Here is a 57,671-nt window from a genome sequence, read left to right on the forward strand (position 1 = left end):
TATTCTTCTACTTTATGTGGATTTGTGGTAGTTTTTAATTTCTTTTACTATACAATAAATCGACACAGGTACTAACAGCGACTATTTGAAACCCAGCGTTGAATTGACTACTATGTACCACAAAGTGATGTCAACACAGCGCATCATGGCATTCATAAACCCATACAATCCTCTAAATCCTAATCTAAATAAAAACTACCATAATACGAGCTATAAAATGACTAATACTGATACTAATAATGTAGCATCTAAACCCAGTTTTGATACTAGCTTTGATATAAGCGAGCTAAGCCAACAAATCGAGCAATCGGTTACTTCGCAAGCCGTAGCAGCCGCAAATCATCCGACACGCCAAATTCCACCGCTTGAAAAATGGCAACCCAAACTCAGCGGTACGATGGATTTAGTGGTCAAAGCCAATGGCGAGTGGTGGCATGAAGGCAGTCAAATCACCCGTCCACTACTCATTGATCTGTTTGCCAAAGTGTTATGGTCAGAGGTTGATGACAACCACCACGTTGAGTATTTTTTAAAAACCCCTGTTGAAAAATGGCAAATCCAAGTAGAGGACGCGCCACTGCTAGTCAATCAAGTGGACGTCATTAACGAGCAATTTGGCGATACTAGCAAACCGGTGTTGCAGTTCACCACCACGCAAGGCGATGTGGTGATTGCTGACGAGCAGCATCCGATCCGTTTGGGTCTGCCATTTACCCATGCTAGCCAGCATGATGCTGGCTTACAGCAAAAACAAGCCAGCCAGCCTTATCTGTTGGTGCGGCAAAATGGTGACTCAGCGCTATACGGACTCATTCATCGCAATGTGTTTTACCATTTGATTGAATTGGGTGAGTTGGTAGAGGGTGAAGAGGGTACGTCATTGATTTTGCACAGTGGTGATAGCATTTTTACCTTGACCATGAGCGCATAAGTCTCAGCGTTAAGCAAACTGTTGATAAGTTTTGAGCAAGTAAAGTGACGAATGGGCTGTCAAATTCGGCCCCGCATTTTTTTGTAGTGAGCGTCTAAAAATTGGTATAAGATAGTGGTCTGTTTTATGGGTAGGCGATTATTTTGCGGTTTAAAATAGCAACACCCTGCGAGTTGGACTGATTAGGCTATGGTAGATTTGGCAAGCGCGCCGATAGGCGTATTTGATTCTGGGTTGGGCGGATTGTCGGTATTGACCCATTTGCAGCGGCGCTTGCCATTTGAACGTTATATCTATCTTGCCGATACCCTGCACGTACCGTATGGCTCACGCAGTGAAGCAGAGATTCGTGAGCTTACCTTGCAGGCCGTGGCATGGCTACATTCGCAAGGCTGTAAACTTATTGTGATAGCTTGCAATAGTGCCTCTGCGCATGGATTACAGGCGGCAAGGCGGCAGTATCCTCAAGTGCCGATTGTCGGTTTAGTCCCTGCATTAAAACCTGCGGTGATGCAGTCGGCGACCAAGCAAGTCGCGGTGTTGGCAACCCCAGCGACCTTGCACGGGTATTTACTCAATGAAGTTATTGAACAAGTGGCTAAACCGCAGCAAGTGACTGTCCACAAATATAGCTTTAACAGCCTAGTGCCTTGGGTGGAATTGGGTATGCCAAGCCATCACCCAGCCGTGACTGATTTAGATCACTTGCTAAGTGAGTTACAGCATAAAAAGGTAGACCAATTGGTACTGGGTTGTACCCATTTTCCTTTTTTTAAAGCCTATTTAGCACAGCGTATCGACGAGCTGATGACCCACCAAGCTATGGGGCAAGTGGCATTGATTGATTCGGGGGATGCCATTGCCAAACGGGTGCATGATTTGCTTGAGCAAGCCAATCAGCTTGCCTCTCATAAAGAGCGACCACGGTTACAGTTTTATGCCACCGCCAACTTATCCACTACTGAGCAGGCGGCAACGCGTCTGTTGCAGCGGTTTTTGCCCGATTTAGGCATTGATTTTTTTACCTTGTGTGTGACTCAACATCGAGAAGTATATTGAGCTTGTTGGTTAGTCAGCATGGCTTTTTACCCTTTTAGCTTTTAACGATTTAGCTTCTAACGAGTCAGCTTTTAACCCTTTACTTTTTTAATTAATTGCGTTCATTAGAGCGTTATGGAGAAGATAGCATGTCTCAAAAGAAACGTTATCATATTCATATCTCTTTGGTGAGAAATGAAAATCTCTACCTAGAGAACGCGCTAGAGTACGCGTTATCGACGGATTATTTTTTGACTTGGGATTTGCTTGCCACCAATACCAATTTTGTTGAGTACAGCCGCCAACAAATCGACCAATGCGATTATATGATTTTTATTTTGGGCAATGATTACGGTCATTTAAGCCTATCTGGTGTCAGTTATCTGCACTTATCTTATATCTATGCGTCTTCAAAACGCGTCCCGATGATTGCGTTAGTCAATACCCAGCTGAACCAAAATGAGCTATTACGCCAACGGTTGGATTTGTTTAATTTGGTGATTAAAGAACAGGGGTTGCGGGTAATTCACTTCGGTCAGACCCATGATGGCGTGTCAGAATGCGTGCGTATGCTTGGGGAAATCAAAGAGAAATTTCCGCGATTAGGTTGGGTCAAAGACACCCGTTCATTGAGCACGCTACCGACAGGCGTTAGTGGCGATTTAAAGTCGATGTTTGTCTCGGATAGATTTCATATCCGTAATGGCGTGCAACCCGCCTTAACTGGTAGCAGTCTAGATGGCACTCAACAGTCCCCTGAAGCTGAAGCCAGACCGACCCAGGTTACGCCAAAAGAGCTCAATGAGGCGTTATTGGTCAACTATACCGCACACGCGTTTGAAGGCGGCAATTTGCAAGAAATCAGCGCAACTTACACCTTTAGCTGGGGTAATATTGTGCAAACGCTACAAGCATTACCGCAGCCCTTTACCAGTAATATGATGTTGACCCAAATTAATGATTCCCTCAAAGATGCTGCAATGGCAGAAGCGCTCAAAATCTCACCCAATATCCATGCGGTCTCGCGCTGTCAAATCAGTAGTATCGATTATCAATGGATAAAAAGCCAACTGGTGAAAAAAAGATGGTTGTGCTCGGTCAAAGAAGGGCGAAGTATCCGCGAGCTGTGGCAGATTAACATCATTGTACAAGCTTAATCCATCGTTTCTAACACGCCTTTTTTATGGTTTTATGCGCGTTTTACCCAAGTATTTTATATCAGCTTTGACCAAGCCATGATTTACTCATGTCATGACAATATTATACAGACCTGCTATCTAGCGTCACATTTGTTTGTGTTATGATAATCTCACAACACAAATAACGATAACATTGAGGATAAAAGAGGATAAAATTATGAGTACGCATGTCACCCCGCAAGCAGACGAGCTTGAAAACAAAATCAACCAACTTGAAGATACCATGCACGAAGCGCAGCAGTTTCGCACCCTTGAAGAGCAAGTCGAAGACATGAAACGCCGGGGCATCAACCCACGCGATAACTTCAAAAAATGGGATGAAGACGAAGAGGACAATTGGGGCAGCAATTCAAAAGGCGAAGTCAAACCGATCCAAATGGATGATGGTGAAGAGCCCACCCCACCACCTATTGTATAAGGTTGTACCATGCGCGGATATTAACAAAACCCTGTCACTATCAAAAAAACCCTTAATGCGGACATTAAGGGTTTTTTGTTGGGGGATGAAAAATTGATAAACACCTTAAATGACTAAGTCTCAAATACCTCAGGTTTAAATCATTTAAAGTTTAAATGACTAACACTGAAACACTAAGGTTTCAATGATTAGGGCATTGTCACCCCACCTTGCCCATTATCGATACGATAGTAACTCGTGCGACCATTGGCATCGCGTATCACTTTAGTCGGAGTGGCAGTAACCGTTGAATTCGGTACAGACTGGTATCGAACGGGCGTTTGGGTCGGGTATTGGGTTGGATACTGACCATTCACTGGCTGAGTCATTAGCATACGGTATAGCTTCATACCCGCACGACCATCAGGGTTGACACCTTGCTGACGCTGAAAATCTTGAATGGCATAGCGCGTTTTATCGCCAATCATGCCATCGACTTGACCAATATCATACCCACGATTAAGCAGTGCTTGCTGGATTTCACGGGCTTGACGGCGGCTAATACCGGCATCATCCGTTGGCCAAGGTGTGACAAAGCCGACATTGCTAGTGCGGTTTTGGCTAATCATATCGGACAAATGCGCAATCGCTAGCGCGTAGTTCTCTGACGCATTGTAACTATAAAACGCATCGAAGTTTTTACCCACTAAAAACGCAGGACCTTTAATACCTGCAGGTAATAGCAAACCTGCACTATCAAGGCTAGAGGGTAGCGGCTGACCATTGGCAAGGGTCAGACCTTGACTGCGCCAGTAGCTCATCGGTTTTTTGGCTTTGCGGTTGCTATCTGCCCAAAACCCTGCGGGCAGCTTGACCTCAAATCCCCAAGGCTCGCCCGTGCGATAACCTGCTTTATCCAAGAAATTGGCCGTTGACGCGAGCGCATCAGCTTGGCTGTTGACCAAATCTTTACGTCCATCACCATCAAAATCTTGCGCCAAGCGTAAGAAGGTACTTGGCATAAACTGGGTTTGCCCAAACGCCCCTGCCCATGAGCCAGTCATATCATCACGGCGGATGTCACCATTTTGCAAGATACGCAGCGCGTTGGCGTATTCCGTGCGAAAGTACGACTGACGACGGTCAAAGCAAGACAAGGTCGCTAACGACTGGATTAAATCTTTTTTACCCAGCTGCTTACCAAAGTTCGACTCTACCCCCCAGACGCCAAGTACATCCGTTCCTTTCACGCCATAGCGCTGCTCGATGCGGTTTAGCGTGCTTTGCAGTTGGTTTTTGGCATTGATACCGTCTTGCACACGTTCTTCATCGACCAGACCTGAGAGATAGTCCCACACTTCTTTTTGAAACTCAGGTTGATAGTTGAGTGAGACAATCACACTAGGGTCAGGCTCAGTTGGGCGATATTGCTCTAAAGTGCTGGCTACACCGCGAAAGGTGCTGCTGTTTTTGAGATTGGATAAACACTGTTGAAACTGGGCATTGCTAAGATTAGGCGGTGTCGGTGCGGCATTGGCTTGGCTAATCATCGCCACGCCTGCAAGCGCCATAAAAATCGGAAGTAAACGCATAACAAACCTTGAATAGTGACAGAGAAAAACATCAACAAACGGGGTGAATTTTGACTCATTCAAGGGTATAAAAAAAGCCCGCTTAGTGAAAGGAGTAAATGCATTTAATTACATTTTTTCACATTGGGTGATAAAGCGTTAATTTTTGCACTATTGATGTAAGTTTAACTGTCGAACTCAAAAAAATTGGGCATTAACGGTGTAAAGCCCAATTTTGAAAGCATTAACACAGTATCGATACGGTTCATTGTTCAATCATAAAACCGCTAAAATATTGTTTGAGCTTGGCAAGCTTGGGCGGAATCACAAAGTTGCAATAGCTTTGGGTCGGGTTGTTGGCGTAATAATCTTGGTGGTAGTCTTCTGCAGGGAAAAACTGCGTAGCAGGATGGACTTCGGTCACCACCTTGATGCCTTGCTCATCACGAAGCTCACCAATCACACGGTCAATGGTCGGTTTTTGCTGCGCTTCATCGGTGTAAAACACCACAGAGGCATATTGTCTGCCGACATCATTACCTTGACGGTCTTGTGTGGTCGGATCATGGGTGGCAAAGAAAATATCCAATACCGTCTCAAGCGGAATAATGGTTTCATCAAAATCGACTTTAATCACTTCGACATGACCGGTATCGCCGCCACAAACGGCTTTGTAGTTGGCGGTTACTTCATCACCGCCCATATAGCCTGATGTGACATCGGTCACACCTTTGACATGACTAAATACGGATTCGGTACACCAAAAACAGCCACCGCCTAAAATAATCGTTTGCATAATAGTACCTTTTTATGGTTATTTCATTGGTTTGATATAAGGGTTAAAATAAATTATTAAAAGTAAAACGGGTGAAAATGTTAGAATAGCAAAGTTTACCCGCCATTCAAGTTAGGCAATGTAAACCAAGTTTCCGCTATCTAAGAACCTGGCAGTTTAAGCGTTTGTTAAGCGTTCCTTAAGCATTTTATTGTTGAAGCGAGCATAAAACTGTCAGCGATACTAAGCCTTAGTAACGCTCAATCAGCCATAGTGAGTCAGCCGCATGAGTCAGCCCCAAGCCAAACCACCCCTCGATACCTTGTTTACCACGCCGCTAGATACCCATGCGCGGTTTAGCTTTGATGAGCAAGTGGTGGCTTGTTTTCCCGATATGATTCGCCGTAGTGTGCCTGGGTATGGACAGATGCTCGCCATGTTGCCGATTTTTGCCAAACGCCATTGCCAGTTTCGCCAAACCAATAGCGATGGCAATAAAGTCAGCCGCGTGTATGATTTGGGCTGTTCACTCGGGGCGGTGAGTTTTGCGCTCGCAGGCGAGTTTGCGCCGCAAGATCTGCAAATCAAAGCCATTGATATCTCAGAGCCGATGATTGCCAACGCGCAAAGTGTACTGATGCAGCATTATCCTGAGCATGATATCGAGCTGATTTGCGCTGATGTGTGTGAGGTGACGTTTGAGCGGTGCGATATGATTGTGCTCAATTTAACCTTGCAGTTTTTATCCCCTGACAAGCGCGAGCAGTTACTCAAACGCTGTTATGATGCGTTGGCTGAAGGCGGTATTTTGATTTTGACCGAAAAAACCCATTTGCTCGATGAAGCGGACGATGCGTGGCGCGTTGAGCGGTATTATGATTTTAAACGCGCCAATGGCTATAGTGAGATGGAAATCAGTGGTAAACGCAATGCACTGGAGAATGTGCTTATCACCGATACCCTCGATTTTCATCATCAGCGTTTAGCAACCGTGGGGTTTGACCGCCATTTGACGTGGTTTCAGTTTTTAAACTTCGCGTCGATTATTGCGTTTAAGTGATGATTGCCGTTAAACAATGAAGACCTGTCAATCCTAAAAGAGTCAATCATGAATGCTACCATCAAAACTGCCGAAACCGACGTCTATCTTACCTTGCTGCAATTGGCGGAAAAATACCCAGTTGCCAATGAATGGCTTGCCCGGTTGCCCAATTGGCTGGCTACCATCAAAGACAAATCACGCTACGCCCATGCGCCATTTTATCAATCGCTCATTGAGCGCTTGCCCGTGGTTGGCAACGCGCAAGTAGACTTAAATCAACCCTGTATCACCGCAGCATTTGATTGGCAAGAGAGTGAATACAAGCAAACCCATGCACTACTCAAACGTCTGATGCCGTGGCGCAAAGGCGGTTTTTTACTGGGTCGAGATGACCTGCAAATCCATATTGATACCGAATGGCGCAGTGACTGGAAATGGGATAGGGTATTGCCGCATATCAGCCCACTTCACGGCAAACGCGTGCTAGACGTGGGTGGCGGTTCGGGTTATCACGGCTGGCGTATGGCGGGCGCAGGGGCAAGCACGGTGATTGTGATTGACCCATCGTGTCTGTTTTATCACCAGTTTATGGCGATTCGGCATTTCGTCAGAGACGCTGACCGTAACGATTACGGACGCAACACAGTGCACTATGTGCCCGTACCGCTTGAAGCCTTGCCCAATCCTAGCCTGACTAGCGGGCAAGCAGGGCTGTTTCATACCGTGTTTAGTATGGGCGTGCTGTATCACCGCGCGTCACCGTTTGAGCATCTTGAGCAATTATACAATCAACTAGCAAAAGGCGGAGAATTGGTACTAGAAACCCTGGTGATTGAAGGGGATGCAACATCCGTGCTAGTGCCAAGTGAGCGCTATGCACAGATGAATAACGTGAATTTTATTCCATCGGTTGCGGCACTGTCGCTATGGCTGTACAAAGTAGGCTTTGTGGCGGTGCGCTGTGTCGATGTGGATGTGACATCGACGGATGAACAACGCAAAACCGACTGGATGGATTATCAATCTTTAAGCGATTTTCTTGACCCCAATGATAGCAGCAAAACCATCGAGGGCTATCAACGCCCGACCCGTGCGGTGATGATAGCCAAACGACCGTAACGGTAACATAAACAAGTAACATGGGTAATGCGGTTTGGGGTAATGGCGTTTTAGGCTAGTAAGGTTTAGAGCAGGGTAGTTTAAAGCGTCCTACTAAAATACCACTCCAAGACCATTTTGATGAGAAAGCCAAAAAAACCGCCGCCCAATGCCAAAAAAATCCAAAATGTGCCTTGTTTGCCTGCATTGTTTTTCTTGGAAATATCGTACATGATAAAAAATAAAAACGCGATAAAGATAGGCAGCAGCACATACATGCCAAGTTTGGTGATTAACTCACTAGAGACTAAAACAAACATGTTATTATCCTATGATTGTCATCAGACATTAAAAAATTTTAGCACATATTATACGCCAAAAAACCGCGTTTCCTTGTAATGGCATGTATCTTTTGACAGGATTATAATGAAAAAACCATCAAAAATTGGTATATTGAACGCCAAAATCAATCTCCCTCGATTGTGAGCGAGTGATAGCGTCAAATCGATGGTGATTCATTGATTTATCGTGCTTTTTTAGCTATCAATCCTGCAACAAAACCTGTGAGCCAACAAAGAGAATTTCCATGTCAGAACAACAACCCGTCATTTCGCAAGCCTTAGCATTAGTGGTGGAATCACTAAAACAACAGCAAATTTTGCCAATCGATTGGGTTGATAACAGTACCATCAGCCGCACCAAAGACCAAGCGCACGGCGATTTTGCTAGTAACCTTGCCATGATAGCTGCCAAGACTGCCAAGAAAAACCCGCGTGAACTGGCGCAAACCATCGTGGCGATGTTGCCTGCCTCGGACATGATTAGCAAAGTTGAGATTGCAGGACCGGGGTTTATTAACTTTTTCTTAGATGATAACGCGCGTTTTGCTATCTTAGACACCATTATGGAGCAAAAAGGCGACTTTGGTACATCCGAAGAATTTGCCGGTCAAAAAATCCAAGTTGAGTTTGTCTCTGCCAACCCAACCTCAAGCCTACACGTGGGTCACGGTCGAGGCGCTGCGTTTGGCATGAGCGTGGCCAATTTACTAGAGGCGGTTGGCTACCAAGTCGGGCGGGAATATTATGTCAATGATGCGGGTCGTCAGATGGATATTTTGGCAACCAGTACCTATTTGCGCTACCTTGAGCTGTGCGGTGAGCCAATTGTATTTCCCACCAATGCGTACCAAGGCGATTATGTCAAAGATATTGCCAAACCCATCAAAAAACAGCATGGCGATAGCCTAAAAACCGCCTGGGAACATATGCTACTCAATGTACCTGCCGATGCCCAGTACCAAATCGATGCCAACGGCGAAAAAGTATGTGTGTCAGGTGATAAAGAAGCCCATATTGACGGGCTGATTGCCAATGCCAAAGCCAATTTGGGCGATAACTATCAGATTTTTCATGAAGCTGCACTTAGTACCATCTTGGCAGATATCCAAGATGATTTGGCGGATTTTAATGTCCATTTTGACCAATGGTTTAGCGAAAAATCAATCCAAGATGCCATTGTGCCTGCTTTGGAATTATTAGAGCAGCGGGGGTTTTTATACCAAAAAGACGGCAACTTGTGGTTTAAATCCACCGAATTTGGCGATGAAAAAGACCGTGTCGTCCGCCGTGCCAATGGTCAATTTACTTATTTTGCCTCGGATATCGCCTACCACAAAGACAAGCTTGACCGCGGCTATGACAAAATTATTGATGTATGGGGCTCAGACCACCACGGCTACATCAAACGCGTGAAAGCGGCATTGACGGCGATGGGCTACGATGCCCAGCGTATGGATGTGATTTTGGTGCAGTTTGTCACCCTATGGCGTGGTACAGAGCAAATCCAGATGTCATCACGCTCAGGTCAGTTTGTGACCTTACGTGAGCTGCGTCAAGAAGTCGGCAATGATGCCGCGCGCTTTTATTATGTCGCGCGTAAACCAGAACAGCACATTGACTTTGACTTAGAACTTGCCAAATCCCATACCAAAGATAATGCGGTATATTATATTCAATATGCGCATGCGCGTATTTGCCGTGTGCTTGAGCGTACTGAAGAGCGCGGTATCAAGGTCGATGACAAAGCCGGCAAAGCCCACCAGCATCTGTTGACCCAATCTGTCGAAACGGATTTATTGAGCTTGCTGGCTTCTTACCCTGAAGTGCTACGCCGTGCTGCGGTCAACTATGAGCCGCATTTATTGACCAATTACCTCAAAGATTTGGCAAGTTTGTTCCACGGTTGGTACAACGATAACCGTATCTTACCCAAAGATGGCGAAACCCCAACCCAAGATGAGCTTGACTTGATGCAGGCGCGTCTGCGGTTATCAAAGTCAGTACGCCAAGTGATTCAAAATGGCTTAATTTTGCTCGGATTAACGGCACCAACCAGTATGTGATATGATTAAGATACGCTAAAAACGCTGTAATATTACCGTATCCCATGTCGTAGGAGATGAAGATGGCAAGACCCAAAGGAGCGACCCCGCGTAAAGCGCCAAGCACGATGTCGTTTTTTGCTGCCATGTTGGTGGGCATGATATTGACCGTGGGGATTGGTCTGTTTGTTTATTTGTGGAATCCATTTAACCAAGGCAAAACCACAAGCGACGAAGCGCCGATGGTGCAGCCAAAGGTGCAAGACAAACCCAAAACCAATAACTACGAGTTCTATGACTTACTCAAAGAACAGCAGGTCAGTGCAGTCCCCGATGAGGCTGCTGCTAGTCAGCCAGTCTCGGCGCAGCCTGATGTGGTGTTGACCCAGGCTGACAGCACCAGTGCGACCAAATCAGCGAATGTCAGCGTGGTCGATAATCCGTTGTTGTCTGATGATAACGGAACCAAGCCACGCGCTTCAGCCAACAATAGCACGATAGACACCAGCACCGCTTCCGATGACACAAGCAGTGCCGATGCCATTGTGATTGGCAACGAGGAGCCTACGCGGACTTATATCTTGCAAATCAATAGCTTTGACAATGCCGATGATGCGGATAAACGCCGTGCTGAAGTGCTAATGGCGGGGGTGGATGCCCAAATCGTCAAAAAACGCTTAAGCAATGACCAAACCGTCTATCAAGTCATCTCTCGCGCCATGAGTAGCCCAGAGATGGCGGCACAAGCCCAGCGCCAACTACAAAATAGCCGCATTGATTCACTGATTGTCGAGCAGCGTCGCTAGGCTGATTTGCAGGCAAAAAAAACCGTGTTATCGCAACACGGTTTTTTATTGTTGGGTAGAATTAAGCTTTTTTACGACTAAATTTGCGTTGCTTTTTGTTTTGCAGTTCAGTCAAGGTGCGTTTGATTTCCTCATCAGTCAGTTGTGAGATTTGCTGTAAGATATGCATCACGTCCATATTAAGGATAAACCGCGCGCTTTTTGCCATGGTATGAATGCGAGCATCAAACTCAATCACCCCGCTGGCCGACACCGTAATATAACCAAGACGCTCTAGCGCATCCATAAAGCTAGTAAACAAGGCACGGTCAAAAAAATCTGGCATATCATCTTCATATAGCACGGATAGACGCTGACCGAGCAGATGACCCAAATCAATCACTTGATCTTTGGTGAGTTTGCCTGAGCCTTGCTGACTCAGCAGCGCAAGCACCATAAAGTAACGCTCTAGACTTTGCTCAACTGAGTTGGCAAGTACTGTCAACTGCTGATAGCTACGGGTATTCGGCTCTGGCGTGGTCAGGATGCGATGACCATCCGCATTCACCCCTTTGTCCACGATGATGTTTTCTTCGACCAACGTATCGATATGCTCACGCAAAGTGTCATTTAAGGTGCGCAGTGGGTATTTCAAAAACAACTCTGCTTGCAAGAAGGGATACATGATACCCACCACCCGCTCAATAGTGTTTAAGCTCATGGTGCCATTACGCTGTATCAATGAGGCACATAGTGACGCGATGATATAAATATGCAAAATATTGTTGCGAAAATAGCTCAGTAGCGGCGCTTGACCGTCCGCAATACGAATCAAGTCACCGAGCACATGTGGGGTGCGCTCGATGAGTTTGAGCTTGACACCATAGTTAATAATGGCTTCTGGGCTTTGCTGGGTGATTGATACATCATCATCATACGGGATTTTTTCTGCGATACGTTGATACAGCGCCAACTGTTCACGACAGCTTTGCTCATCGAGTGCGCCATGCGGTGTATCGAGCAGTACCAAAGATAGCAAAGTCACTGGATTAAGCACCGCAGAGCGGTTGATACGCTGCATGATTTTGATGCCCAAATTGTCAATCATGTGGGTGACATTGGCGGGCATATCACTATCGGTACGGTCTTTGGGTAGGGTATTTGGGGCAACGTCAAATTTTTTCATAAAATCAGCCAGATAAAGCGGCTGACCAAAACTGACGTGCACATGACCGAAGATACGCTCGATTTTTCGGCTGGCTTTTAATAGACCTAGTAGCGACTCAGATTCTTTGGGTTTACCTTTAAGCTCACCCACATAAGTGCCGCCTTCCATAATGCGTTCATAACCGATGTAGGTCGGGATAAAGACAATCGGTTTGCCCGCTTGGCGTAGATGGCTTTGTACCGTCATCGCTAGCATTCCTTTTTTGGGCGGTAACAAGCGACCTGAGCGCGAGCGTCCGCCTTCGATGAAGTACTCAATCGGCGTGTTGCGCATCAACATACTATGCACGTATTCACGAAACACCGCAGAGTACAGCGGATTGCCTTTAAAACTGCGACGCATAAAGAAAGCACCGCCATTGCGTAGTATTTGACCTAGCACGGGGATGTTTAGATTCTCGCCTGCGGCAACGTAGGGCACACGCAACCCACGTTTATAAATCACGTATGACAGCAGCAGATAGTCCATGTGACTGCGGTGGCAAGGCACATAGATGATTTCATGGTCGGATGCCAGTTGGCGTACCCGCTCAAAGTGCGCCACTTCAACCCCGTCATACAACTGTGTCCATAGCCAGGTCAAAAAGCGGTCAAAAAAGCGCACGGTTGCGTACGAGTAATCACTGGCAATCTCGTTCAAATAGCCACGCGCCAGTTTTCGGCTTTTGGCGAGTTCACGCGAGTTTTCTTTGCTATCGACATTCACGGCATGCTGAATGGCAGGGGTATACAGAATTTTATCGACCACATTGCGACGGTCTGATAAGTCAGGACCCAAGATGGCTTCTTGTTGTTTATCCAGATAACCTTCTAAACGCTGCTGTACCCGTGCAGTAATGGTGTGTAAATGCTGGCGGTCTTCACTAGCATCATCAGTGGATGCTAGGCTACCTGATTGCAGCGCAGGGTTTTTGCTAATCTCATCTTCGATGATGCCACGCAGGTCTTTGGGTGAGTGAAACTGCACATAGGTATCTCGCCCTTTGACCCCGATATTAAATAGCTGTTTACTGATGGTGGGTACTTGCCATTCATCAGCGGTGAGGAGGTTAAGCAGCGAATCTTCTTTTTCTGGTGCGCGTCCCCACAAGATAGTGACAGGGATAAAATCAATGTGTAGTGTTGGGTATTGCTCGACGGCTTCAATCAAGCGTAATAGGCGAGGTGAAAATACGGCGCTGTCATGAGACAGTTTTTCTGTTTTATGGTGATGCAAAAAAATCATTGCGGTATTTTCATCAATACCATGCGCCCGATCGATGACATTGGCTAGGGCAGGGGGTAGGTCATATTGTTTGGTTTCTAGGTCAATTAAAATACTATTGCTACGAGAATACTCTTTGAGCACATAAAAGGTGAGTCGCTGGCTTGAGGTATCGCTATCGCTTGCTGGCGGTAGCTTATCATCGCTAACCTGGTTCCTGGCTTCGCTAATATTGGGGATGTCGCCGATAAGTTTGGATTTGACGGCGAGCCCCAATAATTTGCCAGAGACTTGTCGGTATAGATTTTTTAACAGCGGGGTCGCAGCAGGATGGGTACCTTTGTTGTTTGCTTCGGTAGTGCCTGAATTTTTCCCTACGTGATTCATAGTATGCCTAGTGATTGCGTGATTTTTTCGTAAGTTTTTTAAAGATAAATACAAGGTTTAAAAATTGTCTTATCATGCCATAGATTGATGAATTTCTAAACCTTATCACTCAAAAATTCTTGTATAATGAGTGACTTTAATCCATTTTATCTACCCAAAATAACGTTAATGATAAGAGCGTCTATGGCAAGCCAGCAAGATATAAACCATACCCATACGATTGATATCACTCACCAACCACAGGTGCCCGTAACGCATCAGCAGCTTGAGCAGCAAGCGATTTGGCAGCAATTGGTCACGCAGTTATTGGAAACCTTAACCCTCGTACCGTATCAAGACAGTGTATTTATTGGGCAAAGCCACGACTATGTCGGTGCGCGTATTTTTGGTGGGCAAGTACTGGGACAAGCATTGATGGCAGCCAGCCATACCGTAGAGCATGCAAAACCTTGCCACTCATTTCATGGCTATTTTTTGCGCGGTGGCGATATCAATAAGCCTGTATATTACCAAGTCGAGAAATTACGTGATGGTCGTAGCCTTGCTTCACGTCAAGTGACAGCACGCCAATATGATGACGATAACCAACCGAGCATAATTTTTACCATGATGGCGTCTTTTTCACCGTTTGAAGAAGGGCTTGAGTATCAACAAGCGATGCCAACGTATCCTGCGCCAGATGTGTTGCTGACCGAGCAGCAGCTCAAAGACCAAGTGGTAGGCAAAATCCCTGATGCCCTAAAAGCGCGCTTTATGCGCCAGCGTCATATCGAAATCAAGCCAGTACAGCCGCGTGACCCGATTCATCCAAAAATCATGGAACCTAGCCAAGCCAACTGGCTACGTATTCCGCAGCTCGGTAAACAGTCGATTCAAGTGCAACAAGCACTGCTCGCATTTTCTTCTGATTTTTATTTGATTGGTACAGGGCTGATGCCACACGGGATTAGCTTTATGACTAAAGGGTTGCAAGCGGCAAGTATCGACCATAGTATGCATTTTCACCGCCCATTTGATATGAATGATTGGTTACTCTATAACATGTGGTGTGATACCACGTCACAGTCAAAAAGCCTAAACCACGGTCAATTTTGGCAAAATGGCAAATTGGTCTCTACAACCCAGCAGCAAGGGTTAATGCGACTGCGCTAGTGATTCAATAATTTTTACCTTGTATTAAACAGTAGCCGTATGAGAGAGAAAAATATGTCCAATCCCCCAATGAGTGATGCCGTCCGCCAAAACATCGCCCAACAAGACAATCATCCATTAAAAGGCTTTGCGGTTATCTATGAGCAAAAAGTGGAATGGGGCGATATGGATGCGTTCAATCACGTCAATAACGTGGTGTATTACAACTATGCCCAGCGCGCGCGTATCCACTACCTTGAACAAGTCGATATGTTTAACTTACAAACCCATACCGTGATTGCTTCGTCATCTTGCCAGTATTTGAATTCGGTCACTTTCCCCGATGTGCTTTGGATTGGCATTCGTGCCAAAAAAATAGGCAATACCAGTCTGACCCATGACTATGTTTACTTTAGCACGGCTCAGCAAAAAGTCGTCGCTACCGTGTCGTCCGTCATTGTGTTTTTTGACCAAAATGGCAAAAACAAACAACCGATTTCTGAGGGTCAACGCCAACAACTTACCGAGTTAGAAAGTCATACGGTTTAACTGTTGCTAAAATTTAATTGTTCATAACATTTAACTGTTACTAAAATTGTTAAAAAAGCCACAAGCTGCAATGCTCGTGGCTTTTTTTGTCTGATGAATTGCTATTTGTGGTCTGGGTTAGCAACGGTTTCGACCAAGTTTAGGTTAAACCCTGATAACGCGTTGAATTTAAGCGGTGATGACAGCAAACGCATATCACGCACGCCCAGATAACGTAAAATCTGTGAACCAACCCCAATGCTGCGGTAGGGTTGGTGTTTAAGCGGTGAGTTGGGTTTGTCAGCGACAAAGTTATCGAGCGCTTCGCCCATATCAATTGCTTGCTGATGCCCAATCCAGACAAACACGCCACGCTCGGATTGGCTAATTTCTTTGAGTGAGGCATGGATATCCCAATTACTCTTACCGCTGTTGGGTAGCTGCACGGTGAATAAATCGCGCAATGGCTGGAAACTATGCACCCGCACAGTGCTCACGCCTTCTTGAGGGTTGCCCTTGACCAGTGCCAAATGGGTATCCTCTGAATTTTTTTCTTTAAAACGATAGGCCGTAAACTCACCAAACTCAGTTTGCATCGGATAGGTCGCAACCATTTCGACCGTTTGCTCATTGGCAATACGGTAATTAATCAAATCAGCGATGGTGCCGATTTTTAAGCCATGCTCTTTGGCAAAAATCTCTAGGTCATCACGGCGCGCCATTTCGCCATCTTCTTTGATAATTTCACAAATCACTGCCGCAGGTTCAAGTCCTGCCAAGCGTGTTAGGTCACAGCCGGCTTCAGTATGACCGGCACGGTGTAGCACACCGCCATTTTGTGCCACAATTGGGAATACATGCCCCGGTTGTACGATGTCTTCTGGCTTGGCAGTCGAAGATACCGCTGTTTGGATGGTTCTGGCGCGATCCGCTGCTGAGATACCTGTGGTGACCCCTTCTGCCGCTTCGATTGATACCGTGAAGTTGGTGCTAAATTTAGCGCCATTTTTATCCGACATAAGCGGTAAATTGAGCTGTTCACTGCGGTCAGCGGTGATGGTCAAACACACCAAGCCACGCGCGTGGGTAATCATAAAGTTAATATCTTCTGGGCGTACATGGGTGGCTGCCATCACCAAGTCGCCTTCGTTTTCACGGTCTTCATCATCCATCAAAACGACCATTTTGCCTGCACGGATGTCATCGATAATTTCTGCCGTTGTATTAAATGCCATAAAAGTGCCTTTGTTAGCTATTTATTGGAATAACATTGATTAAAAAACTAAAAAACTGATTAACAAATAGGGACAGAAAATAAGCGCTATCAGCTAGGTTTGTTCAAACTATTGTCCAAATTAACCTTAACAATCACCTCATCAAGCTGGGTGAAGCTAGTATGCGCGCCCATTTCTTATTTGCGCGCTATTATAGCATTAACTCAGTGAGTCTAAGCAGCGAAATATTGATAGCCATACGCGCTGGTAGCGCACGCAGATAAAACATGCGGATAAATTAGTTAAAAAAACTAACAAAAATTGGTGATTTTGTATAATTTTTGAGCAAAAATTAAAAAAAACTGGTATATTATTACTTAATGATTAATAAAAATTACATTCTTAATACGTTTGAAGAAAACGCTATTAAAAAGTCATAGACGTCTAACCGATTTACTTGTCTAAGGATCCTGTGATGTCAGTCTTTTATCTTATCTACACGAGCAAAATTACCTTACAAGCAAGTTTGCATACGATGACGTTGCCTGATATCTATCGTCAGTCAGTCGCGCGCAACACCCAGGCAAATGTCAATAGCGTACTATTTCTCAAGCAAGGCAACTTTCTACAATATATGGAAGGTAGTGAGCACACTATCACCCAGCTATTTGACAAAATCAAAGCCGATAAAAGACACAGAAATATTCGCGTTATCGAGCAGGGTCAGGCGCCCAATGCGCTATTTGGACACTGGAAAATGCACTGCATCAATTTAGATAGCGTCAATGATATGGATGATGTCGATGATATCAGCCCCCTGCTAGATTATTTTGAAACTGCGCAATTTGATAGTGCCAGTGTCCCAAGGTTACTTGCGGATGTAGAAAACTATTATCGTTCGGGCAAATGGCAAAGGCATCAACATACCAACTTTGATAAGGGCAGTTATAGCCATGCCAAGCTGCGCCGATTGGGCTTTAAGCATCGCTATTTTTTGTGGATGCAGCTTGGTTTTTTGTTGCTGTTCTTATTGCTGATGGTGTACTGGGTATTACAAAATAGGGTTCATTTGGCTGCGCTAAATCATCCGTTGTCTGCTTTGACGGGTTTTTTAGCCGCCGCTGTTCAATGATTGTCCTTTAACCACTGTATAAAGGCATAGGTTTGCTGTTCTTTGGCATTATCAGCAAAGTCAAACAACCGCGTGCCCAGTAAATTATCAGGCAGATACTGCTGTGGGTGGTAATGGTTGGGGTAGTCATGCGGATAGACATAATTGGCACCATAACCTTCGGCGCGCATCAGCTTGGTGACGCCATTACGCAAATGTAGCGGTACAGGCGATTGGTCATTTTCTGCCAGTCGCATCGCTTTATTGATCGCCTGATAACTAGAATTGGACTTCGGCGATGTCGCCAAATACACCACCGCTTGCCCCAAAATAATTCGCGCTTCAGGCATACCGATGCTCTGCACACTTCGCAGGGCGGTATCGGCAAGTAGTAACGCATTGGGATTGGCAAGTCCGATATCTTCACTTGCCAAAATCACCAACCGCCGCGCAATAAAGGCAGGGTCTTCGCCCGCTGTCAGCATCCGCGCCATCCAATACAGTGCCGCATCAGGGTCACTGCCGCGGACTGACTTAATCATCGCTGACACTAGGTCATAATGGCCATCACCCGATTTGTCGTAGCGTACCAGGCTTGCACCTGCGACCGCGATGACATTGTCATCAGTCACTACAATCGGTGATTGGCTGCCTTGCTTAAAATTGGGGCTTGATTGAATGGCGAGTTCAAGTAAATTTAACGCCTTACGCGCATCGCCTTGCGATAGCGCAAAAATCGCTTGGCTTGATTGTATTTCAATCTTAAATTGTTTAAAAACTGCATCATCGTCAATGGCACGTTGTAGTACTTGGCTGATTTCATCTTCGCTCAAGGGGTTGAGCCGATATACTTGGCAACGGGACAATAGCGCATTGTTGACACTAAACGAGGGGTTTTCGGTGGTCGCACCAATTAAAGTAATATCCCCAGACTCAACCGCGCCGAGGAGTGCGTCTTGCTGGGCTTTGTTAAACCGATGAATCTCATCGACAAATACCACCGGTGGCTCGCCAAACAAGCCGTCATCTTTTGCCAGTACTTCACGCAACTCTTTGACCCCTGCATTGATAGCAGAGAGCGGGCGAAAAGGACGACCCACTGCATCGGCTAATAGCATGGCTAAGGTGGTTTTGCCAATGCCTGCTTCCCCATGCAAAATAATCGATGGCAAGTAACCTTGCTCAACAATACGGCGAATCGGTGCGTTGGCACCGAGCAAATGGGTTTGTCCGATTACCTCGTCAAGCGACTTTGGGCGGACACGTTGGGCAAGGGGAATTTGAGCGAGTTGATTCATCATTAAGGTATAAGTTTAACTGGATTACTTAGTCGAAGGTTTTCAGCGATTTCACTATTTTTTAAATTGGAATTGTAGCTAAGTGCGGTACTTATTTAGTAAAACTAACTTAGTGAAAGTAGCTTGGTAAAAGTAGTTTGGCACAAGTAGCTTTGCAAATTAACTTGGTAAAAGTAACTGCATCAAAAACAACGAGGGTTTTTTAAGAATTTTAGCATGCTTAAATGACAGCGGTAAGCTAACTTGTTTGATTTGTGTGACTACTTGGATTGAGAAATATTTTTACTTTGTTAAATAAAAATAAACAGTAATGATGTGAGGCTTAATGAGCCATATTTTTAAAAAAACTACAATATTGTTAATATGACAAGTTTAGATTGACGGGTCAGTTTTTTCTTTTTACAATCTCATACTTTAGTTAATATTCAAACTGACAGTTAGTGCTCACTTTGGTATTTCATTATTATTTAATTAGGCATTATTTAATAAGACAGTTTTTTAACAAGACAGTTTTTTATAAGACAGTTTTTTGGTAATACGGGCATCATAACGGCGACCGCATCAATTACTAGGGTAATTGACGGCTTGCGTGGTTGTTATGTTGCGGCAAAGCCATAGGCAAGTTATTAGCGAGTCGTATGAAATTACATCAATCCATCAAGCCATCGACTTACCCAGTAAGCCATCATCTGCAGCCACTATCACGCGTGCTTACCCTATCTGCGTTTACGATGGCAATGGTGTCGTTGAATTTGTCCTTATCTTTGGATGCGACTGCTGCGACCACGGTCACCAAACCCAGCACTACCAAAACGACCCCGACAAAAACTACAACAAAAACCACAACCACGACAAAAACCACCAAAACGACCAGTAGTTCCACTAAAAATGCTAACAAGCCGCCTGTTAAAACATCAGCTAAAACATCGGCTAAAAATTCTGTTAAAACATCGGCTAAAACCACGCCAGTAGCGCCAACCATAGAGCCCACTAGCAGATTGCAGCCCAGTACCAGTGGCGACACCGCAGAGTTTACGCCGGTAATCAATACCCCGCCCAATCCTGAGCCTGTGCTCAATGCTAGCCCTGCCACGGACGCACCATCAGCCGACACGCCATCGAAAAAAACCGCGACCCGCGCCAATGACGTTAAAGGTGGTAAAGCAGCTGGGCTCAGCTACGATCCTACTATCAATAATGGCGTGCCTTATCCGCCAAGTTATGGCCTAGATGTGCCCAGTAATTTGACACTGGCACAAGCGCAGCAGTACCTAGTCAAAGTATCACCCAAAGTCGCGGCAGACAATGCAGCAATCGTGAGTAATGAGCTGCGAGCTCAGTCAACCAAAGGCTTGAACAAACCGATTGTGTATCTGGGTGCCAGTGCCACGCATGTACATGTGGATGACAATATAGATACCACGGGCATTAAAAACAACCTAGCCAATCCCATTGACAATGCAGTCAATAACAATAGTGGCAATTTGCCCATCACCTTGCCACTGCCTACCACGCCTGCAGATATCGGTGGCTTAATCACCGACCCGATTCCCAATAGCATCCCTGTCAATATCGGCAAGAACAACACATCAGCCAATATTACGGTGCTATGGTCTGCTTATAACGGACACAAAACCGAAGCAGTGACCAGTTTGCTCAATGGTATGACCGATGAAAGCCGTGCCGATGCTGATTTGTCACTGGATGAACAATACACCACGCTTACCAAACGCTATTTTCAAACCCAGCTTGCCATCATGGCAGCTTATCTACGCGCCGATGCACTCAATGCGATTCGTGCCACCGACCATGCCGCACAGCGCGCACTCGATGTGGGGCTGATTTCAAAAGTCGAGCGTTTGGAAGCCAAAAAAGCCTTAGCCGATGCTGAATACGAAAATAGCAAAGCGCTGAACGATGCTGAGCTTGCCATGACCGCGCTACAGCGGTTACTGCGCACGCCGTATTTTATCAAACCAACATCGCCTTTATTTGTATCCACCAAGCCGTTGCCGCCACTGAGTTATTTTCAGCAGCAGGCTAAAATGCATCACCCAGGTTTTGATAAGGTTGCCGCCAAATACAACCAAGCCAAAGCGCTACATGAATTTAGTGAATCCGCCTACAAACCCAATGTCACCGTCTTTGGTCGCTCGGAAATCGACGCTGACCCAAATTGGATTGCTGGGGTGTCTGCCAACTGGAAATTGTGGGGTGGGGTAGATCGCCGCATTAGTACCCAATCTAGCCTTGCCAAGCTGCACCAAGCCGAATTTAGCCAAGTCGATGTCAATGATAATATTATGTTGTTGGTAGAAAAAAATTGGCAAACAGTCAACAATGCACGCGATAATTTTATTGCCTTAAATACCAATATTGAACTTGCCAGTGAGATGCTACGCTTTCGTCAGCTCGGCTTTAAAGAAGGCGTCAACACGGCCGTAGAAGTGATGCAAGCCGAAGCCAATTTGGAAAAAGCCAAAACCGAGCAGGCCAAAGCGGCAAATGATTATGTACAGGCAATGGCAGACTTGATGCAAAGCTGCGGTACGCCGCTAGAGTTTAACCGTTATATGCAGGCAGCGGACGTCAAGCTACCCGCGATTTATTTTGAACATCGTAAAAACTAATCAATTATTTTAACCCGTGTCTTTATTTCACCAGTAGGCTTACCGTATGGCTGATCCACAAAACCCAACACCAGACAATGCGATGGACAACGCTAAAGACAACGCTAAAGACAACACTTTGGACAGCGCTGCGGATAATGCGAATGCAGCGATGAACGCTCAAGCTGCCCAAGCTGCTGATGAGCCGCACGCAGAGGACAGCCTGGCAGCCGCTACGACGGATAGCCGTTACATGCCGCCTACCAAAAAACCCAGTAAAATCCGCACCATCATTATAGCTTTGATTATCCTTGGGCTGATTGGACTGGTCGCGTGGGGACTAATCAAAGACAAGCGCGAAACGCGCAGCGCGCCTGTGACCATCCAAGGGCATATGGAAGTAGAGCAAACGCCTGTCGCTGCCAAAGTTGCCGGTCGTATTGCCAATATTTATGTCAAAGAAGGCGATGAAATTAGCGTCGGCACACGCCTGATTGATATGGATAGCCCGGAAATCAATGCCAAGGTCGAACAAGCACAAGCAGGCAAAGAGTTAGCCCAAAGTCAACTGGACAAAGCCAACAATGGCGCAAGACCGCAAGAGATTGAAATGGCAAAATACCAGTACGATGTTGCCCAATCCGCGGCTGACCTTGCCAAAGTCACCTACGAACGTATCAACCGACTCGCAGCAGAAGGCTTGATGTCACGGCAAAAACGTGACGAAGCCTATACCAACTATGTCGCCAGTGTCGATAAAGCCAAAATCGCCAAAGCGCAATATGAGTTAGCCAAAACAGGCGCGCGCAGTGAAGATAAAACCGCCGCCCAAGCGCAAGTCAGCCAAGTAGAAGCCAAGCTTAAAGAAGCAATGGTGGCCAAAGAAGAAGCCAATCTTAAAAGCCCGATTGCCGGTATCGTGGACAACGTGATTGTCAAACCAGGTCAAGTGGTGGGACAGGGCGTACCACTGATGACCATTGTCGATCCCAAAGACCAATGGGTGGTGCTTAACGTTACCGAAAATAACCTAAACCATTTTGCAGTCGGTAGTGAATTTAGCGGTACGGTTCCTGCGTTATCGGTCAACAATCAGCCTTACCGCCAAGTGTTTAAAGTGTACGCAAGTTCCGTGCTATCAGATTTTGCCACGTGGCGCCCGACCAACAGCAAAGACGGCTTTGATATGCGTACCTTTGAGATTCGCGCGCGCCCGAGCCAGTCAGATACACGCCTAAGACAGGGCATGACCGTATTGGTTGATATACCGGCAAGCCGTCAGCCAACCCAAACACAATGAAGTCAACCATGATATCAAAACTGACATCAAAACTGACATCAAAACTGGCATCAAACAAGGGCTCTAAAGCGTCACCGACATCGTCCGCTGTGTCAAATGCCAGTGACAGTGACAGTGTTGGTGCTAGTGACCATGAGCGTCATGCGCAGTTTGATAACCGCTCAGGCTTTGTGCAATTCTTTGCGGCGTTTTGGTACAGTGCGCGCCGTGAATGGGATTTTTTGGTGCAAAATCGCTGGGATTTTTCCTTGATGTTTTGGATGCCCATCGTATTGATATTTTTGGTTTGGTGGATTTTTAGCAAAGGCATGGCAGTCGGGATTCCGATTGCGGTCATAGACAATGACCACTCCGCGCAATCCGCGACGATTATCCGCTATATTGATGCGACGCCTGAGGTTGCGGTGGTCAAAAGCCTTCATAGTGCCGCTGCCGCTCAGCAAGCTATCGAGACTACCGATGTCATGGCGGTGGTTGAAATTCCAGAGAATTTTTCAACCAATCTACTGGCGGGCAAAACCTCGCGCTTGCTACTCAATGTCAATGCCCAGTATGGCACGCATTCAGGCATGATACAAAAAGCGGTACAGACAGCAGTCACTACCTTTTCGGCAGGGGCAGAGATGCAGCGGCGAGTTGCCATTGGCGAAGATGTCACCCTGACCAAAACCAGTTATGCACCGATACAATCGCAAAGTGTGGCACTGTTTAATACTGCCAATAATTATCAGCAATTTCTGGCAGTCACTGTGGTACCAGCCTTGCTACATATTTTGTCAATGGTGATTGGGGCTTCAACTGTCGGGCGAGAGCTGGTCGACAAGACGTTAGGTGAATGGTATCAGTCGCTAACACCCCCCAAATTTGCCAGTAACCGCCTCTCTAACCCCAGCAATCCTGTCACACTGGGGCACGAAAAACCTAAGCTATCGCTGATTATCGCAGGGCTCAATGGCAAATTAATTTGGGCGATGTTTGCCTATACGCTTTGGGCAGCGGTGGCATTGACCTTGGTGATGCAAATCTTCCCCATTCGTTTGGCATCCGTAGCGATTACTTATCTGATATTTTTAATGTTTATGATGGTGTCGTTCTGGCTTGGGGTGATTGTCACGGTAGGTACGTTTTCGTATCGTCAAGGCTTGTCATTTACCGGATTTATCTCCGCGCCGTCATTTGCTTTTTCAGGGGTGACATTTCCATTTTTGGCGATGAGTCCTGCCGCGCAGCGTTGGGCAAATGCCCTGCCATTAACCCATTATCTCAACTTGCAAACCACCCAATTACAAATGGGCGCACCGCCATCCTTTGCCTATAGCAGCTTTATCGGATTTTTTATTGCCGTCATGATTACCTTGTTGTTAGCCGCGTTGTTGACCAAAAAGGCCTTATTGAAGCCTGAAAAATGGGGGCAACGCTGATGCCCACCCAGACAACGCCCGGCAAAGTCGACGTAAGCAAAACTGCCAACATTTGGGAGCGCGGTTTTTTGTTGCAAGTTTTGCATGTATGGCGCAGCGTGTTTCAAGATAAAGGGGTGCTCACTATGCTACTGATTGCCCCGATTATTTATGGCTTTTTTTATCCTTGGCCGTATTCAAAAGAAGTGGTGCGTCATGTCCCTGTGGCAGTGGTGGATTATGACCATTCAAGTCTATCGCAGACCATTATCAGCTACGCCCAAGCCAATCCACGCATCCAAAGCACCATTGTAAACGATGAAAACAGTGCCAAGCAGCTGATGTGGCAAGGCAAAATTGCAGGCTACATGGTGATACCCTCAGGGCTATATCAAAAAGTGACCACAGGACAACCTGCCAAGGTGAGTATCTTGGCCAACGGTAACTATTTTTTGCTCAATAAACAAGTACAAACGGGGTTTTTAGAAGTCATCGGCACCGTGTCCGCCGGGGCGAAAGTACAAAAAAATGTTGCCATCGGGCAAGACATCACGGTTGCCAAAAACAATATTTCCCCTGTGGCGCTGACGATTAATCCGTTATACAACCGTACCGAAGGCTATGGTAGCTACATTGTCCCTGCGGTTGCGATATTGATTCTGCAGCAGATGTTTTTGATGGGCACGGCAATGCTAGTGGGTACTTGGGCAGAGCAAGACATGCACCGCGCTTCGATGAAAACGTGGCTGGCGCGAATATTGGGCTTAGCGTGTTTTGGTTTTGTGCTCGGCTGTTTTTATTATGGCTGGGTGTTTTCCAACAATGATTATATCCGTAACCAAAATCTGACGGGTTCACTGGTACTGCTTGCCCTGTTTTTCCCTGCGGTAACAGCATTGGGCTGTCTACTTGGGGTGTGGTTTGGGGCGCGAGAACGGGCGATGCAAATCTTGGTCGCAAGTTCAATGCCGATGCTGTTTGTCTCAGGGATTTCATGGCCGTATCAAATGCTGCCTGAGCCTCTGCAGTATTTGCGCTGGGTATTGCCTAGCACCTCGGGAATGAATGCCTCTGTGATGCTGAACCAAATGGGCGTGCCACTGGCGTATGTCAAAGTGTATCTCATGGCACTCATGATGATTTTCTTGGTTTGTTTATTGCTGCTACTTTTATTAGCGAGTAAAGAAAGTGAATCGTTAGCAGATTAATCCTTGCCAACGGTTATTTTCTTCCTCATGCGGTTACACGTGCGGTTATTTGCCAAATTTGCGATGCGTGTAGCAAGTATCTATCATCCATCATCTATCATTTGATAAACTTTTCGATAGCACATTGACACAGATGGGCAATCCGTGGTTATCTAACACAATGGATGCAACATAATTGAATTTTTCAACTGATTGGCATATAGGATTTATCAGTGATCAGTATTTTTGATTTATTTAAGATTGGGATTGGACCTTCAAGTTCGCATACGGTCGGACCGATGAAAGCGGCGAATCTGTTCGTTAGCGCATTATCACAGCAGCTACTGACGCAGGTGGATAGGGTGCAAGTTGAGCTGTTTGGTTCGCTCGGTGCGACCGGTAAAGGGCACGGTAGTGATATAGCGGTGATGCTAGGTTTGATGGGAGAGCAACCACAAACGACGGATGTCGCCGCTATTTCACAAAAAATTGCCGATATCCAAGCGCAAAACACGCTATATCTAAATCAGCAGCATAAGATTAACTTTGTTGCTGACAAGGATTTAATCCTAAATGGTAGGGTATCGCTGCCCCATCATCCCAATGCCCTAACTATCACTGCTTTTACAGGCAATGAAATTGTTTACCAAAATACGTATTATTCAATCGGCGGCGGGTTCGTGCAGACCGAGCAAGAAGCGCAAGCAAAAGAACCGGTGATTGAAAGCGTCAAAAAACCGGTACCTTATCCGTTTAACAACGCCAAAGAATTATTACAAATTTGCCAACACCATCAATTGTCAATCGCCCAAGTCGTTCGAGCCAATGAACTGGCTAACTTGGGTGAAGATGATCTGCTGGGTGGACTTAACGACATTTGGCAAGTCATGCAGGACTGTGTCAATGATGGTTGTCGCCACGATGGTATTTTGCCAGGGGGCTTACAAGTACAGCGCCGTGCCAAGGCGATTTATCAGCAGTTATCCGCTGCCGATAGCCGAAAAGCGTTTAATGATGCGCTTGCCGTGATGGATTGGGTGAATCTGTATGCGTTGGCAGTTAATGAAGAAAACGCCAGTGGCGGACGTGTAGTGACCGCACCCACCAATGGTGCGGCAGGCGTGATACCTGCGGTTATGCATTATTATCGAGATTTTTGTCCAAGTTATACGCTGCAAGGTTTGCATGATTTTCTGCTAACCGCTGCGGCGATTGGCATCATTATCAAAGAAAATGCCAGTATCTCAGGCGCAGAAGTGGGCTGTCAAGGGGAGGTCGGCTCGGCGTGTGCAATGGCGGCGGCAGGGTTAACCTATGTGCTTGGTGGTAGTCCTGCGCAATGTGCCAACGCTGCCGAAATTGGCATCGAGCATCACCTTGGCATGACGTGTGACCCGATTGCGGGGTTGGTGCAAGTGCCTTGTATCGAACGCAATGCCATGGCGGCAGTAAAAGCGATTAATGCCTCAAGGCTTGCGCTTAAAGGCAATGGACAACATGTGGTATCGCTTGATAAAGCCATCAAAACCATGAAAGAGACAGGCAGAGATATGATGTCAAAATATAAAGAAACCGCAATGGGCGGGCTTGCTATCAATGTCCTAGATGAGGATTTTGCGGCCCAGTCAAATTTGATTCCGACGCTGGATGTGACGGTCAATTACAGTCAGTGTTAGTGCTACAATAAAAAACCGATTCGCCAAGGAATCGGTTTTTTTGTGCTTATCAATCAATCGCAGGCTGATAATCCCCTGTGATAATACGGTCTTTGATGTCATCGGCTTGTGCCAACACTTGAGACAATAAGGCTTTGACATTGTCAAGCGTGGCGATGGGGCTTAACGTGGTCATTTTAAGCGATTGCACATTTTGGTGAGCATCCCCTTGCTTTTGGTAACTGACGCGCGTCACGCCGATATTGGCTTCACCTTTGGCAAATAGCTCATCGGCGACATTTTGGTTTAAGCTATCAATTAACTCAGCCGGGTAGTCTTTGGGTACCACGCGAAATAGCACGGAGGCAAACTGTGGCTCTACCAACAATTCAAGTCCATCAGTCGCTTTGATGTAATCAGCGACTTCGCGGGTCAAATCAACGCCATGGTCAATCATCGAGCCGTATAATTCTTCGCCCAACGCTTCCACCGTGAGCCATAATTTTAGCGCATCAAAACGGCGCGTGGTTTGTAGCGACTTAGAAACTAGGTTGGGTACGCCATGTTCTTCGTCATACGCAGAGTTCAAATACTCAGCTTCATAATGCATGAAGCGATAGTTGGCTTCATCTTTGAGCAAAAATGCCCCGCAAGAGATGCTTTGGAAGTAATGTTTATGGAAGTCGAGGGTAATAGAGTCGGCTTGCTCAATACCTGCAAGTTTATCGCGGTAATGATTGGATAAAATCAGCGCACCGCCCCAAGCGGCATCAATATGAAGCCATGCACCGTACTCATGGGTAAGCTTACGAATCGCAGGGATTGGGTCAATCGCGCCGGCGTCCGTGGTGCCTGCGGTAGCGACCACACAGGCGATGATTTTGCCTTCGGCCTTCAGTTGCGCCATGGTGTGTTCAAGTGCGACAACATCCATCTGCGCTTGGTCATTGACTGGCACAGTGACCACCGATTGAAAACCCATGCCCATCATTGCCATGTTTTTTTGCACGCTAAAATGCGCGTTTTCTGAGCAGATAACTTTCACTTTTTGCATGGCATCGGCTGGGATACCGTCACGCTGTACCGACCATTCTGACCCATCGTCATTTTTATAGTTTTTAGCGATACACCAATCACGGGCGAGTAACACGCCCATCAAGTTGGATTGGGTGCCACCTGAGGTGAATACGCCCGCTTGTCCGCTACCAAAACCGACTTTTTGACGTAGCCAATCAATCAGTTGCACTTCCATCAGTGACCCTGCTGGGCTTTGATCCCAAGAGTCCATCGATTGGTTGGTGGCATTAATCAGCACTTCGGCGATTTGGCTTGTGACCATCGTTGGGCAGTGCAAGTGAGCAAGCGAATGTGGGTGATGCACCTTTAAGCTTTTATTAAGAAATAATTCGACTGAACGTTTTAACGCATCTTCCAAGCCAAGTCCTTCTTTTGATGGCTGAAAAGCAATCTCAGCGCGCAGCTGCTTGATACTACCGCCTGTGTACATTTTGTCGTTTTTGAGCCAGTCGGTGACGGCTTGCACGGCAGTGTTCATGTTTTTTTGGTAATCGGCAATGGATTGGCTGTCATTACAAAATAACGCTTGGCGGTGCTGTGATAAGTTTGACATGGTAAGTCCTTGCATTCTTTAAGATAGAGTTAACTATAAATTGTCATTAAACAGAGTGATACGAGCAAATGGTTAATTTATTTTACAAAATTACGCTTATACAGTTGATGATTTACAATATTGGCTTTGGCATCGTTTATATCCCAAATTTGCAATTCCCACGGATAATAAAAATTGCTCGCATTTTTAAAATACACATGCACACCGATATACCCGTCGATATCACGTAAATACCAATTTTTTAGACTGTAATCTGTTTTCCAATCATCCAGTTTTTCCATGATGTTTTTCACATCAGCCGATGGCAAAATTATCCGAGCACCAAAAATATCATTTAAAATATTATTGACTGGGTACTGGTTTTCTCGTGCCAAATAGCGATTGACTTTGTCATAGATACTTTCAGCCGTTTTAACGCGGTAAAAAAAATCAATATTTTGGGTGTCGGCAAATGCCAAATAATCATTAATCGCTTCATGCAAATTAAGCCGATATGACAAGATAGGCTCAATAGGGACGGTTTTGAGCGTATGTGATAGGTTGATTTTTTGTACCTTGCCTGTTTCGAAATAATCTTGTGAATACTCACCATGAATCCGATTGATTTCTCGAATCAGGCGTTCGGTCTTGGCGATATTGGTTTCCATATTTTACTCAAAATGAAATAAACAGATAATAAAAACGGCAAAGCCACGTCAGTAACTTTACCGTCTTGATAGGCAATAATCAATTACCCACGTACTTTTTGCACGGCTTCTTTGACTGCCTTTTTAAAGCGTTCAAGCACTGCATCACATTCTTCTTGAGTGATGTTAATCGGGCAAAGCAAGCGAATCACTGTACCGCCACGACCGCCTTTTTCCAGCAGTAACTTGTTGTCAAAACACGCTCTTTGAATCGCATTCGCCATGTCAATATCAGCAGGATAAGAGCCGATACGGTCAGCAGGCTTACGCTCATCGACAATCTCAATACCGGTCATCAAGCCGCGACCGCGCACGTTACCGATACAAGGAAATTCTTTGGCGATTTTTTTGAGTTCATCACGCAAGAATTCACCACGGATACGCGCATTTTCTGCCAAGTTTTTGCTGCGGATTTCATCCAATACTTGAATCGATGCCGCCATTGCAAGCTGATTGCCACGGAAAGTACCCGTGTGACCGGCTGGTGCCCATGCGTCGAACTTTTTATTGATGGCAAGTACGCATAGGGGCAAACCACCCCCGACCGCTTTACTCATCACCACCACGTCAGGCACGATGTCGGCATGTTCAAAGGCAAACATTTTGCCTGAGCGCGCAAACCCAGCTTGCACTTCATCTAAAATCAATACGATATCATGCTTAGCGGTCACTTCACGGATTTTTTGTAGCCATTTTTTGGGCGCAGGCACGACACCGCCTTCACCTTGAATCGCTTCTAGGATGACCGCTGCAGGTTTGACCACGCCGCTTTCAACATCTTCAATAAAGTTTTCAAAGTAGTAAGTCAGCGCATCAACACCCGCTTCACCCCCTAGACCAAGTGGGCAGCGGTATTCATGCGGATAGGGCATAAACTGTACCCCTGGCATCAAATTGCCCACTTTTTCTTTGGCAGACAAATTGCCAGTCATGGCAAGCGCGCCATGAGTCATACCGTGATAACCACCGCTAAATGCGATAACGTTGTCACGCCCTGTATAAGTTTTTGCTAATTTAATCGCCGCTTCTGTACCATCAGCACCGGTCGGACCGCAAAATTGCAATACAAAATCTTTTGGGAAAAAAGACAGCAAGGATTCGGTAAATGCATCTTTGACAGGGGTAGTGATATCTAGGGTGTGCAGTGGCAGACCACTTTCTAACACATCATATAAGGCTTGTTTGACGGCTGGGTGGTTGTGACCCAAGGCTAATGTACCAGCACCGGCTAGGCAATCAAGGTAATCATTGCCTTCAACATCGGTGACCCAAATACCTTGGGCTTTGGCAATGGCTAGCGGTAGTTTGCGGGGATAACTACGAACATTAGATTCCATCGTGTTTTGACGAGTTAAGTAATATTCGTTAGTGGCATGAGAAATAGGGTGTACAGGGGTGTGAACGCTCATATCGGATTACCATCTCAGATAAGGGTTTAAGAAAATTTGCTTGTGGCTATCTTTCTCGAACTTGTGAATAACATATCAGTCAGGATGACTGACACCAAAACAAAAACGTTATACCGCAAAACCCCAAAATGCCATGACACTGCACCCAAGACCTAACAATATAACGTTCAAAATTTATGGGGGCATAATACCCTTTTTTTGTGAAAAATACAGTCTTTTTTGCAAAAAATCGGCTCAATCTTTCAAATTGATAACACAGGCTGTATTTTGCGATAACAGAGGTAAAAAATCATGGCAAGCGGTGAGCAAGGTGAGTAATGAGCGGCACAACACTACGAAGAAGTGGGGAAGGTCTGACAATCGTTGACAGTCTATGCGGTATATAAAACTCTGCAGTCACAATTTTAGTCACGATAATGATAAAAAAATTACCTAGTTAATACCATGTTAATAAATTGTTTGGTACAAAATAGGCGAGTGTCAACAAGGCTAACAACATCCAAGCTTATACCATCAAAATTTTATAAAAGCTAAATTGCTTATTGAGACTTTTACACGGATAAACATACAAAAGCTGATTAAAAAAATAAAATAAAATAAAATCAATTACCTAGCAAAATAGACTGGCAAAAAAACTAGTAAAAAAATTAGCAAAAGAAACTGCCAAAAAAAAATTGCCAAAAAAACGGGATGGCTACATACGCAAAAATAACAAACCCTTCTAATGTTAGTATCGTCCTTGCGTAGGCAAGGCGTAGCGAATTTTTAGAAATGAGTTTGATAACATGCGTTAATCTTAGATAAGACACTTAAAAATAAATCCATAACAACTAGACGAGAAGCAACTTTATGCCACAATCCTTAACACTTACTATCAATCAGCAACAACACACGTTGACGAATCTAGATGTACGCACCACGGTGCTAGATGTCTGTCGCAATCATCTTGGCTTGACAGGCAGCAAAAAAGGCTGTGACCACGGTCAGTGTGGCGCGTGCACCATGCTGATTAACGGTCAGCGGGTCAACAGCTGTCTAACCCTAGCGGTCATGCACGAAGGCGATAGCATCGAAACCATTGAAGGCATTGGCTCACCTGAGGCGCTTGACCCGATTCAACAAGCGTTTTTGGAACATGACGCCTTTCAATGTGGTTATTGTACCCCTGGGCAAATTTGCTCGACCAAAGCGATGATTGAAGAGCTACGCCAAAACTGGGCAAGTCATGTGTCGGATGATTTGATGCAGCCTTTATCAAGCGATACAGCACAATTTAAACAACAATTAGATAAAGAAATCTCTGAGCGTATGAGTGGCAATATTTGTCGCTGCTCGGCATACCCCAACATCGTGCGAGCGATTAAACAGGTATTACAAGAAACCGGTTTTTCGGCAGAGACAGATAACGTAACCACTCAGACAGCAGCTACTCAGGCTACAGGAGTGTCGCTATGAAAACTTTTGATTATCAGCGCGCCAACTCGGTGGATGACGCCATCAAAATAGCCACGTTAACTGAGGGGGATTTGGCTGAGGTGCAGCGTCCGTTTTTTATCGCTGGGGGTACCAATTTACTTGATTTGATGAAACTCGAAATCGAACAGCCAACACAGCTGATTGATATTTCACGTTTGCCGCTTAATACAATTGAAGCCACGCCAGAAGGTGGGTTAAAAATCGGCGCTATGGTCAGTAATAGTGAATTAGCGGCTCACCCTGTTATTCGTCAAGATTATGCGGTGCTTGCCCGTGCCTTGTTGTCGGGTGCATCGCCGCAACTGCGTAACAAAGCCAGTACCGGTGGCAATCTACTACAGCGCACCCGTTGTTATTATTTTTATCAGCCCGATAGTCCGTGTAATAAGCGTGAGCCCAATTCTGGCTGCGGGGCAAAGGCAGGTCTTCATCAGAACTTAGCAATTTTAGGCACAAGCGAGCAGTGTATTGCCACCCATCCATCAGATATGGCGGTGGCAATGCGATTACTCGATGCCGTCATTGTTATCCAGCAACCCGACGGACAAACCCGCCAAGTGCCTATCGCTGAATTTTATCGCTTACCTGAGCAAACCCCCCATATCGAAACTTGCTTAAATCTAGGTGATTTGATTACCCATATCATTCTACCGCCACCCTTAAAAGGCGTGCATAGCTATGACAAAGTGCGTGACCGTGCGTCGTATGCCTTTGCTTTAGTGTCCGTCGCTGCCGTGATTGAGCATGATAATGATACACTCACCAATGTGCGACTAGCATTTGGCGGTATTGGCAGTCAGCCTTGGCGAAATGAAGAGATTGAAAAAATACTGATTGGTAGCACGGGCGATGCCGTGAGTATTGAGCTTGCCGTAGCGACCCTATTTAAAGAAGCAAAAACCGATGAACAAACCGAGTACAAGACCGTGTTAGTACAGCGTCTTTTACACCATGTTGTGCAACGAGCATTACAACAACCCAATCAATCAAGTCCTTTAAGTAGTGGAGTGAGTGCATGAGCCTAACACAAATTTTTGGCGAATCGCCCCTTGAAAAAAAACTGACCATGGACAAGCCTATCGAGTCACGACTAGATACGACCGATAGCAAACTCGTTGGCAAACCACTGAGCCGTATCGAAGGACACCTAAAAGTCGCAGGCAAAGCCACATATACTGCTGAGCACCAATTTGACGACTTGTGTCATGGGGTGATGGTCGGCGCAACCATTGGTAAAGGCAAGGTAAAAAAAGTACATAAAGATACCGCCTTACAAGTTGCAGGTGTGATTGGGGTGTTTCATGACCCCCTGTTTTTACGCAACCCGCAACAAGGCGGTGTCAAAATGGCACCTGTGCAAGGGGCAAGTGAGGTTTTTTATCATGGACAGCCGATTGCTTTGGTGGTCGCAGAAACCCTAGAGGCAGCTCAAGAAGGCGCGAAGGCGTTACAAATTGACTATGAAAATGATGAAAAACACGGGCATTTTGACTTTAACAAGCAAAAAAAGCATACCCAGTTTATTGATTGGGTAACCGATAAAAGTGACGACATTGGCAAGCCTGAAAAAACGCTTGAGCAAGCAGAAGTCAAAGTCGATGTGACTTATACCACACCTAGCCAAAGTAACATGCCGATGGAACCGCACAGTTCGTTGGCGCGTTGGTTTGAGGGTAAGCTAACCCTTCATACTTCTAACCAAATGCTTGCCTCTTCCAAAATACAACTTGCCAGAGCCTTAGATATACCGGAAGACGATGTCCGTTTGCTATCGCCCTATGTTGGTGGCGGGTTTGGCTCAAAACTGGGTATTTCGCCAGAGTCAGTGATGGCAGCCATTGCGGCTAAAGACTTAAAACGCCCGGTACTTGTGAACATGACCCGACCGCAAGTCATGGAAACTACCGTCAGACGCACCAACACCGAACAACGGGTGGCATTGGGGGCGGATAAAGATGGTAAAATCCATACTATTATTCATAATAGCATTGTCACCAATTTACCGTCAGAAACGTTTTTTGAGCCAGTGGCGGTTTCTACCCACTTTTTATATGGCGGTGACAATCGCCAAATCAAATACGAAATGGCGCGCATGAATTTTACCTTAACAGGTTCTATGCGTGCTCCTGGCGAAGCGGTGGGTCAGTTGGCGCTCGAATGTGCCATGGACGAACTGGCGCATGCACTAAATCTGTGCCCCATCGAACTGCGAAAACGCAATGAACCTAGCGAAGACCCAAGTAAAAAAATTCCTTACAGCACCCGAAAATTGCTGGCGTGTATGGAGCAAGGGGCAAAAGCCTTTGGATGGGATGAACGCCCACAAACGCCCGCGAGTCGCCTTGATGGCGATTGGCTGATTGGCTATGGGATGGCGTGCGCGGCGCGTAGCAACGAATTAAAACCCTCGCAAGCCCGTGTGAGCCTGTTGCCCTCTGACAAACCGCTTGGGGTCATGGCTCGTATCGAAACTGACATGACTGATATCGGTACAGGTAGCTATACTATTTTTGCGCAAGTGGTTGCCGATATGCTGGGCTTACCGATTGACCATGTCGAGGTCAAACTTGGCGATACCGATCTGCCTCCTGCTGCAGGGTCAGGTGGTAGCTGGGGAGCATCAAGCGCTGGTAGTTCTATTTATCTGGCGTGTGAAGCGCTACGAGAAAAGATTGCCCAGAGTGTGGGACTGCATGCCGATAGCATTGGCTTTAAACAAGGCAATCTATATAGACAATTTGAGCATGCCCCTAGCTTAGCTGAAAAAATTGGCGAAAAAATTAACCACACGTTAACCGATACGTTGGATAAACTAGCAGAAAAAACCGGGCTTAGTTCTGAGGTCTCTGTGAACCACCAAGATAATGTACTCGATTGGGAACAAGTCGATACCCAGTTACCGCTGAGCAGTTTTTTGCAGCAATATGCCCCTCACGGCTTGGTAGCTAATGGTGAAATCGAACCTGGTAAAACTAAAAAAGAGTACCGTCATGCAGGCTATGGCGCACAGTTCGCTGAAGTCGCGGTACACCGGGTAACCGGTGAAATTCGGGTTCGCCGTATGCAAGGCACATTTGCCGCAGGGCGTATCTTAAATGAAAAAACAGCGCGCTCGCAGTGCTTTGGTGGTATGGTGTTTGGTATAGGGGCAGCCTTGATGGAGCAAATTCACCATGACAAACGTGACGGTCGTCTGTGTAATCACGATTTAGCTGAATATCAAGTGTGTGTGAATGCCGATGTGCCTGACTTAGAGGTAATAATGTTACCCGAAACTGACCCCTATGCCAATCCGCTTCACAGCAAAGGCATAGGTGAATTGGCATTATCAGGGGCAGGGGCAGCCATTGCCAATGCAATTTTTAATGCCACAGGCGTTAGAGTACGAGACTACCCCATTACTTTGGATAAACTGCTGTACCAGTTGCCATTACTGTAATCGGGTACACTGTCATTTGCTATGAACCATTTGTTTGATATCTTTGATACCCTTGAGCAGTTGCCGCCCAACAGTGAAGCCGTGTTGGCCACAGTGGTGAGTGTCGAAGGGTCAGCCTATCGGCAACCTGGTGCTAGAATGTTGATTTTAGCCGATGGTCAATCCATAGGCATGGTGAGTGGCGGTTGTCTTGAAAAACACTTGGTACAGCGAGCCTTTTGGCTCACCCGACATGGGGCAACGCTCAAAACCTATCATACCGCAACCGATAGCCAGTTATCACAAGATGAGGTAATCGATGACAGTGATGAGCAGGAAGGCTTTGGGCTTGGCTGTCAAGGCGTCATTCAAGTATTATTTGAACGTCTGGTTTTGAATGAGCAATCTGTATTATTTGCTTGTTTCCAGCAATTAAAACAGACAAAACAGCCACAAAAACTAGCTACAGTTATCACCTCAAACTCAGATGACTTTGTAGTTGGACAACATCTGCCTTTGACACAGTTGTCGCAATTGGGTCAACAAGACTGGCAATTGGTTAATCAAGTCGCTGCCAGCCGTAAAAGTCGCTTTATGCTGCATGTTTATCAAAAACAAGCACAACAACTGAGCGTCTTTGTAGAAACGCTACAACCGCCGCTACAATTATTAATTTTTGGCGCTGGGCAAGATTGTTTACCCTTGATGACCATGGCAAATTTGCAAGGCTGGCAGGTGACGGTGATTGATAGTCGTTTGGATGTGATTGCCCGTTATCGCGGGCAGACTCATACCAATTTTGTGCAGATTGCCCTTGATGAGGCTGAGTCTGTGCAGACTTTTTTTGAGTCACCGCAGCCGACCGCTGTGGTGATAATGACCCATAGTTTGAGTCAAGATAGAGTATGGCTCAGCCAAGCCTCTAAAGCCCAAAACTCGCCTTTTTTTATTGGGCAATTAGGGCCGAAATATCGCACTGAGCAGTTGCTTAGTGCGATTGACGATGATTATCAATGGGTGAAATCTGCTAATTTGTTCTATCCTGTGGGTTTAGCACTCGGTGGGGATACGCCCGAAGCGGTGGCTTTATCTATCACTGCCCAAATTCAACAGGTATATCATGAGCGTCACGCCTAGCAATTTAACCGTGGTGATTTTGGCGGCAGGATTGAGCCAACGTCTTGGTTTTGCCAAACAGCTGATTGTAAAAAATCATCAAACCTTGCTGGCTGAAAAAATTCAACTGGCACGCCAATTGCAGCCTTATCAAGTGTTGGTGGTTTTGCCAAAGCTTGATAACCCAATATCTAAAGCGTTATACAACGAAGTTGCACCATTTGACGTCAAAGTCGTCGATAATCCCACGCCGCAAACAGGGATGGCGCAATCGATTCAGTATGCAATGACAATATTACAACAACAGTCAGTAAGTGCTGCGAGGCGGATTTTGTTTCTGACTGTTGACCAAGTGGCACTAACCCTCGATGATTTGACGCTATTAAGCCAAAATGTTGAGGACAATCAGCTGATTGTGAGTGAGTATGGTAACAATAATCAACCAATTTGGGGGATTCCCGTCAATTTACCTTGGGGTTTTTTGCGAGCATTTGGTCATCAGTTGCAAGGCGATAAAGGTTTTCGGGCGTTATGGCAACACCAAACCGCTATCGTTTCGCCCACCGACGGTACGGTTTATCAGCTTTATCCGATACCGCTGCCGCATTTAGGCCAAGATATTGATACCTTAGAACAATTTGAGCAGCTAAAAACAGCCTATCAGCTTTTGCAGCCGACCAAACATTTTAATTGAGATAATGATGATTTCTGTCAATGAACTAAAACAAGCGATTAATAAGCGCCTAGAGAACTATTTAACGTCGCGTCTGGGCGAGGTAAATATCATAACAGTGGGTTTATTGGAGGCGCAAAACCACATTTTAGCCCAAGATATTGCCGCATCCTTTGATATTCCCCGCCAAAATCTATCAGCTATGGATGGTTTTGCGATAGCTACGGGTAGCTATCTTGACCACGATAGCCAACTTGAAATCATCGGTGAATCGGGGGCAGGTAAACCTTTTAACGGTCGTTTGCGACCCAATCAAGGCGTGCGAATTTTTACCGGCGCGGTGGTGCCAAATGACTGCGACACGGTGGTGATGCAGGAAGACACCAACCTTAGCGACATTCAGCCCAGTTTGGATAACAGCCATGCCTATCACATTCGCTTGACCCAAACTGCTAAAGTGGGTGCAAATATTCGCCGCCAAGGCGAGGAAGTACAAGCAGGCGAAACTGTTTTAACGATTGGAAAACGCCTAAACCCCAGTGATATCAGCTTACTTGCCAATTTAGGCGTGGATAGCGTGCAGGTATTTCAGCCACTCACGGTTGGTATTATTGCCACCGGCGATGAGCTGGTCGACGTGGGACAGCCGCTGGCAACGCTTGCCCAAATTTATAATTCCAACACGCCCACGCTAAAAGCGTTATTAAAGCAGTTGCCGATTGCGATTCAAGATTATGGCATTGTCCCTGACAACCTTGAGACTACTCGCCGCACTGTTCAGCAAGCGATAGCCGAATGTGATGTAATTATTTCTACGGCGGGTGTATCGGTGGGCGATTATGATTTTTTAACCCAAGTCATTCAGGCGCTTGGCAAAATTCACCATTACAAAGTGGCGATGAAACCAGGTAAACCTTTTATATTTGGGGAATTTGAGCAAGATAAAAAAACGGTCATGTATTTTGGGTTACCCGGCAATCCGCTATCTACCGTGGTGTGCTGCCTTAATTTTGTCCAACCTGCGCTGTGGCAACTATCGGGCGCGATACCATCAGACATCCCAAAACCGCTGCAATTGTTTGCCAAAACCACCCACGACATCAAAAAGCGAGCAGGACGCCAAGATTATCAGCGAGCGGTTTTTTGCCAAAATGAAGACGGCAGTTTTAGTGTCACTCCTTTATCTGCCCAAGACTCCCACCGTGTAAAACAGCTTAGCCACGCCAATTGCTTGCTTGTATTACCCAAAGATAATGCAGGGGTAAAAGCAGGCGAAATAGTGACAGTGCAGCCGTTTAGTTGGAATTTTAGCTGACGATGACTCCGCAACCTTCTTCATTAAATTTGGTGGACAATTTCCATCGCCAGTTAAGCTATTTACGCCTGTCGATTACCGATTTTTGTAACTTTCGCTGTCACTACTGTCTGCCCGATGGCTATACTGCCAACGCGGGTAAACGCCCTGACAACGAGCTTTCTGTATCCGAAATCGATGTTTTAATACAAGCCTTTGCCAAACTAGGTACCACCAAAGTGCGGCTGACGGGGGGTGAGCCATCGATTCGACAAGATTTACCGCGCATCATCGAACTTGCCAAACAGACCCAAGGCATCCAAACAGTGGCGGTTAGCTCCAATGGCTATCGCCTTGCCAAGCATTTATCCGATTGGCAAACGGCAGGGCTAAATCAGCTTAACATCAGTATCGACAGCTTTGACCCCACCATTTTTAAACAAATCACCGGCTTTGATATATTGCCAACGCTGCTAAAAGACATAGATAAATTGCTAGCAACCACCGATATTAAGCTAAAACTTAATGGTATTTTGATGGCAGACACCGCTTTTGATAACTTGCAATCCGTGTTAAGTTTTGTCAAAAATCGCCCTGTCACTTACCGTTTTATTGAGTTTATGCAAACTTCGGATAATAAAGCTTTGTTTTTTGCCCAACATAGCAGTGGTCAGCGTATCAAAGATTTTTTGCTAGAAAATGGTTGGCAATCCCAACGCCGAGCAAGCGATGCAGGCCCTGCGATTGAATATCGCCATGCCGATTATGTCGGTGGCATTGGGCTGATTGAGCCTTACGCCCCGCAGTTCTGCGACAGTTGTAATCGGCTGCGAGTGAGTAGCCAAGGCAAAGTACATTTGTGTTTGTTTGATAATGGCAGTTATGATGTGCGAGCGTTTTTGGCAAATGGCGATGTCGATGGATTGGTTCATGCCTTGCAAAGGTTAATGCCGATTAAGCCCGAGCATCATTTACTCAAGCAAAACGACAGTGGTATCATGGCGAATTTGTCGATGATTGGCGGCTAATCGATGGCGGGTTTTTTGAAAATATAAAATAGGCAAATTTAAGAAAAATTGACTCATTCAAGCGCAGCTTGATAAGCGTACACGTCGCTATAATGTTGTGCCACATTTGAGGGGTGAAAATCCAAAACATGACAACACAATTAACTCCCTTAGACCTGACACATTTAGACGCACACGGCGATATCGCCATGGTCGATGTATCGGGCAAAACAATAACCCAACGCAGCGCCACCGCCGTAGGGCAAGTCATTTTCCCTAGCAACAGTTACCAAGTGATAAAATCTGCCGACGGCATCACCAAAAAAGGCTCAATCACCCAGACCGCGCATATCGCAGGGGTCATGGCAAGCAAACGCACCCACGAGCTGATTCCGCTTTGCCACCAGCTGCCACTTGATGGGGTAAAAATCGGCTTTGAGTATGATGATAACAACTGCTCAATCCACGTCACTGCCACCGTCAAAGTCACCCACAAAACAGGCGTGGAAATGGAAGCCTTAACCGCTGTGTCGGTGGCTTGCCTAACGATTTACGACATGACCAAAGCATTATCTCACGACATCACCATTAGCGATATCAAGCTACTCACCAAAACAGGGGGCAAATCCGACTATGCCAACACCTAGCACGTCTGAGAAAAATTTAGCCATCTTATACTTTGCAAGCCTTGCTGAACAAGCAGGGAAAGACGAAGAAACGATCCGCTTTGACGGTGATAACTTGACCGAGCTTTACCAAACGTTAAGCGCACACTACGGGTTTAAACTCGCCCAAACCAAACTTGCTGTGGCAATCAATCACCATATTACCAACTGGCAAACGCCGCTTCAAGATGGTGATATCGTCGCCTTTATTCCGCCTGTGGCAGGTGGTTGAATATCACGTACGCCCTTTAAACAATATAGAGAAAACCATGAATGCATTGCATAAAGGCTCATCCACCATTAGCATCAGTGAAGACCAAGCCTACCAAACCGTGATTACCAGCGGCTTTGCATTGACTGACCGAGCCATTGACGATAGACGGCTTAAACACGCCTTAATGAGCGATACTTGTGGGGCGTTAGCGACATTTGAAGGCTGGGTGCGTAACCACAATAACGCTCGCCCTGTTAGCAAACTCACTTACTACGGCTACGAGCAACTGGCACTCAATCAAGGCAAAAAACTGATTGAACAAGCCAAAGCCCAGTTTGACATCGAAAACGCCATTGCCATACACCGTATTGGCGACCTTGCGATTGGTGAGATGGCGGTGTGGATTGGGGTAGTGGCTGCCCACCGTTATCCTGCATTTGATGCGTGTCGTTGGCTACTAGATGCGATTAAAGCGGATATTCCTGTGTGGAAACAAGAATTTTATGCCGACAGCACTGAGAGTCTGTGGCTTTCTAATAATGGTTAATAAGCAATGACAACTACCGTATTAAGCGTGCTGTTTTTTATTTCTGCCTTGCTCTATTCATCAGTCGGGCATGGTGGCGCATCGGGTTATCTAGCGATGATGGGGTTAGTCGGCGTTGCGCCAAGTATGATGAAACCTACCGCACTATGTCTCAATATTTTGGTGTCAATCATTGCGTTTTGGCGATTTTATTCTGCAAAAAACTTTTCTTGGCAAATTTTTATTCCCCTTGCTATTGCCGCGGTGCCGATGGCGTTTATCGGGGGAATGACCCATTTGCCCAGTCATTTATATAAGCCGATTGTTGGGATGGTACTGATTTTTTCGGCTATTTATTCATTTATCTTTGCCAAAAAACTTACCAGCGAGCAACCATTAAAACAGGTGTCAAAATGGCTTTTGGCAATCGTGGGGGCGGTTTTAGGGTTGCTGTCGGGATTGACGGGGGTGGGCGGTGGTGTGTTTTTAAGTCCAATTTTATTGTTTAACCGTTGGGCAAGTCCTAAAGTTGTTGCAGGCGTAGCGTCGGGGTTTATTTTGGTGAATTCAATTTCAGGCTTGTTTGGTGTGTTATCGACAGGGGCAAAACTGCCAAATCAACTACCAATCTGGCTTGTAGCGGTTTGTGTAGGGGGTTTTATCGGCGCAACTTATGGTAGCAAACGCCTTGCTGACCCCATGCTCAATAAATTATTATCTCTGGTATTAGTGATTGCAGGGCTGAAAATGCTGGCAAATTTTTAACGCTTAGGTAGATACCAACCGATGCATCTAGTACCAACCTAAAAAATGCGATGAATTGCAATATCCAATCATTTCAAAGCTTAAGCTATAAAAAAAACCCATTGCAGGAGGTGAGCAATGGGCTGAGGAAAAGCACAGGTAAGTGTTAAAAGTCTGAAAATGAACGCGGTTTATCAAAATTGTCAAATCAGTATATGATAAAAAATTGATAAAAAAATTCGCAAATTAATACGTTATGACTGATGAGTTGGGTACAAAGCATTCAAATTTCAATAAACCTGACAACAGCAAAATTTGCTAATAGCGAAATAAGTCTTATTGTTATTATTATTTCGTTGTCGGACGTTATGATATCAATAAAAGTCTAAATTTTTGACTGTCTAATTACACCCTGTTACTTTTGAAGTGTTTTTTATACAATGACATATTTGGTAAAAAATACCATGAAATCAATAAGGTAAAGTGGCTTGATTGTTGAAAAATATGACAAAAATGAGCATTATGGGCAAAAAATAATGACATTACTTTGAGAACCGTTATAATTATTTCAACTAAAATTAGCGTTACGCCGCGCCTTACAATAAGAATGAACGAAAAATCCCATGACCGATAAGCCAGTGACCGACGAGACAGCCAAATCCTCTGTTGCCTCGGGCAGTATTTTTAACTTGCCCAACAACTTGACCATCGCGCGCATCGTGATGATTCCGCTGTTTGTGGCGATTGCTTATTGGCCACCTGCGATGGGGATTGGGCAGAGCGCCATTAGTGACAATGTGATTGCCAACATCGGTATGTATCAGTTTAGCGATAGTTTACTGCGCCACTTTTTATTGACGGCTGTATTTATTTTGGCGGCAATTACCGATTGGTTAGATGGCTACTTTGCCCGCAAGCTTAATATGACATCGGCATTTGGGCGGTTTCTTGACCCTGTGGCGGATAAACTGATGGTTGCTGCCGCGTTAATTATTTTGGTGCAGTGGCATCCTGATATTGTCATGGCGATTTCAGCGATTGTTATTATTTCAAGGGAGATTGCCGTCTCAGCCTTGCGTGAGTGGATGGCAGAACTGGGCAATCGTACTAGCGTTGCTGTGTCATATGTGGGCAAGATGAAAACCACTTTTCAAATGGTGGCAATTACAGTGTTACTGCTCAATTGGGAATCACTTGAGATGACGGGGTATTTACTATTGGTCATTTCAGTGGTATTGACGTTATGGTCAATGTTTATTTATCTAAAAGCGGCATGGCCCTATCTAAAACAGCCCTAATTGATGACTTTAAAAAAAGCTGATAACGTTAACAAAAGCTGATGACGTTAAAATAATGGATTATTCTAAAAAATTGTTAGCTCAGAATTTACTATAAAAAACCCCAGTCAAAAAACTGGGGTGATATTTTTTTAAAGCCAATAATTAAAACGTCACTGAATGGTTTTCACCCATATTTTCTGCCGTTTTCCCTTCTTGGACAGCCGCTGATACCATCTTAAACATATCCACCACCGTGTTACCGCTCAACCAATACTGCGCGCCGTTACATTCAATGCAAATCACTTGCACGTTAGGATCTTCTTTACCTTTTTCATAGAACGCCGCATAAATTGGGCTCCAAAGCTCATCTAGTTTGGCTTTGTCATTAACCAGTTTAGCCGTGCCGTTGATAGATACAAAGTCTTTTTGGTCGCTTGAGGTATAAGATAAGTTGACTTGTGAGTTTTTTTCCAAGTCTTTGATAGTTTCTGATTTGCGATCGCCGATGAACCAAATTTTACCATTTTCTAATTCATTTTTATTGGTGGTCATAGGGCACGCATGTAAATGTTTTTCGTCTGCAGTAATGGTGGTCATCATTGCATATTTGACGCCTTTAATTACTTTATTAATATTTTCAATATGTTGCTCTTTGGTGAGATCTGCCATGAGAATGTCCTTGTTATTATATGGTTATTGTACGTCTCAAAGTTAATGCTAAAAAATTTATTGCTAACTTATAAAAAAGTTACGTTAAAACTGGGTTAAAGTCACTAACTTGGACGATAATATCGGCTTTGGTTATTTAAGTCTGTCGAAAAGCTGCAAATAAATGGTATAAAACCGTTAACGATGTTATCGCAAGGTAACGCAATTAAAAGGCAATTTATAAAAAACACCGGGTGAAATGACAGTCTATCGCCATCAAGACAAGTGATACGCCCGTGGGTTTAATGCTATAATAGCCGCAAATTTTTCTGTTATTTTCCCAACTTTTCCCGAAGCAAGCGGAACTTTCTATGACTATCATCGCTGGACACCCATTTTTAACCGATTTTCAAACCACTAAACTGCTAAATTCCCTTAGCCAAAAAACCAATCTCAAAATCACTCACTTAAAAAGCCAGCAAGTTTATATTTTTTCTAAGGATTTGGCAGAACACGATTATAAGAAAGCGGTAGATTTGCTCAATCACGGTGACGAAATCGCGCTCAATCAAGCAAGCCCAGATGAGAATCAGGATGAGAATCAGGATGAGAATAAAAAGGCGCTGCAAATCATCGTCAGCCCACGTTTTGGTACGATTAGCCCTTGGGCAAGTAAAGCGACGGATATTTTTAACAATTGTGAGATAGCGATTGAGCGTGTTGAGCGCTTGGTGGTGTATACGCTCATAGGCGAAAATTTGCCTGAAAAGCTACCGCATGATATCGAGATGATGTTGTACGACCGCATGACCCAAAGCCTATTTTATGACTTGGCAAAGGCTCATCACTTATTCGATGACCACGAGCCAGCACCGCTCAACCATGTCGATGTGATGGGCAAAGGGCGTGAAGCGTTAGAGTCGGCGAACCGTGAGTTTGGTTTTGCGTTATCGAGCCAAGATATTGACTACTTGATGGATGCCTACGTTCATGTGCTGAAGCGCAATCCGACCGATGTTGAGCTCATGATGTTTGCCCAAGCCAACTCCGAGCATTGCCGCCACAAGATTTTTAATGCCCAATGGACGATTGATGGCGAAGTACAGCCAAAATCCTTGTTTGGCATGATTAAAAATACCTTCGAGCAAAATCCCAACGATATTTTATCGGCGTATAAAGACAATGCCGCGGTGGTAAAAGGGCATGAAGGACAGCGTTTTTATCCGCTATTAAACAGCGACAACAATCATTTAGCCTACGATTTTCACCAAGAGCCGATTGATATCTTGATGAAAGTCGAAACCCACAATCACCCAACGGCGATTGCACCGTATGCAGGCGCGGCAACAGGCTCTGGCGGCGAAATCCGTGACGAAGGCGCGACAGGTCGTGGCGGTAAACCCAAAGCAGGCTTGGCAGGATTCCATGTGTCGCATTTGCAGCTGCCTGATATGCCAGAAAAATGGGAGCACAGCGGAAAAATCTCGACGGCTGACTACGGCAAGCCAGCGCGTATGGCGTCCGCCTTAGAAATTATGACCCAAGCACCGCTTGGTAGTGCAGCATTTTCCAATGAATTTGGTCGTCCAAATCTGGTCGGTTACTTTCGCTCATTTCAATTGGATACCTCAAAAGACCAAGATGGCAGCCAAATGCGCGGCTATCACAAACCCATTATGATTGCCGGTGGTTACGGTAATATCAAACGCAATTTGGTGGAAAAAAATCCGATTCAGCAAGGCGATTTGCTGATTGTGTTAGGCGGTCCTGCCATGCAAATCGGCTTGGGCGGTGGCGCGGCAAGTTCGGTGGATAGTGGTGAGCTTGATGAAGGCTTGGATTTTGCGTCCGTGCAACGTGACAATGCCGAGATGGAACGCCGCTGTCAAGAAGTCATTGACCGCTGTTGGGCGATGGCAGGAAACCAGCCAGATGAAGATAACAATCCGATTGTGTCGATTCATGACGTGGGCGCAGGTGGCTTATCAAACGCCATGCCCGAGCTTGTGAATGACCACGAACTTGGGGCGGTGTTAAACTTGCGTAAAGTGCCGTCGCTTGAGCATGGTATGTCGCCAATGGCGATTTGGTCAAATGAAGCCCAAGAGCGTTATGTGTTGGCAATCCGTCCACAAAGCCGTGAGCTATTTGATAGTATCTGTGAGCGTGAGCGTTGCCCGTATGCGATTTTGGGTGAAGCGACTGACGTGCGTGAGTTGGTAGTCAATGACCCACTACTCAACACCAAAGGCGACCAACAACCGGTCGATATGCCCCTACAAGTGCTACTCGGTGGCACGCCAAAAATGCAGCGTAGCTTTAGCCGTAGCACGCCAGATTTGACAGCGTTAAACCTTGATAAAGTCGATTTGGCTGAAGCGGTCAAAGACGTGCTGCGTCATCCAACGGTTGCCAGTAAATCTTTCTTAATCAGCATTGGCGATCGTTCCATCACGGGTATGGTAGTGCGTGACCAATATGTTGGACGTTACCAAGTGCCAGTGGCAGACTGTGCTGTTACCGCTTCTGCTCTCATCCCTGTGGATGGCAAGCCGATGACAGGCGAAGCCATGAGTATGGGCGAGCGTACCCCAGTTGCTTTGATTAATCCTGCCGCATCTGCGCGCCTTGCCGTTGCCGAAGCCATTACCAATATCGCAGGGGCGAATATCGCCAAGCTATCAGACATCACCTTGTCGGCGAACTGGATGGCAGCCTGTGGTGAAGACAAAGAAGACCAAGCCTTGTTTGATGCGGTGTATGCCGTGGGCGAAGCGCTTTGCCCGGCACTTGGCATTGCCATTCCTGTGGGTAAAGACAGCTTGTCGATGCGGGCGAATTGGTCAGATGAGCAAGCAAACAAGTCTGTGGTGTCACCCATGTCGCTCGTTATCACTGCCTTTGCCCCTGTGCAAGATGTCACCAAAACCCTAACCCCAGAATTGCTAACCAGCTCGGCGCTTGGCGAAACCGCTTTTTATCGCTTAGACTTATCAAAAGGTCAGTTCCGATTGGGTGGCTCAATCCTTGCCCAAACCCTAAGCCAACTGGGTGATACTTGCCCAGATTTGGATAATCCGCAAGATTTAATCAACTTTTTTGACTTTATCCAGCAAGCCAACAACCAAGGCTTAATCACCGCATATCATGACATTGGGGATGGCGGTTTGCTTGCCACCATTGCCGAGATGCAATTCACCAGTCGCCAAGGCGTGAAATTGGTATTAAGCGATGACAATTTACTCGGTCAATTATTCGCCGAAGAACTCGGTGCGGTAATTCAAGTCAAATCGGATAAGGTTGCCGAATTGCTTGAATTAGCAGAAAAAACAGGCGTCAGCGAATTATTAAGCCTAATCGGTCAAAGCACCGATGAAGACAGTTTACTCATCCAAACAGCCACGCAAAATTTACGTTTTGAGCGTAGCGAGCTTGAGCAGGAATGGAGCAAAGTGGGCTACCATATCGCCAAAAACCGTGACAACCCCGAATGCGTACAACAGGCCTTTGATTTGATTGGTGATAAATCCCATCAAGGCTTAATTGCCCAAGCCAATTATGATCTCAACCAAGCGATTGAAGCCCCGTATATCAATAGCCGCAGCACACAGCCTAAAGTCGCCATTTTGCGTGAGCAAGGCGTGAATGGTCAGCTAGAAATGGCAGCAGGCTTTAAACGCGCAGGACTAGAAGCCGTCGATGTGCATATGAGTGACTTACTCAAAGGGCGTGTCAACTTGCGTGACTTTGATGGGCTGGTGGCTTGTGGCGGCTTTAGTTATGGCGATGTGCTTGGCGCTGGCGCTGGCTGGGCAAAATCGGTACTGTTCCATGATGAACTACGCATGCAATTTGTGCGATTCTTTACCCGACCAGAAACCTTCTCGCTTGGCGTGTGTAACGGCTGTCAGATGATGAGCCAGCTTAAAGACTTGATACCAGGCGCAGAGAATTTCCCCCGTTTTATCGCCAATAAATCGGCACGCTTTGAAGCGCGCACGGTGAATGTGAAAATTGAACGTACCAAGTCGGTGCTGTTAAAAGGCATGCAAGAGAGCATTCTACCGATTGCGGTGGCACATGGCGAAGGCTTTGCGACGTTGAGCGATACCGATATCGCAGGAATGAGCGCACATGGGCAAATTGTGATGCGTTATGTGGACAGTCACGGCACAGCAACTGAGCATTATCCGCTCAATCCAAACGGCTCACCGCAAGGGGTGACAGGGATTTGTAGTACCGATGGGCGTGTGACCTTGATGATGCCACACCCAGAGCGTAATTTGATGGCGTATAACCATAGTTGGAAACCTGAAGCGTGGGATAATGATGGGGCGTGGATGCGGATGTTTAGAAATGCCCGGGCATTCTTAAGATAAAAGTTAAGATAAAAGTTAACATAGTGGATTTTTTTATAAAAGGATGGCAAAAGCTGTCCTTTTTTAATGACCTAACCCGACTTAATTAATAAAGGCTGTCACGGTGAAAGTTTTGGCTCGGTCAAAAACTAGCAACAATTTACAAACAATACACGATAACAAGGGAAAGGTATATGTTATAATAACTTAATCCTACATAGACTAAGTTAAGTTTCATTAACAATGTTTTGTAAGCCCACACAGCTCTTATAATGTATCGAGGAAAATCCCATGAATAGCAAACTTTTAGCCACTGCCGCTATCACAGCGTTGTTAGCCACACAATTTGCCAATGCAGAATTGGTTATCTCGCAAAACGGTGAAACGCAAAAAGTTGGTGAAACCGCGGCTCAACCTGCAGCGGTCACAAAAGCGCCTAAAACCGCCAAAGTAGAAAAAGTTAAGCCAAGCAACAGCACCAGCTACAAATTAGACCCAAACCACGCCAATGTACGTTTTGCGATTGACCACTTCGGTACAACGACCAACCAAGGTGGTTTCTACGGTGTAACGGGTGACTTGAACTACAACCCAGCCAAAAATACAGGCAGCATCAATGTTGATATTCCTGTCAATAACCTTGACACGGGTAACGAACATTTTACCAACCATTTAAAATCAGCTGAATTCTTTAACGCTGAAAAATACCCAACGGCTAATTTTAAATCAACCAAATTCCATTTCAAAAATGGCAAAGTAACGAAAGTTGACGGTAACTTGACGCTATTGGGCAAAACCAATCCAGTCAGTCTAAAAGCCACTAGATTTAACTGCTATAACAGCCCAATGATGAAAAATGCGCAAGTATGTGGCGGTGATTTTGAGACTACCATTGACCGCACCAAATGGGGCATGGATACCTATGTCAAAATGGGTTTTGCTAAAGACGTCAAACTCAACATCCAAGTTGAAGCGGTACAACAATAATTTTTTAGCAAACAATGAAAGTAATCAAAAAGATCAGCGTTGGCTGGTCTTTTTTTATGGCACGCTGATTGCAAATTTTTAACTATTCAATTTTTAACTATTCAATTTTTAGCTATTCGATTTTTAACTATTCTAAGCCGCTAAGTTGGCTTTAATAAGTCTGCGGTTTGATACAAAACCATACAGCACTATACAAAACGTAAATTTACAGTATCCGCACATAGCTTCATAATTTTCAAAAACCTAAACATTACTTTATTTAATTTATTTTTGAGGAAAACTTATGAAACCATTCAATACCACAGTAAAAAACACCTTATTAGCCGCAGCCTTGGTGGTGGGTTCTGCTAATTTGACCGGTTGTGGTTATAACTCTATGCAAGCGCAAGATGAGCAAATCAACGCCTCATGGTCAGAAGTAGTCAACCAATACCAGCGACGTGCTGACTTGATTCCAAACTTGGTGAAAGTCGTTGAGCGTTATGCCCAGCACGAACAAGCGACCTTAACCCAAGTCACACAAGCTCGTTCTCAAGCGACGACTATCAATGTGAGTGCCGATGTACTCAATGACCCAGCGGCTTTTCAACGCTATCAACAAGCGCAAGATCAATTGGGCAGTGCGTTATCGCGCTTAATGGCAGTGTCAGAGCGCTATCCTGATCTAAAAGCGGACAAACAATTCCAAGAATTGCAAGCACAGCTTGAAGGCACCGAAAACCGCATTACCGTGGCACGTGGTCGTTATATCCAAGATGTTCAAACTTATAACACTACCGTACGCCAATTCCCAACCAATGTCACCGCAAAAGTGTTTGGTATGCATACCCGTCCAAACTTTACCGTAGCCAATGAGGCGCAAATCTCAACTGCACCAACCGTTGATTTTGGCAATAACAATACCAATACCGCAAATGCGGGCGGTCAGCCAGTGCAAAACAATGGGAACACAGCCAATGCCGGTGGTCAGCCTGTCAATAATTCGGCTACCGCAACAGCGAAACCTTAATTCACCATTGTTAATGTTAACTGTATAGTTAAAGTTTGAGAGTTAAGAAGATTTTTTTAAATAGTCTGCTATCAGTCGGTGGCAAGCTCATTGAATAAGATTTGCATAAATTGTCAGACTAATTTTTTAATTTTTTAAAATAGTTGTTGAATTGACTACATCATAATAAAAAAATTGCATACTTTGAGGAAACACAGGTGTCATTGAATATTGTACAGACACAGCCCAATTTACAGAACTCCCATAAACAGCCGCAAAAATTGTCGTCTCGTTTGTTAGCCAAGCGGTTGGTAGTGAGTACGTTTACTGTACTGTCTATGAGCATTGGGCTTGCGATGCCTATCGCAGCCGTTGCAGAAACCGCCACAGCGACAGCCAATTCCGCAACCCTTAGCGCTAAGCCCACATTACAAGATCATAGTGTTGAGGACATGGTTGCGATTGCCAAAACCGCACAAACCAATGAAGCGCTCAATGATGCTGTACTCAATAATGATGCAATTAAAGAGACGTTAGGCAATGATGCACTGCCGATACCAGGGGTCAATACTCAAGCAACTGGCAATCGAACAAATAGCAATCAGGCAACAGCTACCGCTAATGCCCAGACGACTACGACACCTAAACAGTCAACCCAAGCCCCTATTGCCGCTGACAAATTAATCCTAAATAATCCTGTCATAGATGAAGCAAAAATTTTATCTGCCATTGACAAACAAGCGATTGAAACCAAACTGCGTAGTCTTAATGACCGCGGTTTGGCGCAAGCAGCCGTGGTCATTGTACCAACCACCAATGGCGAGGATATTTTTGACTATTCAATGAAAGTTGCTGATCGCTGGAAACTGGGCAAAAAAGACACCGATCAAGGTCTGTTGATGGTTGTTGCTGTCAATGACCGTAAAATGTACATTTTAACGGGCTATGGTCTTGAAGGTACCATTCCTGATGCCGTCGCTAAACGCATTATTAGCGATGACATAACCCCAAGATTTAAACAAGGCGATTATGCCGGTGGTATCACGGCGGGAATTAATCGCATTGAAGAACGCTTGACAACCGATCCGGCTATTTTAAAGCAAGCAGATGCCAATCGAGTCAATACCAATGCCAATAGCAATGCTCAGTCAAATCAAGAGGGCGGAATACCGCTTATCTTCCTAGGCTTTTTTGGCTTTGTCGCTGGTATGATTTTGACCAGTATATTAGGGCGCTTTTTTGGTTCGATTGCTACGGCAGGTGGCATTGTAACGCTTGGTACAATCTTTGGTGCAGGGTTACTAGGCAGTATATTTGTGGCATTTATTGTCTTTTTATTTTTGCTATTTCGAGGTGGCGGTGGTGGTCGCGGTGGCAGAGGCGGCGGTGGGGTTGTCTTCCTACCGGGTGGCGGATTTGGTGGAGGCGGTTTTGGCGGCGGTGGATTTGGTGGTGGTGGCTTTGGTGGCGGCGGTGGTGGCTTTGGCGGTGGTGGCGCTGGGGGCGATTGGTAATCAATAGTCAGTAATCGGCTAGTTATTAAAAATTATTTTAAATTTACCCCTTATCATCAACTATATACTTCATTATTTTTTATGGAATTTTCATGAGCACAAATGACCCAATAACAGCAACGAATGGTGCCAACGAAGAAACCATTGCTTACACCTCGCCGATGGCGACAGTGACTTCCACTGTGCCAAGTTGGGCCAGATGGTGGCGTCAAGTTGCGTTTATATCTAGCCTGCACAATCGGTGGTTAACGCCTACTGCCCAACAACAGCTAAATCAAGCAATTACCGAAGCTGAGCAAGGGCATCGCGGCGAAGTGGTGCTAGTGATTGAGAATCATTTGCCCATTTCGTCCGCTCGGCTACAAAACAGCCGAGACAGAGCAATCGGAGTTTTTGGGGATTATCGCGTCTGGGATACGCAGGATAATACTGGGGTGTTGGTGTATCTTAATATCTGTGAGCGGCGTCTGGAGATTGTCGCTGATAGAGGCATTAATAGCCATGTGATGCCAACCATGTGGCAAGCGATGTGCGACAAAGCTATCGAAGGTATTAAAGCCAATCGACACATCGATAGCTTGGTTGCACTATTGGGCGATGTGGGGCAATTGCTTCGTCAATATTACCAATTAGACAATGACCCAAACGGCAACGAAATCGCTGACAAGATGATTTTCATAAAGTAGTTTTAAACTTAATTAGTATAGTGCGATGATGTAATCCTACCAAAAGCGATGTTACCCATCGCTTTTTTTATTGCTCAGCTTTTAAGACCCAACAGTAAGCGGGTAAATTTCAAAAACTTGGGTATCAAAAATTATTAAGGATTATCTTTGCGGTGCTAAAAAATTGCATTAAGGCTAGATAAAAGAATCGACAAATTTTGCTAGGCGAAATGATAAAATTTTACATATAATGAAACCGACATACCGCCACTCAGCTTGTTAGACAATTAGGCAATTAGACCAGTCGTCATGTTAGCGATAAATCATTACTTATAAAAATTTTGAGGGAATCCCATGCCAACGCTCACCAATAATATTCCTGATAGTATCGGTCAATTTTATCTCGGTCAAGACGTGTACCCAGAGTCTACACAAGGTCAAGCAACCCTATATGATGCAGCTGACTTAACAACCCACGCGGTGATTATCGGGATGACGGGCTCGGGTAAGACGGGTTTGGGGATTAGCTTACTGGAAGAAGCTGCGCTTGATAATATTCCGGTGATTGCGATTGACCCCAAAGGTGATTTGGGCAATTTGGCATTGACGTTTCCAAATTTGGCAGCCAGTGACTTTGAGCCATGGATTGATAGCGGCATGGCAAGTCAAGCGGGTATGAGCGTGGCAGAGTTTGCCAAGAAAACCGCAGACAACTGGCAACAAGGGCTTGGCAACAGTTTTCAAACCCCGGAGCGTGTGCAAGCACTCAAAGCCGCCAATCGCGTTAGCGTCTATACCCCAGGTAGCGAGAATGGCTTACCGATTGCCCTACTTGGCAATCTCGTGCCGCCGCCCGATAGTGTCAAAAATGATGGCGAAAGCTATGCTGAGTATATCGATGCGACAGTGTCGGCACTGTTGGGGCTATTAAAAGTTGATGGGGATAACCTTGCGCCAGAGCATGTGTTTTTGGCACAGCTACTTAAAAACGCCTGGGATAACAACCAAACTTTAACCTTGGTGGATTTGATTACCCAAATCCAAACGCCAGCGTTTGACAAAATCGGCATCCTGCCGCTGTCACAAGTATTTGCGGATAAAGACCGTGGCGCACTGGCGATGAAGCTCAATACGCTTTTGGCATCACCGAGTTTTGCCAGCTGGCTTAAAGGCATGCCGCTGGATGCTGGCGCACTGTTTTATGATAAAAACGGCAAAGCACAAACCAGTGTGCTCAATATTGCCCATCTATCCGATGATGAGCGTTTATTTTTTGTCACCTTGTTACTCACCAATTTATTGGGCTGGATGCGCCGTCAGCAAGGCACCTCGACCTTGCGGGCAATTTTGTACATGGATGAAGTGTTTGGCTATTTACCGCCGATTGGCAATCCACCGACCAAAGTATTGCTGTTAACCCTGCTAAAACAAGCGCGTGCATTTGGTTTGGGGATTGTGTTATCGACCCAAAACCCAGTGGACTTGGACTACAAAGCATTATCCAACGCGGGTACTTGGTTTATCGGACGGTTGCAGACTGCCCAAGACCGTGAACGGGTGATGGATGGCTTGCTCTCTGCCAGCGGCAGCAGTGGACTGGACAAAGCGGCGCTCAATGCGTGGTTTGATAAACTCGGTAAACGCCGATTTTTACTGCACAATGTGCATGATGCTAGCCCTGTGATTTTTAGCACCCGCTTCACGCTCAACTACCTATCAGGGCCGCTTAGCAAACAAGCCATAGCACAGCTCAAAGCCAATAGCCAAGCGATTGCACCTACCGACCTAGCGCAAGCGCAAGCCACCACGCCTGCCATCAATCCATTAGCAAGCACCATGAGTCAGCCGCCGGCCTTGCCCAAAGATGTGGGCTTGTATTATGCACCCAAAGACGGGGCGGGCGATGGTCAAACCTTCTATGAGCCTACTGCCTTTGCCTATGCGCGGGTATTTTTTAATGACAAAAAATCAGGCGCTCAAAGTCAGCAGCAGCTATTATTAACCACAGCATTTGGTGAGCCGCCGTTGGTGGTAGATTGGCATCAAGCGATTTTAAGTGATTTGACCTTTGAGCAGTTACAATCGGCTCCGCACCAACCCGCTGTGCTCAAACAACTACCTACCCAAGCGCTCGACAAGGCATCATGGAAAGCTTGGGAAAAAGATGTGAAAGAAGCCATCCGTCAGCAGCAAGTGTTAAATCTGTGGTATGTCGATAGTTTAAAGCTGTATAGCGGAGTGGCAGAGAGCGAAGACGCCTTCCGCAATCGGCTCATCGTACCGCTGCATGAACAGCGTGATATCGCCATTGCCCAGCTGCGTGATAGCTTTGCTAAAAAACAAGACGCGCTAGCCAAAAAACTGCAAGCCGCCAATGAAAAATACCAACAACAAGCCGCCGAGTCGAGCAAAGGCTGGCTTGATGCAGGGGTCAGTATTGGCTCTGCGGTCTTAGGGGCGTTTATGGGGCGCAAAACTTTGTCACAGACCAATATCAATAACGTCAAACGTGCCATGAACTCGGTGGGCGATATCAATGCCAACAAACAAACCGTCGCAGAGCTTGATGCGATTCGCCAGCAGCTGCAACAGGAGTTAGACAACATTGGGCAGCAGTTACAAAGCCAAATCGATAGCTTGGCAACCACGTATGATGCTCAGTCAATAGCACTTGATACTGTACAGATTGCCCCAGCAGCGAAGGACATCACGGTGTTGTTGGTCGGCGTGTTGTATCAGCCGCTATAAACAGACGCAATATAAACCTTTTGACCCCATCAAATTTCGCGGAATGCGGTATGACCTCAACGTCTGAATACGAACAGCAATCCCAAGCGTTTTCACAGTCTTATCAGTTGGCGCAGACAGGCGATGCCGAAGCGCAATATCAGACTGGGTTTTATTATGCCCAAGGCATTGGCGTGGCTCAAAATTACCGCAGCGCGGGGTTTTATTGGCTAAATGCTGCCAAGCAGTCACACCCTGCCGCGCAAACTTATCTGGGGCTATTGTTTGAACAAGGCTTGGGCTACCAGCAGGATTTGAATAAAGCCATCCATTGTTACCAAACCGCTAGCGAATTGGGTTTTACCGAAGCCAAAGTACGTTTGGCGATGCTATATTTGACAGGCAAAGGCTTAGCGCAGGATAGCAAAAAGGCGATTTTACTGTTTATCCAAGCGGCAGAACAGGGCGAAGCGGTTGCCCAATACAATTTGGGTATCGCTTATGAGAGAGGACTGGGCGGGCTCAAGCACAATGATGATTTGGCACACTTTTAGTACCAGCAAGCGGCTTATCAAAACCATCCACAAGCAATGGCACGCTTAGCGGCAGATAAATTTGCCCAAAAGCCGACACCTAATACCACGCCAACTAGCACAATGCCAACTAGCACAATGCCAGAGAATTACAGGGTAGGCGATAATTTAGCACATCAAGCGGCATCAGATACGACGCCTGATTTTACTATTGATGATGTATTCACTCCCCAAAGTCAGCCCATCAATTTTGATGACGATGATGTGCCCGTCCATCCTGATAGTGACACGATTTTTGCGCGAGGTGTTGCGATTATTCAGGCGGACTTAAAACGCGCCTTTAACTTTTTTGAGCAAGCAGCATTACTTGGTCATGCCAAAGCCGAATACAATATGGGATTGGCTTTTTTATATGGACTCGGTGGCAATCATGTTTGTACTGAAACGGCACTGGAATGGCTAGAAAAATCCGCCAATCAAAGTTTTCGCCCTGCCTATCTTGCGTTAGGCTGGCTGTACCAAGGTGGCAATCCGTATCTCAATGACAGTAGTGATGACATTGGTGAAACTATCATTGTCGATTGTGACAATGCCATCAGCCAATACGAAATGGCGAGCGAGCTTGGACACGCGCAAGCCCAATATTTTCTTGCCAACATCTATGCCAGTGGCAATGGCGTCGCTGCCGATGCTGACAAAGCAAGCGCTTGGCTAAAGCAATCTGGCAAACATGGTTATGCTGCAGCGCTCACTGAGTTACGCCCATCTGTGCCAGAGACTGCTCATGCCCACAATGCCTATCATCAGACTTAGGTCATCATACCTAGGTGGTCTCCTTAATAGCTTTTGATAGACTATTTTTGTTATCAAGCCTTTCTTATTCAACCGTTCATTGATGGCTTTTTAACAGCCATTGCTTTATTTTTCGCCAACTGCACCAATTATAATGCCTATGCGCCAAATGTAGCCAAAATGAGATACGCTGCGCCTAGGATGCGTTCACGAATTTGTAGGATGATTGACCTATAATGACAACACATTAAAAGGAAAAAGCATGACACCCGTAGATATTATTACTAGTAAAGAAATGAGCGATATTGCACAAATTGTCAAACTTCATGATATTGATGTTCCCTTGGTGGCTGTTTATTGCGGCTCTCGCAAAGGCAATGACCCCGTCTATGTCCAATCGGCGCATGAGCTGGGTAGGGGGTTGGTTGAAGCGGGATTAGGTCTGGTATATGGCGGTGCAGTGATTGGCTGTATGGGCGCGGTTGCCGATGGTGTAATTGAAAAAAACGGTATTGCCGTGGGCGTGATTCCTGAGTTTATGATGGATCGAGAAGTGGCGCATGGCGGGCTGACGCGTCTGCATTTGACCGATACCATGCATACCCGTAAAGCTATCATGGCAGAGTACGCCAGTGCCTTTATCACCTTGCCAGGTGGGCTTGGTACGCTTGAGGAAATCATGGAAATTGCCACTTGGCGACAGCTGTATCAACATGAAAAACCGATGATTATTCTCAATATCAATGGTTTTTATGACAAATTGGTTGAACATCTACAGTTTACCGCTGAGCAAGGCTTTATGAAGCCAGAAGATTTACAGCGATTAATCGTTTGTAATACTGTCGCAGAAG

Annotated in this window: 47 protein-coding genes (1 of these 47 running past the window's edge); 37 read left to right on the forward strand and 10 right to left on the reverse strand. The window is 45.7% G+C overall.

Annotation, left to right across the window (positions count from 1 at the left end):
- Window positions 1–217: 217 nt before the first annotated feature.
- The 4 genes from RT084_RS08985 (at window position 218) to RT084_RS09000 (ending at window position 3,586) form a co-directional block, all read left to right on the forward strand.
- Complete coding sequence (locus RT084_RS08985) at window positions 218–931, forward strand: DUF1285 domain-containing protein (protein ID WP_313099389.1); 714 nt, start codon at window positions 218–220, stop codon at window positions 929–931.
- A 189-nt stretch (window positions 932–1,120) separates the two neighbouring features.
- The gene (murI, locus tag RT084_RS08990) at window positions 1,121–1,990 is read left to right on the forward strand and encodes a glutamate racemase (RefSeq protein WP_313099393.1); all 870 of its coding nucleotides are present in this window, start codon (window positions 1,121–1,123) and stop codon (window positions 1,988–1,990) included.
- Between the two features lie 128 nt (window positions 1,991–2,118).
- On the forward strand, window positions 2,119–3,126 hold the full coding sequence (locus tag RT084_RS08995) for a DUF4062 domain-containing protein (protein WP_313099397.1): 1,008 nt from the start codon (window positions 2,119–2,121) through the stop codon (window positions 3,124–3,126).
- Between the two features lie 199 nt (window positions 3,127–3,325).
- On the forward strand, window positions 3,326–3,586 hold the full coding sequence (locus tag RT084_RS09000) for a hypothetical protein (protein WP_144918669.1): 261 nt from the start codon (window positions 3,326–3,328) through the stop codon (window positions 3,584–3,586).
- A 188-nt stretch (window positions 3,587–3,774) separates the two neighbouring features.
- On the opposite strand, the gene RT084_RS09005 is transcribed toward RT084_RS09000, so the two are convergent.
- Both RT084_RS09005 and msrA read right to left on the reverse strand, forming a co-directional pair.
- Window positions 3,775–5,157, reverse strand: a complete 1,383-nt coding sequence (locus RT084_RS09005; protein ID WP_313099401.1) for a lytic murein transglycosylase — start codon at window positions 5,155–5,157, stop codon at window positions 3,775–3,777.
- Between the two features lie 244 nt (window positions 5,158–5,401).
- The gene (msrA, locus tag RT084_RS09010) at window positions 5,402–5,932 is read right to left on the reverse strand and encodes a peptide-methionine (S)-S-oxide reductase MsrA (RefSeq protein WP_313099405.1); all 531 of its coding nucleotides are present in this window, start codon (window positions 5,930–5,932) and stop codon (window positions 5,402–5,404) included.
- A gap of 265 nt (window positions 5,933–6,197) precedes the next feature.
- On the opposite strand from msrA, the gene cmoA reads away from it, so the two are divergent.
- Window positions 6,198–6,971, forward strand: coding sequence for a carboxy-S-adenosyl-L-methionine synthase CmoA (cmoA, locus tag RT084_RS09015; RefSeq protein WP_312385535.1), 774 nt, complete (start codon window positions 6,198–6,200; stop codon window positions 6,969–6,971).
- A 45-nt stretch (window positions 6,972–7,016) separates the two neighbouring features.
- Window positions 7,017–8,072: a tRNA 5-methoxyuridine(34)/uridine 5-oxyacetic acid(34) synthase CmoB gene (gene cmoB / locus RT084_RS09020; protein ID WP_409418429.1), complete on the forward strand. Its 1,056-nt coding sequence runs from the start codon at window positions 7,017–7,019 to the stop codon at window positions 8,070–8,072.
- An 80-nt stretch (window positions 8,073–8,152) separates the two neighbouring features.
- On the opposite strand, the gene RT084_RS09025 is transcribed toward cmoB, so the two are convergent.
- On the reverse strand, window positions 8,153–8,371 hold the full coding sequence (locus RT084_RS09025) for a DUF2788 domain-containing protein (protein WP_007117392.1): 219 nt from the start codon (window positions 8,369–8,371) through the stop codon (window positions 8,153–8,155).
- 266 nt (window positions 8,372–8,637) lie between these two features.
- Between RT084_RS09025 and argS the strand changes: the two genes are divergently transcribed.
- Both argS and RT084_RS09035 read left to right on the forward strand, forming a co-directional pair.
- The gene (argS, locus tag RT084_RS09030; RefSeq protein ID WP_312116155.1) at window positions 8,638–10,455 is read left to right on the forward strand and encodes an arginine--tRNA ligase; all 1,818 of its coding nucleotides are present in this window, start codon (window positions 8,638–8,640) and stop codon (window positions 10,453–10,455) included.
- 62 nt (window positions 10,456–10,517) lie between these two features.
- The gene (locus tag RT084_RS09035) at window positions 10,518–11,240 is read left to right on the forward strand and encodes an SPOR domain-containing protein (RefSeq protein WP_203171307.1); all 723 of its coding nucleotides are present in this window, start codon (window positions 10,518–10,520) and stop codon (window positions 11,238–11,240) included.
- A gap of 61 nt (window positions 11,241–11,301) precedes the next feature.
- On the opposite strand, the gene plsB is transcribed toward RT084_RS09035, so the two are convergent.
- Entirely contained in the window at window positions 11,302–14,037 is a 2,736-nt protein-coding gene (gene plsB, locus RT084_RS09040; protein WP_312385531.1) for a glycerol-3-phosphate 1-O-acyltransferase PlsB, read from the reverse strand.
- 183 nt (window positions 14,038–14,220) lie between these two features.
- On the opposite strand from plsB, the gene RT084_RS09045 reads away from it, so the two are divergent.
- Window positions 14,221–15,189 (forward strand): acyl-CoA thioesterase, encoded by a 969-nt coding sequence (locus tag RT084_RS09045; RefSeq protein WP_312385529.1) that lies wholly within the window; start codon window positions 14,221–14,223, stop codon window positions 15,187–15,189.
- A 54-nt stretch (window positions 15,190–15,243) separates the two neighbouring features.
- A complete protein-coding gene (locus RT084_RS09050) occupies window positions 15,244–15,717 on the forward strand; it encodes an acyl-CoA thioesterase (RefSeq protein ID WP_312385527.1) in 474 nt (157 codons plus the stop codon).
- A 101-nt stretch (window positions 15,718–15,818) separates the two neighbouring features.
- Here RT084_RS09050 and ribBA read toward each other — a convergent pair whose 3' ends face one another.
- Window positions 15,819–16,931 carry a bifunctional 3,4-dihydroxy-2-butanone-4-phosphate synthase/GTP cyclohydrolase II gene (ribBA, locus tag RT084_RS09055; protein WP_159675707.1) on the reverse strand — a complete coding sequence of 371 codons (1,113 nt, stop codon included), beginning with the start codon at window positions 16,929–16,931 and terminating at the stop codon, window positions 15,819–15,821.
- A gap of 454 nt (window positions 16,932–17,385) precedes the next feature.
- Here ribBA and RT084_RS09060 point away from each other — a divergent pair, with 454 nt between their 5' ends.
- Window positions 17,386–18,042 carry a BLUF domain-containing protein gene (locus RT084_RS09060; protein WP_312385525.1) on the forward strand — a complete coding sequence of 219 codons (657 nt, stop codon included), beginning with the start codon at window positions 17,386–17,388 and terminating at the stop codon, window positions 18,040–18,042.
- Here the strand turns inward: RT084_RS09060 and RT084_RS09065 are convergent.
- Window positions 18,036–19,322, reverse strand: a complete 1,287-nt coding sequence (locus tag RT084_RS09065) for a replication-associated recombination protein A (RefSeq protein ID WP_312385524.1) — start codon at window positions 19,320–19,322, stop codon at window positions 18,036–18,038. The two genes, RT084_RS09060 and RT084_RS09065, sit on opposite strands and share 7 nt — an antisense overlap.
- A gap of 635 nt (window positions 19,323–19,957) precedes the next feature.
- On the opposite strand from RT084_RS09065, the gene RT084_RS09070 reads away from it, so the two are divergent.
- The 5 genes from RT084_RS09070 to RT084_RS09090 all read left to right on the forward strand — a co-directional run bounded on the left by RT084_RS09070 (window position 19,958) and on the right by RT084_RS09090 (window position 27,491).
- Window positions 19,958–21,949, forward strand: a complete 1,992-nt coding sequence (locus tag RT084_RS09070; protein ID WP_312385522.1) for a TolC family protein — start codon at window positions 19,958–19,960, stop codon at window positions 21,947–21,949.
- A gap of 46 nt (window positions 21,950–21,995) precedes the next feature.
- On the forward strand, window positions 21,996–23,228 hold the full coding sequence (locus RT084_RS09075; protein ID WP_312539914.1) for an HlyD family secretion protein: 1,233 nt from the start codon (window positions 21,996–21,998) through the stop codon (window positions 23,226–23,228).
- An 8-nt stretch (window positions 23,229–23,236) separates the two neighbouring features.
- On the forward strand, window positions 23,237–24,649 hold the full coding sequence (locus RT084_RS09080) for an ABC transporter permease (protein WP_312385518.1): 1,413 nt from the start codon (window positions 23,237–23,239) through the stop codon (window positions 24,647–24,649).
- Window positions 24,649–25,836, forward strand: coding sequence for an ABC transporter permease (locus RT084_RS09085; RefSeq protein ID WP_312385517.1), 1,188 nt, complete (start codon window positions 24,649–24,651; stop codon window positions 25,834–25,836). Before RT084_RS09080 ends, RT084_RS09085 begins: the two co-directional genes overlap by 1 nt.
- Before the next feature lie 212 nt (window positions 25,837–26,048).
- A complete protein-coding gene (locus tag RT084_RS09090) occupies window positions 26,049–27,491 on the forward strand; it encodes an L-serine ammonia-lyase (protein WP_313078498.1) in 1,443 nt (480 codons plus the stop codon).
- 49 nt (window positions 27,492–27,540) lie between these two features.
- Here the strand turns inward: RT084_RS09090 and RT084_RS09095 are convergent, their stop codons facing one another.
- From RT084_RS09095 to RT084_RS09105, 3 genes are all read right to left on the reverse strand, one after another.
- The gene (locus RT084_RS09095; protein WP_313099424.1) at window positions 27,541–29,100 is read right to left on the reverse strand and encodes a pyridoxal phosphate-dependent decarboxylase family protein; all 1,560 of its coding nucleotides are present in this window, start codon (window positions 29,098–29,100) and stop codon (window positions 27,541–27,543) included.
- A 77-nt stretch (window positions 29,101–29,177) separates the two neighbouring features.
- Entirely contained in the window at window positions 29,178–29,747 is a 570-nt protein-coding gene (locus tag RT084_RS09100; RefSeq protein WP_007117375.1) for a nucleotidyltransferase family protein, read from the reverse strand.
- Window positions 29,748–29,830: 83 nt separating this feature from the next.
- On the reverse strand, window positions 29,831–31,195 hold the full coding sequence (locus RT084_RS09105; protein ID WP_007117374.1) for a diaminobutyrate--2-oxoglutarate transaminase: 1,365 nt from the start codon (window positions 31,193–31,195) through the stop codon (window positions 29,831–29,833).
- A gap of 849 nt (window positions 31,196–32,044) precedes the next feature.
- On the opposite strand from RT084_RS09105, the gene RT084_RS09110 reads away from it, so the two are divergent.
- From RT084_RS09110 to pgsA, 12 genes are all read left to right on the forward strand, one after another.
- Complete coding sequence (locus tag RT084_RS09110; RefSeq protein WP_312385513.1) at window positions 32,045–32,650, forward strand: 2Fe-2S iron-sulfur cluster-binding protein; 606 nt, start codon at window positions 32,045–32,047, stop codon at window positions 32,648–32,650.
- Window positions 32,647–33,690 carry an FAD binding domain-containing protein gene (locus RT084_RS09115; protein ID WP_312385512.1) on the forward strand — a complete coding sequence of 348 codons (1,044 nt, stop codon included), beginning with the start codon at window positions 32,647–32,649 and terminating at the stop codon, window positions 33,688–33,690. The genes RT084_RS09110 and RT084_RS09115 overlap by 4 nt, the downstream gene beginning before the upstream one ends.
- Window positions 33,687–36,110 (forward strand): molybdopterin cofactor-binding domain-containing protein, encoded by a 2,424-nt coding sequence (locus RT084_RS09120; RefSeq protein ID WP_312385511.1) that lies wholly within the window; start codon window positions 33,687–33,689, stop codon window positions 36,108–36,110. The genes RT084_RS09115 and RT084_RS09120 overlap by 4 nt, the downstream gene beginning before the upstream one ends.
- Window positions 36,111–36,131: 21 nt before the next feature.
- Window positions 36,132–37,226 carry an XdhC family protein gene (locus RT084_RS09125; protein ID WP_312385509.1) on the forward strand — a complete coding sequence of 365 codons (1,095 nt, stop codon included), beginning with the start codon at window positions 36,132–36,134 and terminating at the stop codon, window positions 37,224–37,226.
- Entirely contained in the window at window positions 37,210–37,899 is a 690-nt protein-coding gene (locus RT084_RS09130; RefSeq protein ID WP_312385508.1) for a nucleotidyltransferase family protein, read from the forward strand. The genes RT084_RS09125 and RT084_RS09130 overlap by 17 nt, the downstream gene beginning before the upstream one ends.
- A gap of 7 nt (window positions 37,900–37,906) precedes the next feature.
- Window positions 37,907–39,193, forward strand: coding sequence for a molybdopterin molybdotransferase MoeA (locus tag RT084_RS09135; RefSeq protein ID WP_312385507.1), 1,287 nt, complete (start codon window positions 37,907–37,909; stop codon window positions 39,191–39,193).
- A 2-nt stretch (window positions 39,194–39,195) separates the two neighbouring features.
- Window positions 39,196–40,200 (forward strand): GTP 3',8-cyclase MoaA, encoded by a 1,005-nt coding sequence (moaA, locus tag RT084_RS09140; RefSeq protein WP_062332791.1) that lies wholly within the window; start codon window positions 39,196–39,198, stop codon window positions 40,198–40,200.
- A gap of 128 nt (window positions 40,201–40,328) precedes the next feature.
- Complete coding sequence (moaC, locus tag RT084_RS09145; protein ID WP_062332788.1) at window positions 40,329–40,826, forward strand: cyclic pyranopterin monophosphate synthase MoaC; 498 nt, start codon at window positions 40,329–40,331, stop codon at window positions 40,824–40,826.
- The gene (gene moaD, locus RT084_RS09150) at window positions 40,813–41,076 is read left to right on the forward strand and encodes a molybdopterin converting factor subunit 1 (protein ID WP_065254024.1); all 264 of its coding nucleotides are present in this window, start codon (window positions 40,813–40,815) and stop codon (window positions 41,074–41,076) included. Before moaC ends, moaD begins: the two co-directional genes overlap by 14 nt.
- 37 nt (window positions 41,077–41,113) lie before the next feature.
- On the forward strand, window positions 41,114–41,605 hold the full coding sequence (locus RT084_RS09155) for a molybdenum cofactor biosynthesis protein MoaE (protein ID WP_224053189.1): 492 nt from the start codon (window positions 41,114–41,116) through the stop codon (window positions 41,603–41,605).
- 6 nt (window positions 41,606–41,611) lie between these two features.
- A complete protein-coding gene (locus RT084_RS09160) occupies window positions 41,612–42,349 on the forward strand; it encodes a sulfite exporter TauE/SafE family protein (RefSeq protein ID WP_312385506.1) in 738 nt (245 codons plus the stop codon).
- A gap of 602 nt (window positions 42,350–42,951) precedes the next feature.
- Window positions 42,952–43,626, forward strand: a complete 675-nt coding sequence (gene pgsA, locus RT084_RS09165) for a CDP-diacylglycerol--glycerol-3-phosphate 3-phosphatidyltransferase (protein WP_248147795.1) — start codon at window positions 42,952–42,954, stop codon at window positions 43,624–43,626.
- Window positions 43,627–43,770: 144 nt separating this feature from the next.
- Here pgsA and RT084_RS09170 read toward each other — a convergent pair whose 3' ends face one another.
- Window positions 43,771–44,277 (reverse strand): pyridoxamine 5'-phosphate oxidase family protein, encoded by a 507-nt coding sequence (locus RT084_RS09170; protein WP_313099440.1) that lies wholly within the window; start codon window positions 44,275–44,277, stop codon window positions 43,771–43,773.
- 350 nt (window positions 44,278–44,627) lie between these two features.
- Here RT084_RS09170 and purL point away from each other — a divergent pair, with 350 nt between their 5' ends.
- The 9 genes from purL to RT084_RS09215 form a co-directional block, all read left to right on the forward strand.
- Window positions 44,628–48,635, forward strand: coding sequence for a phosphoribosylformylglycinamidine synthase (gene purL, locus RT084_RS09175; protein WP_313099441.1), 4,008 nt, complete (start codon window positions 44,628–44,630; stop codon window positions 48,633–48,635).
- A 270-nt stretch (window positions 48,636–48,905) separates the two neighbouring features.
- Window positions 48,906–49,601: a YceI family protein gene (locus RT084_RS09180; RefSeq protein ID WP_201665032.1), complete on the forward strand. Its 696-nt coding sequence runs from the start codon at window positions 48,906–48,908 to the stop codon at window positions 49,599–49,601.
- 283 nt (window positions 49,602–49,884) lie between these two features.
- Window positions 49,885–50,610, forward strand: a complete 726-nt coding sequence (locus RT084_RS09185) for a LemA family protein (RefSeq protein ID WP_050325213.1) — start codon at window positions 49,885–49,887, stop codon at window positions 50,608–50,610.
- A gap of 197 nt (window positions 50,611–50,807) precedes the next feature.
- On the forward strand, window positions 50,808–52,103 hold the full coding sequence (locus tag RT084_RS09190; protein WP_312385503.1) for a TPM domain-containing protein: 1,296 nt from the start codon (window positions 50,808–50,810) through the stop codon (window positions 52,101–52,103).
- 92 nt (window positions 52,104–52,195) lie between these two features.
- Window positions 52,196–52,789: a TPM domain-containing protein gene (locus RT084_RS09195; protein ID WP_227716714.1), complete on the forward strand. Its 594-nt coding sequence runs from the start codon at window positions 52,196–52,198 to the stop codon at window positions 52,787–52,789.
- A gap of 333 nt (window positions 52,790–53,122) precedes the next feature.
- Window positions 53,123–55,516 (forward strand): ATP-binding protein, encoded by a 2,394-nt coding sequence (locus tag RT084_RS09200; protein WP_203171333.1) that lies wholly within the window; start codon window positions 53,123–53,125, stop codon window positions 55,514–55,516.
- Between the two features lie 50 nt (window positions 55,517–55,566).
- Entirely contained in the window at window positions 55,567–56,049 is a 483-nt protein-coding gene (locus RT084_RS09205) for a tetratricopeptide repeat protein (protein WP_203171334.1), read from the forward strand.
- 36 nt (window positions 56,050–56,085) lie between these two features.
- The gene (locus RT084_RS09210; protein ID WP_203171335.1) at window positions 56,086–56,841 is read left to right on the forward strand and encodes a tetratricopeptide repeat protein; all 756 of its coding nucleotides are present in this window, start codon (window positions 56,086–56,088) and stop codon (window positions 56,839–56,841) included.
- A gap of 274 nt (window positions 56,842–57,115) precedes the next feature.
- A protein-coding gene (locus RT084_RS09215) for an LOG family protein (RefSeq protein ID WP_313078510.1) crosses the window boundary here: on the forward strand, window positions 57,116–57,671 show its 5' portion. Its footprint extends 62 nt past the window's final position; only the first 556 of its 618 coding nucleotides appear in the window; it begins with the start codon at window positions 57,116–57,118; its stop codon lies beyond the right edge, outside the window.

It is taken from the genome of Moraxella sp. CTOTU48717, assembly GCF_032057165.1.
In the GTDB taxonomy this organism is placed as follows: Bacteria; Pseudomonadota; Gammaproteobacteria; order Pseudomonadales; family Moraxellaceae; genus Faucicola; species Faucicola tetraodonis.

Excerpts from the sequence above, each read along its gene's own strand:
- RT084_RS09120 (WP_312385511.1), top strand. The coding sequence starts at position 33,687 with ATGAGCCTAACACAAATTTTTGGCGAATCGCCCCTTGAAAAAAAACTG.
- RT084_RS09195 (WP_227716714.1), top strand. The coding sequence starts at position 52,196 with ATGAGCACAAATGACCCAATAACAGCAACGAATGGTGCCAACGAAGAA.
- RT084_RS09070 (WP_312385522.1), top strand. The coding sequence starts at position 19,958 with ATGAAATTACATCAATCCATCAAGCCATCGACTTACCCAGTAAGCCAT.
- msrA (WP_313099405.1), bottom strand. The coding sequence starts at position 5,932 with ATGCAAACGATTATTTTAGGCGGTGGCTGTTTTTGGTGTACCGAATCC.
- RT084_RS09000 (WP_144918669.1), top strand. The coding sequence starts at position 3,326 with ATGAGTACGCATGTCACCCCGCAAGCAGACGAGCTTGAAAACAAAATC.
- RT084_RS09160 (WP_312385506.1), top strand. The coding sequence starts at position 41,612 with ATGACAACTACCGTATTAAGCGTGCTGTTTTTTATTTCTGCCTTGCTC.
- cmoA (WP_312385535.1), top strand. The coding sequence starts at position 6,198 with ATGAGTCAGCCCCAAGCCAAACCACCCCTCGATACCTTGTTTACCACG.
- RT084_RS09075 (WP_312539914.1), top strand. The coding sequence starts at position 21,996 with ATGGCTGATCCACAAAACCCAACACCAGACAATGCGATGGACAACGCT.
- RT084_RS09180 (WP_201665032.1), top strand. The coding sequence starts at position 48,906 with ATGAATAGCAAACTTTTAGCCACTGCCGCTATCACAGCGTTGTTAGCC.
- RT084_RS09115 (WP_312385512.1), top strand. The coding sequence starts at position 32,647 with ATGAAAACTTTTGATTATCAGCGCGCCAACTCGGTGGATGACGCCATC.
- murI (WP_313099393.1), top strand. The coding sequence starts at position 1,121 with ATGGTAGATTTGGCAAGCGCGCCGATAGGCGTATTTGATTCTGGGTTG.
- RT084_RS09185 (WP_050325213.1), top strand. The coding sequence starts at position 49,885 with ATGAAACCATTCAATACCACAGTAAAAAACACCTTATTAGCCGCAGCC.
- RT084_RS09045 (WP_312385529.1), top strand. The coding sequence starts at position 14,221 with ATGGCAAGCCAGCAAGATATAAACCATACCCATACGATTGATATCACT.
- RT084_RS09125 (WP_312385509.1), top strand. The coding sequence starts at position 36,132 with ATGAACCATTTGTTTGATATCTTTGATACCCTTGAGCAGTTGCCGCCC.
- RT084_RS09095 (WP_313099424.1), bottom strand. The coding sequence starts at position 29,100 with ATGTCAAACTTATCACAGCACCGCCAAGCGTTATTTTGTAATGACAGC.
- argS (WP_312116155.1), top strand. The coding sequence starts at position 8,638 with ATGTCAGAACAACAACCCGTCATTTCGCAAGCCTTAGCATTAGTGGTG.
- plsB (WP_312385531.1), bottom strand. The coding sequence starts at position 14,037 with ATGAATCACGTAGGGAAAAATTCAGGCACTACCGAAGCAAACAACAAA.
- RT084_RS09210 (WP_203171335.1), top strand. The coding sequence starts at position 56,086 with ATGGCACGCTTAGCGGCAGATAAATTTGCCCAAAAGCCGACACCTAAT.
- RT084_RS09170 (WP_313099440.1), bottom strand. The coding sequence starts at position 44,277 with ATGGCAGATCTCACCAAAGAGCAACATATTGAAAATATTAATAAAGTA.
- RT084_RS09035 (WP_203171307.1), top strand. The coding sequence starts at position 10,518 with ATGGCAAGACCCAAAGGAGCGACCCCGCGTAAAGCGCCAAGCACGATG.
- RT084_RS09200 (WP_203171333.1), top strand. The coding sequence starts at position 53,123 with ATGCCAACGCTCACCAATAATATTCCTGATAGTATCGGTCAATTTTAT.
- moaA (WP_062332791.1), top strand. The coding sequence starts at position 39,196 with ATGACTCCGCAACCTTCTTCATTAAATTTGGTGGACAATTTCCATCGC.
- RT084_RS09085 (WP_312385517.1), top strand. The coding sequence starts at position 24,649 with ATGCCCACCCAGACAACGCCCGGCAAAGTCGACGTAAGCAAAACTGCC.
- purL (WP_313099441.1), top strand. The coding sequence starts at position 44,628 with ATGACTATCATCGCTGGACACCCATTTTTAACCGATTTTCAAACCACT.
- RT084_RS09025 (WP_007117392.1), bottom strand. The coding sequence starts at position 8,371 with ATGTTTGTTTTAGTCTCTAGTGAGTTAATCACCAAACTTGGCATGTAT.
- RT084_RS09155 (WP_224053189.1), top strand. The coding sequence starts at position 41,114 with ATGAATGCATTGCATAAAGGCTCATCCACCATTAGCATCAGTGAAGAC.
- RT084_RS09205 (WP_203171334.1), top strand. The coding sequence starts at position 55,567 with ATGACCTCAACGTCTGAATACGAACAGCAATCCCAAGCGTTTTCACAG.
- RT084_RS09050 (WP_312385527.1), top strand. The coding sequence starts at position 15,244 with ATGTCCAATCCCCCAATGAGTGATGCCGTCCGCCAAAACATCGCCCAA.
- RT084_RS08985 (WP_313099389.1), top strand. The coding sequence starts at position 218 with ATGACTAATACTGATACTAATAATGTAGCATCTAAACCCAGTTTTGAT.
- RT084_RS09105 (WP_007117374.1), bottom strand. The coding sequence starts at position 31,195 with ATGAGCGTTCACACCCCTGTACACCCTATTTCTCATGCCACTAACGAA.
- RT084_RS09110 (WP_312385513.1), top strand. The coding sequence starts at position 32,045 with ATGCCACAATCCTTAACACTTACTATCAATCAGCAACAACACACGTTG.
- moaC (WP_062332788.1), top strand. The coding sequence starts at position 40,329 with ATGACAACACAATTAACTCCCTTAGACCTGACACATTTAGACGCACAC.
- RT084_RS09005 (WP_313099401.1), bottom strand. The coding sequence starts at position 5,157 with ATGCGTTTACTTCCGATTTTTATGGCGCTTGCAGGCGTGGCGATGATT.
- moaD (WP_065254024.1), top strand. The coding sequence starts at position 40,813 with ATGCCAACACCTAGCACGTCTGAGAAAAATTTAGCCATCTTATACTTT.
- RT084_RS09130 (WP_312385508.1), top strand. The coding sequence starts at position 37,210 with ATGAGCGTCACGCCTAGCAATTTAACCGTGGTGATTTTGGCGGCAGGA.
- ribBA (WP_159675707.1), bottom strand. The coding sequence starts at position 16,931 with ATGGCATTTAATACAACGGCAGAAATTATCGATGACATCCGTGCAGGC.
- RT084_RS09065 (WP_312385524.1), bottom strand. The coding sequence starts at position 19,322 with ATGATGAATCAACTCGCTCAAATTCCCCTTGCCCAACGTGTCCGCCCA.
- RT084_RS08995 (WP_313099397.1), top strand. The coding sequence starts at position 2,119 with ATGTCTCAAAAGAAACGTTATCATATTCATATCTCTTTGGTGAGAAAT.
- RT084_RS09060 (WP_312385525.1), top strand. The coding sequence starts at position 17,386 with ATGTCAGTCTTTTATCTTATCTACACGAGCAAAATTACCTTACAAGCA.
- RT084_RS09100 (WP_007117375.1), bottom strand. The coding sequence starts at position 29,747 with ATGGAAACCAATATCGCCAAGACCGAACGCCTGATTCGAGAAATCAAT.
- pgsA (WP_248147795.1), top strand. The coding sequence starts at position 42,952 with ATGACCGATAAGCCAGTGACCGACGAGACAGCCAAATCCTCTGTTGCC.
- RT084_RS09080 (WP_312385518.1), top strand. The coding sequence starts at position 23,237 with ATGATATCAAAACTGACATCAAAACTGACATCAAAACTGGCATCAAAC.
- RT084_RS09135 (WP_312385507.1), top strand. The coding sequence starts at position 37,907 with ATGATTTCTGTCAATGAACTAAAACAAGCGATTAATAAGCGCCTAGAG.